Here is a 57,671-nt window from a genome sequence, read left to right on the forward strand (position 1 = left end):
CAGCGTTCATCCTGAGCCAGGATCAAACTCTCCAATAAAGTTAGTTTGTCTAGCATCTAAAATAAAAATTGACGTTTCACGTTGTTTGTTTCGTTCAGTTTTCAAAGAACTTGTCCATCGCTTCAGAAGCGACTTCATCATATTAACATCTTCATTTTTCGATGTCAACTAGGTTTTAAAATTTCTTTTTTGTCGTTTTCTACGTTTCCGCATCAGCGACGTTTATTAATATACCATCATGGTTTTTAAATAACAAGTGTTTTTTATAAAAAAATATCTATCCTACTTTCTTCTATAGTAAAACCTTTTATTCTCTCTACTGAAAATAAGTATTTTGATTGTATACCAATACACTCTAATTAACCAAACTGCCTTTCATAATCCCTATCACCTTTTCATTCTCTTCTACATTAAAGTCCACATTTAAAAAGAAAATAGCTTCGCCACTTCCTAATAATGCGCACATGTTGATTTTTTGTCCCTCCACACAAATCATTACTAATTGAAAGAACCGGTTGTTGGCAGATAGCTCTACCCCAACCGAATTCGAGGTGAGAATTTTATCGTCCGACCAACGGCGGGATAGATAACGAAATTCCAACGAAACATCAACTTAAGATTATTGTTAGAATTTTTTTACATTTAATTAATGAAAAATATCCATTTTTTGTTATATAGTAAGAAAGGACGTACTCAACTATAAATAACCCAATGGAGGAATTACTTTATGGATAAGTTAACAAAGTTTTCATTAAAAAACCGCGCCGCTGTTATCATCATGGTTTTTCTCATTTCCATACTCGGTGTTTATTCCGGCTCTAAATTACCTATGGAATTTTTACCTAGCATCGATAATCCCGCAGTCACCGTCACAACCTTATCTCCAGGACTCGACGCCGAAGCAATGACAAAAGAAGTAACCGACCCCCTTGAAAAACAATTTCGCAACTTAGAACACATTGACAACATCACCTCTTCTACTCACGAAGGATTATCACGCATCGATATCGCGTATACATCCAAAGCAAATATGAAAGATGCCACACGTGAAGTTGAAAAGGCCATTAATACAATTAAATTACCTAAAGATGCAACGAAACCGATAGTTAGCCAATTAAATACTTCTATGATTCCACTCGCTCAAATTGCAATCCAAAAACAAAACGGATTTTCAAAAGCAGATGAAAAACAAATCGAAAAGGAAATCGTACCACAACTCGAAAGCATTGATGGCGTTGCCAACGTTATGTTTTTTGGAAAATCAACTTCCGAATTATCTATTATACTAGACCCAAACCAATTAAAAGATAAAAACGTAACAACGGAACAAATATTAAAAGTTTTACAAGGAAAAGAAACTTCCACTCCAGCTGGAGCTGTTACCGTTAATAAAGAAGAATATAACCTTCGTGTCATCGGGGATATAAAAAATGTAGATGACATTAAAAACATCACTGTTGCACCTCAAGTTAAATTACAAGATGTTTCTCGAATTGAACTTAAACAACACTACGATACAATCTCACATATAAACGGCGAAGAAGGCACTGGATTAATCATCATGAAAGAGCCAAGTAAAAATGCAGTTGCAACCGGAAAAGAAATTGATAAAAAAATTAAAGATATAAGTAAACAATATAAAGATCAGTTTTCTATTAAACTTTTAGCATCAACTCATGAGCAAGTTGAAAATGCTGTTACTAGTATGGGAAAAGAAGTAATCCTTGGAGCACTTGCGGCAACTCTAATTATCTTAATCTTTTTACGTAACTTCCGAACGACACTCATTGCTGTTGTCAGTATTCCATTATCTATTTTATTAACACTCTTTTTACTACACCAATCTAACATCACACTTAACACTCTAACACTTGGTGGTTTAGCCGTTGCAGTTGGACGTCTCGTCGATGATAGCATCGTTGTCATTGAGAATATTTTCCGACGTTTACAAAAAGAATCTTTCTCTAAAGATATTATTCTCGATGCAACGAAAGAGGTCGCCGTCGCAATTACTTCTTCTACTTTAACAACGGTCGCTGTTTTTTTACCTATTGGCCTCGTATCAGGAGTAATCGGAAAATTAATGTTACCTATGGTATTAGCAGTCGTATATTCTATACTATCATCCTTAATCGTTGCACTAACAGTTGTTCCACTTATGGCTTTTTTACTACTCAAAAAAACAAAACACAAAAAGCCAAGTTCTTCACCACGATATGTAGCTACATTAAAGTGGGCTCTTTCGCATAAATTCATTATTCTACTTACTTCTTTTTTATTATTCGCAGGATCGATTGCTGCCTATGTATTACTACCGAAAGCGAATATAAAATCTGAAGACGACACAATGTTATCTATTAATATGACTTTTCCGGCTGATTACGCTCCTGAAACCCAAAAACAAAAAGCTTTTGATTTCGAAAAGAAACTACTTTCTAATTCAGATGTAACGGATGTTATTTTACGAATGGGATCTAGCGCAGAAGATGCACAATGGGGGCAAACGACGAAAAATAATCTCGCAAGTATATTGGTAGTCTTTAAAAAAGGTTCTGATATTGATCAGTATATTAAAGAGTTAAAGAAAGAACATAAAACTTTTGAACCCGCGGAACTTGATTATATAAAAATGAGTTATTCAAGCTCTGGCAGCGGCAATAATTTGCAATTCAACGTAACAGCCACTAACGAAACGAATTTAAAAGAGGCTGCTACTATCGTCGAAACAAAACTAAAAGATATGGATGATCTTTCTAAAGTAAAAACGAATTTAGAAGACTCTAAGAAAGAATGGCAAATCCATGTTGATCAAACAAAGGCCGAACAACTAGGATTAACACCAGAATTAGCAGCTCAACAAGTGGCATTCCTTATGAAGAAATCACCTATTGGTGAAGTTTCAATCAATAACGAAAAAACTACTATTATGATAGAACATAAAAAAGAAAGTATTACTAAACAAGAAGACATTTTAAACACAAACATACTATCACCTATTAATGGACCAATTCCTTTAAAAGACATTGCAACTATTTCAGAAAAGCAACTTCAAACAGAAGTTTTCCATAAAGATGGAAAAGAAACGATCCAAATTACCGCAGAAGCTTCAAATGAAGATTTAAGTAAGGTAAGCACAGAAGTGAACAAAGCGATAGCCGACTTAGATTTACCTAACGGAGCCAAAGTAAATATCGCAGGCGCCACTGAATCTATGCAAGAGAACTTCACAGATTTATTCAAGATTATGGGGATTGCAATCGGGATTGTATATTTAATTATGGTTATTACCTTTGGGCAGGCACGTGCTCCTTTTGCAATCTTGTTCTCCTTGCCATTAGCTGCTGTCGGCGGTATTTTAGGATTAATCATTTCAGGAACACCAGTTGATGTAAATTCCTTGATCGGCGCATTAATGTTAATCGGGATTGTCGTTACAAACGCTATCGTATTAATAGAAAGAGTACAACAAAACCGAGAACACGGTATGGAAACGAGAGAGGCCTTACTTGAAGCAGGTTCCACTAGATTACGCCCAATTATTATGACAGCTATTACAACAATCGTCGCTATGCTACCACTCCTATTTGGTCAATCACAAGCAGGAAGTATGGTATCGAAAAGTTTGGCAGTCGTTGTCATCGGCGGTTTAGCAGTCTCAACTGTCCTTACATTAGTAGTCGTTCCTGTAATGTATGAACTATTAGATAAAATCGGAAGAAAAAGACGCTCTCGTAGAAAAATAAATACTTCTACAGAAACACCTGATATTTAAACGAAAAAGCGTTATCTTCACGAATGAAGATAACGCTTTTTCTCTACCTACTCATATAATCCATCATTTTTTCCACATACCGCTCTAGCGGTTCACTAGAATCCACAATAAGATATTCACTATGTAAAGGTCTTTTACTACCATCTAACCACTTTTTAAAAGCTACTTCGGAATCCACTCGTCCAACCTGACTGACCATACGCTTACGTGTTTGTAGTCTCATATTAATCTCTTCCATATCATTCAGATAACACTCAATATATTTATATTTCACACCATGTTTATTAGACAGCTTAATTCCCTTTTCAACCATCCCTTCATATAGACATGGACTATCCAATATCACACTATGTCCTTGTTCTAAATACGAATCAATCAATGCCCATTCAACATCGTATGATACTCCTCCAACAACCGTCGATTCAATCCCTTTCATTTCTAATGATTGTAACAATGCCGATTTCAAAACGTCATGATCTACAATTACAGCACCTGTTAACTTCGCTATATACTTAGAAACTGTCGATTTTCCCGATCCAGGAAATCCTGACATTTGCAGAAAAAACAATTCCTCCACCCCTTCATTTGCACCTGTTCATCTATATAATTCAATTCCCGTTACTTCCATTCCTTCTATACTAAAACGCAAAAGGAACTCCCTACTTATAAATAGAGAGTTCCTCTTTATCATTTATGCTGCTTTTACCTTCTTCGTCGTTTTACTTTTTCTTTTCGCTCCTGTAAAACGTTTGTGCAATATAGATGCTACTAATCGTGAAATAACATTGAATAGTAATACCATAATAATTAATACAGCTGCAGATTTTGTCGCAATTAACTTCGCATCTGGGATAATCCCTTCAGAATTTAACTTCCAAATGTGAACCGCTAACGTTTCAGCTGGTCTAAATGGATTTAAAGGATGAGCAGGACTTGAGAAGTCCGCTGCTGAATTTAAAATTGGAGATGTTAAACCCGCTGTATAAATTAATGCCGCTGCTTCACCAAATATACGACCTGCCGCTAAAATAACACCTGTAATAATTTGCGGTAATGACGACGGGATAATAATACGAGTGATCGTTTGCCACTTTGTTGCACCTAATCCAAGACTCGCCTCTTTCACATTAGAAGGAACCTCTGAAATCGCATTTTCACAAACACGAGTTAAACCTGGCAAGTTTAAAATTGTTAAAGCAAGGGCACCACCCATTACTGTGTATCCCCATCCTGTCATTGTAACGAACACTAACAAACCGAATAAACCAACAACAATAGAAGGTAAAGATGCCATTGTCTCGATACATAAACGAACAAAGTTTAAAAAACGTCCTTGTTTTGCATACTCTGCTAAATATATTCCAGCGCCTAATCCAAGTGGAATAGATATAATAAGCGTTATAACAAGCATATAGAATGAATTGAATAACTGCGGACCAATCCCACCACCAGCTCTTGTATTGCTTGGTTCTCCAAACAAGAAATTAGGCTCCCAAAAACCCCATCCCTTTTGTAAAATCTCAAACACTAAGAACACTAGTAAAGCTACAACTAAAGCCGCAACCGCATAAAAGATACCTGTCCAAACTTTATTTACCGTTCTTGCATTCATTATTATCGCTCACCTCTTTGCCCAATTGCTCGAATTACTAAAATAAACAGGAATGAAATAACAAGTAAAATCATTGCTAAAGTCCATAGCGCATTGTTCCAAGCAGTTCCGTTTAATGTATTTGTCATGTCCATTGTCAAAATACCAGTTAACGTTGCTGTCGGGCTATATATTCCTTCTGGTAATTTAACCGTATTCCCAATTACCATTTGAACCGCTAATGCTTCACCAAAAGCACGCGCTAAACCTAAAACAATACCTGTTAAAATCCCCTTTTTCGCAGCAGGAACAATCACTCGGCTAATCGCTTGCCATTTCGTTGATCCTAAACCATAAGAAGCTTCTAAATAATCAAATGGAACAGAGCGTATTGCATCAGAAGCGATACTAGCAATAGTAGGCAAAATCATTATACTTAATACAACAATACCTGCAATTAAACTAAAGCCCACTCCTCCAAACGAATCACGTAATAGCGGTACTAAAATTGTAACCCCTAATAATCCGTATACAACCGAAGGAATACCAACTAATAATTCTAAAACAGGCTTCAATACTTTATTTCCAAACTTCGGCGAAATTAAATTCATGAATATAGCAAGAGCTATAGCAATTGGTGCACTAATAATAACCGCACCTAACGAAACCACCGTTGAACCTACAATAAAAATTACAGCCCCAAAAGTTCCCTCATCAGCATTTGGACTCCATTTTGTCGATGTTAACATCTCAGTAAACGAGATACCACTTTGCGTAAAAGATTGAATTCCTTTACCGCAAATAAACGCAATAATAGCTAATGTAACTAAAACAATAAAAATACCACAAAACGTAACAAGTGATCTTCCTATATATTCACTTTTCACGTAATTAATTTGTTTTTTCCCCTTCATCACAGGACAGACCCCACTTCATAAATTGAAATGAACAGGACTGGCCTTGCAGCCAGCCCCATAAATTTTATTACTTATTTAATTTAGACATTGGAATATAACCCATATCTTCTACTTGCTTTTCAAAATCTTTACCTTTTACATAGTCAATGTAAGCTTTTGTTGCTTCTTTCGCTTCACCTTTCGTTACCATGTACTCGTAAGACCAGAATGGATATTTACCAGACGCAATGTTTTCAACTTTTGGTTCAGCACCATCAATTTTCACTGTTTGTAGCGCACCTTTTTTCTCGCCAACCATGTAAGACATTGCTAAATAACTTACTGAACCTGGAGTAGAATTAATCGCTTGCTCTACTGCACCGTTAGAATCTTGTGTAGTACCAGTTCCGTCATTAATTTTCGCATCTTTCATAATTGTTTTTTCAAATGTAGCACGTGTACCAGAAGAAGCTGGACGGTTAATTACGTTGATTTTTTCATCTTTCCCGCCTACCTCTTTCCAGTTTGTTACTTTTCCAGTGAAGATATCTTGTACTTGTTGTACTGTTAAATTATCAACTTTTACATCTTTATTTACGACAAGTGCGAATGCAATACCCGCTACCTTGTTATCTACTAATTCTTTCGCCTTATCAGCATCTTTTATTTTATCTGCAGATGGAACATCTGAGTTACCAATTTGGACCGCACCAGAAGCTACTTGGTTAATTCCAGTTCCACTACCGCCACCTTGCACTTGAATAGAAACGTTTGAATTTTTCTCCATAAATTTCTTTCCAGCTTCCTCTGCAAGAGGTTGAAGTGCTGTAGAGCCTGCAGCTGCTATCGTACCTGACAATTCTTGTTTTGCATTATCGCTTCCTTTAGCATCTTTGCCTGATGTCTCTTCTGCTTTTCCACATCCCACTAATGAACCCGCTACCACTAAAGCTGCTAAAGAAAATTTAATACCCTTTTTCATGACCATGTCTTGTACCCCCATTTGGATTATCACTTTTCACATTTATCTACTTCTTTCGAACACAAATTCATTGTAGGACAATAATATTATGTGAGTGTTAAGCAATTTTTAATTTTAAGTAAATGACGATAATACCCCTTAAAAACTAGGAATCCCAACATTTATAGTTGAAGAACCCAACAAAATCCACACTAATTAGGCTGCAATGTAAATTTATTCTTAACAATGTAAATTCAATGTAAATATTTTTCACTCTTTTTTCCTTTTAGTTAAAGTTACATTTACAATTCCGTTGTATTTTGTTACTTTTACGCGCCTAATTTATGTACATTACACAGAATTTCAGTAATATTTTTTAGTACAACTAAATAAATTGGAACAATTCTAAAAATAAATGAATATTTTTAAAGTACCAATTGACAGCATCATCCAATGTAGTCTACTATATTACTAACAAAAAGTTTACCTAAGGAAACTTTTTAAACTTAAACTAACAATATAGAGATGAGGTAACTTTTATGGTATCGGCTAATATAAAACCACTTTCCGAATTTAAGACTGGAGAGTTTGTACAAATTGAGAAGATACAATTAGAAGGAACTATGAAACGACGCTTATTAGATTTAGGATTTATCCCAGGCGCAACAATTAAAGTATTACAACGCAGCCCACTTGGAGATCCGGTCGCTTATCAAGTAAGCAACACAACTATCGCACTACGCAAGGAAGAAAGTTCCCTTATTTTCGGGGTATTAATAGGAGATGATTTCAGATGAGCAAACATCGCATTGCTTTAGCTGGCAACCCAAATACCGGGAAAAGTACATTATTTAATACTTTAACAGGTTTAAAACAACATACTGGAAACTGGACGGGAAAAACTGTTTTAAAAGCTGAAGGAGAATATGAACATAACGGTAGTAAATATACATTAATAGATTTACCTGGGACTTACTCACTATATTCAAATTCTGCGGATGAAGAAGTAGCAAGGGATTATATTATATTTGAAAAACCAGAAGTAACTGTAGTTGTTGTAGATGCAACAGCAATGGAAAGAAATTTAAATTTAGCACTTCAAGTGATGGAAATGACGAGTAACGTAGTCATTTGTATTAACTTAATTGATGAAGCTGAGAAAAAAGGCATCGTTATCGATGAAAAAAAATTAGCAAAATCACTTGGTGTACCTGTAGTTAAGATTTCCGCTCGTAACCGAGTAGGCATCGGTCATTTACTAAATGTCATTGCTAAAGTAGCAAATAAAAAGCTAATTCCAGCACCAATTAAAGTTACTTATAGTGAAAAAATCGAAAATATGATTCGAGAATTAGAACCACAAATTTATAAAGTATTCGGTGATACGTATCCAGCACGTTGGATTGCATTACGTATATTAGATGGAGATAAAAATTTCTTAACTGCACTTGAAAAACATCATAACGAACCACTTGTAAGGGAGGTCGTAATCAATGGAATCTCACTCAGCCAGTAAAGCTCTTCCATTAGACTATATTATTCAACATGCACAAGCACTATCAAAAGAAGATATACGAGATGATATTGTCGGAGATATTTACCGTACATCTGCAAGCATCTGTAAAGAATCTGTTCAATATACAAATACGGATAAATTGTATCGTTCTGAAAAACTAGATAAAATTTTCACATCTCCAATATGGGGATTCCCAATTATGCTCGGTATTTTATCTATCATTTTTTATCTTACAATTGCAGGGGCTAACGTACCATCTGATATGATTGCTGAGTTTTTCGGATGGGCCGAAGGATATTTAACATCTTGGTTCCAAGCAGCACACGCACCTGAATGGTTACATGGCATTTTAATACTTGGTTTATTCCGTGGTATCGGTGCTGTTATTAGCGTTATGTTACCACCTATGGCCATCTTTTTCCCTATGTTTGCACTATTAGAAAACTACGGATACTTACCACGCGTTGCGTTTAATATGGACCGCTTATTCAAACGCTCTGGTGCACACGGTAAACAATCTTTAACAATGGCAATGGGCTTTGGTTGTAATGCAGCAGCCATTATGTCAACACGTATTATTGAATCACCACGTGAACGTATGCTTGCAATCTTAACAAACAACTTCGTTCCTTGTAACGGTCGCTGGCCTATGTTAATTTTAATGGCTTCATTATTTATGGCTGCCGGTTATACAGGTAGTATGCAAACATTGGTTACTGCTGGGGTTGTAGTTGGAATGGTTGTAATTGGTATCGTTATGACATTAACCGTTTCTTGGGTACTATCCAAAACAGCTTTAAAAGGCGTTCCAACTCACTACACACTTGAGTTACCGCCATACCGTAAGCCAAAGGTTTGGAATACAATTGTGCGTGCAACACTCGATAAATCCGTCTATGTTTTAAAACGAGCTGTTGTTGTAGCTGCTCCTGCGGCTGCATTAACTTGGTTACTTGCTAATATTTTCATCGGTGACACAAGCCTACTTATGTATTTTGTAAACTTCCTAGATCCATTCGCTAAAATGTTAGGACTTGACGGATTTATTCTAGCTGCGTTCATTCTTGGACTACCAGCGAACGAAATTGTTATCCCGATTTTATTAATGTCTTACTTATCAACCGGAGCTTTAACTGAAATAGATGATTTTAATCAAATTAAAAATCTATTCTTAGAAAATGGTTGGACTTGGTTAACGGCGTTAAACACAATGTTGTTCTCACTTCTTCATTTCCCATGCGGAACGACACTGGTTAACATATATAAAGAAACAAAAAGTGCAAAATGGACATTCTTATCGTTTGCAATCCCTACCGTTATCGCTATTGTTGTGACATTCCTCTCTACACAATTGGTACATTGGTTAGGGCTTGTATAAAAACAAAGCATACATAGAAGGTATCCCCCTTCACATATGCTTTGTGCGAAAGAAACCTGAAATTATTCAGGTTTCTTTTTTTGCACCTCATTATTCCAAGGCTGCGCTCCATACGTTGTAATTTTTTTATGAATGTAGTATATAGCTCCCGGAAGAACTGCCATTAATATTGTGCAACTAATCCCTAATCCAGTAAACACCTTCCATCACCTTACTTCACTTTCTTTGGTAACGCTGAACCTGAATGTTCAATTGTTGGATCAACGTGAACATTAATTTCAGCATTACTAAAATAATTCTGGCCTTGATCCCAATTCTTACTAACTTTCTTCCACTCTTTATAATTATGCCTCTTATATACCTCTCCTAATTCCAATACATCTACCTTATATTTTTTTTGAACAAGCTGTATAGACTTTTCAATACGCTTCTTCATTTCCTTTGAAATTTCTTTCTTTAAAAGCTTTTCATTCATCACTTGTTTCGGTTCATTAAAATGTAACTCAGCTAATATGCCTTCTGTGGACAAATGAATATCAAACTTCGGTTTTGTAGCATTTTCAGTAGACACTTGGATCTTTCGGCGCAACTTATGAATTTCATATGTAATGAGCTGATTCTTTTTACGAACAGTAAAGAAACCTCCAATTTTTTTACCTATTACATAGTTCATTCCTAATGTTTGTTCTCCACTCAAAGTTCCAACGCACTTATTATCCTTTCCACGGATCAATGCCGCTCCTTCCATTTGTACGCCTTGTTTAGTTAACCCTAAGAGAGGTAATGCAAAACTTCGATCTGCAATCATTTTCCCTTGTACTTCACCAATTCTCGCCGCCTCAATCATTTGAGCGTTTTTCGGAGGATGTTCAGCTAACATATCAATGTACTGCGCCGGTAAGTTTTCAGGTTTTGCACTCTGTTTTAAAATAGATTCTGCATTTTTCTTGGAAACGAACAAACGAATATTTCTTCTCATTTCATGGTCACGAAAATATACATCTAACGTATTTTGCAAAACATACGGATTTGCTAGTAATTCATCCGAAAAAATAATGACTTGTATATGCGGAAAAAATAATGTTCGACTAATTTTTTTAGCAATTATTCTTATTTGCTCAAAGACGCTATCTGCTTTCGCACTTACGTTAATATAATTTTCACTATCTCCATCGCCCTGTCCACTTTGTTGTGCTAACTTACTGGGAAGTACCATCTGATACGTCCCTTTCATAATCGGATTTGATTTCTTTTTCTTCACAATATCGTAAGCTGCGCCTACTACAAATCCTCTTTCTTCTATTTCTTCTAGTTCAGAGCACCCACTTATAGATCCAACTAAAACCATAAGCATTATAATTTTAAGAAGGTGTTTCATTTCTACCATTCCTTCTTTTTATTTTATATACAATAAAAACTAGCAAAGGAGCTAATACGACAAATCCCATATCTATCCACGCTAAATACGTTCCGTAACTTGATAACGTATTTAAATTACCAGGGAGCATATTCAGCATAAAAATCAGAGGCGCGCTTCCGAAAATAAAAATATGTTTCTTCACTTTCGGAAACATGGCACAAAATAATAAAGATGCGACGTCATAATACATTGCTGTAGTGTTATAAATAGTAATAATCCAAGTCGTAAAAAAAATTGCATCGAACCTTTCTAAAAATCCTCCACCAATTTCAATTTCTTTCCCTAATTCAATTGTCGTATATGTCAACCCACGTGTTGTCATATACGTAAAAACACTAATACAAGTTACATAAATTAAAATGTATGACAACACGTTTACCATCACAGCTTTTGCAACTGCCATCGGTGCTTTTTTCGCCGTCTTATCGTTTAACAAAACAGCATAAAACAAAGCTACTTCAAACCCAATAAACGTAAAAATAGAATTTTTAACTCCAACAGCATATTGACTCACTTTCGTTTGAAAAGCTGGTAGTAAATTATTTATTTCCATTAAATTTATATTCAATAAAGAAAGAAGTACTATCGCAATTAAAACAATAGGTAAAAATAGAACATTTAACCTTAATAAGGCCGCTCTTGAACCTGCAATTCCGTAAATAACAACTAGTAAGAAGAAAAAAGACAGCAGTTGTATCGGTGTCTCACTAAATAAATACGTTTGAGAAATAATTGAAATCATTCGCGATTCATATGCTGTCAAAGCAGCAAACGTTAATACTAAAATGCTACTAATCGTGTACGCAACAGGCTTTGTCAAATGCGCACTTGTATATTGAACAAAGTTTTGTTTCGGGAATAAAATAGCTACCCTCGTTACAAACCAACCTAAAACTGCACATATTAATCCACCCAAAAGCAAAATAATCCAACCATCTGAAAATAATGTTTGGTTTGCAATATCCCTTGGCATAGATAATGCGCCTATACCAATAATGGTCGATGATACCGCAAACCCAATTTCCCGAGATCCAATTTCTTCATCGCCATACTCAAATGGTTTCAATTATTCTCGCTCCTTTGGACGTACTGTAGAATCTTTTGTTTGTAAATATTCAGGTCTCTCTTTCAGCATTGATTTTGGCATGCGAATAAACTCTTCTTTCCAATCTTTATAAAATGCAGGAGCAATTGGAGTTGTATACGGTACACCAACACTTGTTAAATTTGTAATATGAACAGCAAGCGCAATAAGAGCTAGAATGATTCCATACAACCCAAAAGCCGTTGCTGCTAATACAAAGACGAAAAGTAAAATCCGAAACGTAATTGTAATGCTATACACTGGAAGTGAAAATGTAGCAATAGCTGTAACCGCAATAATGATAACTAAAAATGGATTTACAATTCCTGCATTCACCGCTGCCTCTCCAATTACAAGACCACCTACAATCCCAATTGTTTGTCCCATCGGTTTCGGCAACCTAATTCCTGCTTCTCGTATTAACTCCATCGTTAATGCCATCATTAACGTTTCAATATAGGCAGGAAACGGAACACCTTCTCTTGCTCCAGCAATCGAATAAGCCAATTTAGAAGGAATAAGTCCTTGGTGATATGAGACGAGCGCTACATACATCGCCGGCATTAAAATTGCAACTATACCAGAACCCATCCGCAAAATTCTTAATAAAGTTCCTATTACCCAACGCTCATAATGATCTTCCACAGATTGAAAAATATCGACAAATACTAGCGGAGCTATAAGCGCAAACGGGGATCCATCCACCAAAATAGCTGCCTTTCCTTTCGCTAATGAGGCCACAATATTATCAGGTCTTTCCGTATTCAAAAACTGCGGAAACGGCGACAAATTATTATCTTGAATTAATTGCTCAATTGTACCCGTCTCAAAAACGACATCTGTCACTATGGATTGAAGACGCCGATCTAGCTCTTTTACAATGTAAGGATTAATAATGTCTTCTATATATACTAAAGTCACTTCTTTTTGGGATCTCTTTCCCATAATATAAGATTGAAATCTCAGCTTTGGGTCACGTAAACTACGGCGAATTAACATTTTATTCACGTTAATATCTTCATTTAATCCTATCCTCGGTCCACGTATTAAATCTTCTGTTACTGGCGGTTCTAAACTTCTTTTTTCCCAAGCTCTACTATTAATCACGATAGCAGTTTGAATATTATCAATTAATATAACTGTATCTCCCGCTAAAATCGCATTTATAATATCCGGAAATGTTGTCTTCTTACCAACTTCTGCAATAGAAATAAAGCGATCTAATAATGTTTGAACAACAGCTTCGTCTTTTTGTATCTCTTCATATTGAAGCGTACGAACTACATATTTATAAACGTTATCCTTATCTGTTAACCCACATAAAAAGACAACAGCACAACGTGTAAAACTACCAGCAAGGGCAACTTCCCTAATTGTCAAATCATTAGGCGAACCTAACTCATCTCTAATTTCTTTCATAATTTCAAATAAGTTACCTTTTAGCTCTAACAAATCCCCCACCTAACTTCCTTTTCAACAAGTTTTTAGTTAGATTCCGCTAATAGAAGAAAATATATACAAAAAAAGAGCTATCTCTTTTCAAAGATAGCTCTAGCATACGAATTACTTTTCTACTATTATATTGTCTTTCTTTATAGATACATTTTTCGTGAATCCGCTAACGATAAACATCACAATCATATTCATTAACAGCGCGACTATACCTACATTTAAATCTTTTATATATTGAGGGAAACCCGGAAACATCGTAGCTATAGTTGAACCAGATAAAGTAATATACGCAACCACTAATAACCCAATCCCCATCCCGGCAATTGCTCCTTGCTTCGTAATAGTCTGACGTGGAAACAAACTACATACAAGTGCCGGGAAAAGTTGTGTCACTATACTATATCCCATTAAAAGAAGTGCTCCTATCGTTTCTCCACCTTTAAAAGTAAACAAAACAGCTACAAGTGTTACTACAGGAACAAATAATTTCGCTGTTTTTGCCACTTGTCGATCCGAAGCAGATGGGACCATTGTTCGGTAAATATTTTTCGCTAATAATGTAGAAGCAGCCATGACAAGCATAGAACCTGGAACTAATGCCGTTAAAACTCCTGCACTACCAATAATCCCAATAAACCAAGGATCAAAAGTTTGAAGAGCCAGACGGAATAACGAAAGGTCTACATCCCCTCCCTTTAATCCAGGAACTTGCAAAATAGCTGCAAACCCTGCAAAGAACACGAAAAGTAAAACTAAAGAATACAGTGGCATAATGGCCGCATTTTTACGAAATACTTTTTCATTTTTTGCAGAGAAAGCAGAGGCGAATGTATGGGGCCACATATAGAAACCGAGAGCTGTTAATACAATAGTAGAAACAAACCAAGAAATGCTCATTCCTTCATCAGGTAAAGATAAAAATCCTGGTTTTGCTGCTTCTACAGCTTCAAACATCGGCTGAAATCCTCCGTAATAATGGTACGGTAAATATATACCTAAAAACATAACGATAAACAGGATCATAATATCCTTCAAAGCGGCCGTCCAAGCAGAGCCGTGTATACCTGAAACCATTACATATATCGTTATAACAATTGCGCCAATCCACACTGCGATAACTGGTGATACCCTTCCGTAAGACGCTTCCGAAACGATAATTCCTAATCCTTTTAACTGTAAAACAAGGTATGGGATAATCGAAATAACCCCAATGATAGAAACGATAAGGCCCAGTGCCTGACTCTTATATTTCTTCACAAAAAAATCTGGCTGTGAAACTAGATTGTGCTCTTTTGCATACTTCCAAACTGGTGGTAATAAAAAATAAGATAAAATATAAGCTAATGCACCATAACCTAAAATATAAAAAGTAGGTGCTCCTTTACTATACGCCCAGCCACTTCCGCCTAAAAATGTGAATGTCGTATAAATTTCACCTGCCATAAGAAGAAAAACAAAAATAGTGCCAAATCCTCTTCCTCCAACTGACCATTGCTCTAAATTCATATCTTTTCCATGTTGTGCCCGAATTCCTAAAAATAGTGCGAGAAACAAAAATAAAATAATGATAAGTAATGCGGTCATTTTACATCCTCCTTATTAGCAGGATCAAATACGTATACAATCCCCATACAAAGAGATGTAATAAGCACTGATAATAATATCCAAAATAATAAAAATGGCATCCCTAATATGTAAGGAGTAACTGAATTAGCAAATACGGGGCCAACAACTAAACAAAAAACTGGAATAAGCGCTAATACGTGTATTTTCTTCATCTCATTCTCCTTTACTTATGAAATTCATAATCGATGATACAAAGACTTGCACGCCAATTGGTAATGCATCTTCATCAATCGTAAAACGAGGGTGATGGTGAGGATATATAATTCCTTTCTCTTTATTTCCTGCTCCGATAAAAAAGAATGTCCCTGGTGCTTTTTGTAAAAACGCTGAAAAATCTTCTCCAGCCATCGTCGGCTGTAAACGAGTAACTCGTTCTCTTCCATAAAGCTGTAATGCTGTTTGCTCAATAATCTCTGTAACTTTATAATCATTTACGACGGGACGATATCCATATTCATAAGAAAACGTATATTTCGCTCCGTAAGCTTCCGTCACATGCTTTACAATCTGTTCAATTCTTTTCTCTGTTTCTTCTCGCAACTCATGTCTTAAACTCCGCACTGTCCCTTCAATCTCCGCTTGCTCTGGAATCACATTATGAGTTGTCCCAGCGTGAAATTGCGTAACAGATACTACAAGAGAATCTAACGGATTCGTGAGGCGAGAGACAATTTGCTGAAGTTGCGAAACCACTTGTGTACCAATTGCAATACTATCAACTGTTTCATGAGGGATTCCAGCATGTCCACCTTTTCCTTCTATTATAATTTTAAAAACATCTGGAGCAGCCATTGCGGGACCATAAATTACACCTACTTTTCCAACCTCTAACGATGCCCAAAGGTGAGCACCAATAATATAATCGACCCCTTCCATTACACCCGCTGCAACCATTTCCTCTGCACCACCAGGAAAGTTTTCTTCAGCATGTTGGAATAGAAAACGAATCTCCCCTTTAATCTTCTCTCTTGCTTCTACTAACTTATGTACAACTCCAAGTAATATCGCTATATGTCCATCATGGCCACATGCATGCATTACACCCGGATATGTAGAAATAAAGTCAAACTCATTCTCTTCATGAATAGGTAGGGCATCCATGTCAGCTCGAACCGCAACTATTTTACCAGGCTGCTTTCCAATCAACCTTGCCATTACACTATATTTCGTAGGTCTTGACACCTCTAAACATGGGATTTTCCGAAGTATGTCGAATACAAACTGCGATGTTTTTTCTTCTTGAAAAGATAACTCTGGATACTTATGAAAATGCCTTCTCCACTCAACCAACTGATCCTTTGACAAAACAAGTTCTTTTGCAACATCCATTTCTCTTCTCCCCTTCTTCACCAAGTTAAATGTTATTATAACGTGAATTGTTAACTTTTAAAAGAATCTTCTGAATTTTCCGCTATAATTATTTAAAAATAAAAAGCCATCAAAAAAGATGGCTTTCTCATTATTATAAAATAGTAATTGCTTGTTTCCCCATTTGCTCCCACGCTTGCTCAAACTCTGCTCGCGGAACAGCAAAACGCGGATTATTTTTTAGAGGATCATTTACATATACAAAGTTTTGATCGTATCCAACTACTACTACACTATGCTCAAAATATGTAATTTTCACTTCACCAGAGCTTGTATTCCATGTTTCAAATCTACTTTCAGCTAGCGGCTTAAACGTTGTATTAATAATAACCCATACTGGAGAACCAGAACTAATTACTTTATATAGATCATTCACGTCTCTATCTGTTAGATTAATTACTTTTTCAGAAACATATTTTTCCGCTAAATTAAAGATTGGTTTATTGTACACACCATATCCTGGTTCAGCTTTTGTATAAATATTTCCAACAAATCCCTCATAAGGATTTCCACGCAAACCATCTTGTTCAAATGGAACTCGATGAATTTCACTAGCAAGTTGCATCTTATCTACTTGTACACCTTTATATTGTAGCAACATAGCTAAGCTTGTCACTTCACATCCACGAGGCAATTCTGGTAACTGCTTTATAAACGGAACATTTTCAATCATAGCCGCTTCTTTCATTTCAGATAGAAAATCTAAGCGTAGCACTTGTGCCTTTTGTATAATCTTATCTTTCCCTATAAAAAACGCTGCAGCAAATATAATTCCAAAAACAAAAAGATATTTTAACTTTTTCATTTTAAACAAAACTCCATTAATTATTATTTTACAGATATACCTGCTATCATTGTACCTTGCTTCTTACTAGTTTGCTAGAAAGATTCTGTGAATCATTGTTCACACTTTTTCTATGAAGAAAATTCTAATTATTTTTAATAAAAAGAAAAAACAATATACTTTTCTGAATATTTTTGCTAAAATCAAAATAATTAACATGGTGAAGATATCACCTTATTAACAAAAACATTCTTAGAGTATTTAGTCATAGTTCACATTTTTACATACTCCATTCATTTCATAATAAATAAACCGAGTATGTGTCACATCCCCCACTAATGATTAAAAACTCGGAATGAAAATCAGTTCATACATACAAAAATAACGGGGTGAGGGGCATATGAATCAACAAGTAGAACAAACAGATTTAAAACGAACAATGAAAAGTAGACACCTATTTATGATTGCACTTGGTGGAGTAATTGGAACGGGCCTATTTATGGGATCAGGTCAAATCGTCCATAACGCCGGCCCTGGTGGTGCTATTCTTGCATTTTTAGTCGGTGGATTTGTTATGTATTTAACGATGTTATGTCTTGGTGAATTATCTGTTGCTATGCCAGAAGCAGGTTCATTCCAAAGCTATGCAAGCAAATTTATTTCACCTGGTTTTGGTTTTGTTGTCGGTTGGATGTATTGGTTGAATTGGGCTGTTACAGTTGGAGTAGAGTTAACAACTGTAAGTATTTTAATGAAACGCTGGTTTCCAGATGTTTCTTCGTGGATTTGGTGTGTTACATTTGCGGCAGCACTCTTTCTTGTAAACGCTCTATCAGCAAAAGCATATGCAGAAGCAGAATTTTGGTTCGCTAGTGTAAAAGTCGCAACCATCGTTATTTTCATCGTACTCGGTGGTGCAGTTATGTTCGGTCTACTAGACTTTAACGGAAAACCAGCTCCAATGCTTCACAATTTCACTGAAAATGGCGGATTATTTCCAAACGGTGCACTGGCTGTTCTTCTTACGATGATTACAGTGAATTATTCTTTCCAAGGAACAGAATTAATCGGAATTGCTTCAGGAGAAAGTGAGAATCCTGAAAAAACAATTCCAAAAGCAATCAAAAATACCATTTGGCGAACGCTATTCTTCTTCGTCCTAGCAATATCAGTTGTTGTAGGTTTACTCCCGTGGCAAGAGGCTAATCTAGTCGAAAGTCCATTTGTACTTGTATTTGATGTAGCTGGTATTCCATATGCAGCAGACATTATGAACTTTGTTATTATTACAGCTGTATTATCCGTAGCCAATTCTGGTCTATACGCAAATTCACGTATGCTTTGGGCGATGGCAAAACAAGGAATGGCAAGTCCAGCATTTACGAAGTTAACGAAAAAAGGCGTACCACTAAACGCATTGATTTTCAGTCTAATCTTTGCAAGTCTATCCCTATTAACAAGTATATTTGCAGCAGATACTGTCTTTTTAGTTTTAACATCTATCGCAGCAATGGCTGCTGTTGTCGTTTGGATGTCAATTGCGGCTTCACAGTTTTTCTTCCGTAGAAACTTCGTGAAAAACGGTGGTGACATAAATGATTTAAAATATCGCACACCACTTTATCCGCTCGTTCCAATCGTAGCGTTCTCACTCAATTTCATTACATTTGTTAGTTTAGCTTTCATTCCAGATCAGAGAATTGCTCTTTATTGCGGTATTCCATTTATGGTCATTTGTTACATTTTGTATCAAGTGAAATATAAAAAAATTGTCACATTTGAACAACAACAGACTATTTCACAAGAAATAAACTAAATATACGAAATATTCAGCTATCTTTCTTATGATAAGATAGCTTTTTTCTATTTCTTGGGTATCCTGGTATAACTTTATTTATCTTAAAATTTTCACAATCGCATTTTTCTCTGGAAAATAGTTTACAATGTAATCAAGTTACAAATGATATTCACCTTAAAAAGTGTGCATTTGTGTCTATTTTTTAACAATATCTCAAAAACTATTGCCTTCTATAAATTAATAGGTTTATATTGTTTTATTGGCATAGTTTCAATCCAAGGAGAAAGGAGATTTTCAATCGTGCAACTAAAGAAAGCGTTTTGGAAGTTGGCTTCGCTTCTTCCGTTATCATTACTTCTGTTCCTCGGTGGCTGTGATAAAAAACTCGCAGTATTAAATCCGCAAGGACCTGTTGCAAAAGCACAGTATGATTTAATTGTTTGGTCATTCTTGCTTATGTCATTAATTATCGCAATTGTATTCATCTTGTTTACAGTCATCTTGATTCGTTATCGTGAAAAACCAGAGAATATGGACTATGAGCCACCTGAACAACACGGTAACACATTATTAGAAATCATTTGGACGCTTGTTCCTGTTATTATCGTTATCGCATTATCGATTCCAACAGTAAAAGCAACTTATGCTTCGGAAGAGGTTCCGAAAGAGTCCAAACATATTAAACCAGTGGAGATTTATGTTACATCTGCAAACTGGAAATGGTTATTCAGTTACTCAGAGGAAAAAATTGAAACCGTTAACTATTTAAACATCCCAGCTGGTGTACCAATTCAATTCAAACTGACTTCTGTCGGCCCAATGAATGCTTTCTGGGTACCAGAACTTGGTGGTATGAAGTACACAATGGATGGCATGATTATGGACCTTTATTTACAAGCTGATAAGCCAGGTTCTTACCTAGGTCGTAGCGCGAACTTCTCTGGTGAAGGATTTACTCACATGGAGTTCGAAGTTGAAGCGAAAACTAAAGAGAAATATGACAAGTGGGTTAAAGAAGTACAACAAACTGCTCCTAAACTAACAGAAGATAAGTACAACGAAATTGTTAAACCTGGTGTAGTTGGTCGTATGACATTCTCTAGCCATCACTTAAGTTATGTAGATCCAAAATCACTTGAATATTGTGATTACAACTACTACAAAAACAAAAAATAATAGCTATAATTCCAACAGATTGGAGTGAACACAGTGAAGCTTGATGAATTCTTTGTCACAGGTGACCCGATTATTTACGGTGCAGACGCTTCTATCGTTCTTGTGACATTAGCAATCATTTTCGTACTAACTAAGTATAAAAAATGGAAATGGCTTTGGGACGAATGGTTAACAACTGTTGACCATAAAAAGATTGGGGCCATGTATATTATCTCTGCGGTTATTATGTTATTCCGTGGTGGTATGGACGGTTTAATGATCCGTGCACAGTTAACATTCCCTGAAACAACTTATTTAAACGCTGAACACTATAACGGAATCTTCACAACACATGGTACAGTTATGATTCTTTTCATGGCGATGCCATTTGTTATGGGATTAATGAACCTTGTAGTACCATTACAAATTGGTGCTCGTGACGTTGCATATCCGTTCTTAAATGCTTTAAGTTTCTGGTTATTCTTTGTCGGAGCAATGTTATTCAACATCGCTTTCGTAATCGGTGGTTCTCCAGACGCTGGGTGGACTTCTTACTTCCCAATGGCAGGTACAGAGTTTACTTCTGGTGTAGGAAATAACTACTACGCAATTGCATTACAGATTTCAGGTCTCGGTACGTTAATGACAGGTATTAACTTCCTTGTTACTATCTTAAAAATGCGTACACCTGGTATGACTTTAATGAGAATGCCAATGTTTACTTGGTCAATCTTAATTACAACGATTATCATTATTTTCGCTTTCCCAGTATTAACAGTTGCTCTTGCATTAATGACATTTGACCGTCTATTCGATGCTCACTTCTTTACGATGGCGAGCGGCGGTATGCCAATGTTATGGGCCAACCTATTCTGGGTATGGGGTCACCCTGAAGTATATATCGTTATTTTACCGGCATTCGGTATTTTCTCTGAAATCATTAGTACATTCTCACGTAAACGTCTATTCGGTTACAGTGCGATGGTATACTCAATGGTTGCAATTTCTTTACTAAGTTTCGTCGTATGGCTTCACCACTTCTTCACGATGGGTGCAGGTCCAGCGGTTAACTCATTCTTCTCGATTTCGACAATGGCGATTTCGATTCCAACCGGGGTTAAGATCTTTAACTGGTTGTTTACACTGTATAAAGGACGTATTCGTTTTACAGTTCCAATGCTTTGGTCATTGGCATTTATTCCAAACTTCGTAGTCGGTGGGGTTACAGGGGTTATGCTTGGTATGGCAGCAGCTGATTATCAGTACCATAACAGCTACTTCCTAATCGCTCACTTCCACTACGTATTAATCGCAGGTACAGTATTCGCTATGCTTGCTGGATTCACATTCTGGTATCCAAAAATGACTGGTCATATGTTAAATGAACGCCTAGGTAAATGGACATTCTGGATCTTTATGAGCGGATTCAACATCTGTTTCTTCCCAATGTACTTCTTAGGTTTAGACGGTATGACTCGTCGTATGTACACTTACTCTGAAAGTCTTGGATGGGGATGGCTAAACCAAATCGCATCTGTTGGTGCGGTAATGATGGGTATCGGCTTCCTACTTCTTTGCTACAACGTAATTTGGAGTGCTCGTCACGGTGAACGTGACACAACTGGAGATCCATGGGACGGCCGTACACTTGAATGGGCAACTCAATCTCCTGTACAACATTACAACTTCGCGAAACTTCCTGAAATCAAAGAAGCTGATGCTTTCTGGTACATGAAAAAACGCGGAGAAACAGTTACACCAGCAGCAGAAGACATCAAACCAATTCACATGCCAAGTAACTCTGGTGTGCCTATTATTGCGTCTGGATTCTTCGGTCTTGCAGGTTTCGCATTAGTATTTAGCTGGTTCTGGCTTGCAGCAATCGGCGGCATTGGTATTTTAGCTTGCTTAATCTATCGTTCATTCGATTACGATGAAGGTTACTATATTAGTGTTGATGAAATTAAAAAATCAGAACATGTAGCATGAGAGGTGAAATGATATGGCGGCTTTAGATAAAAGCTTACCTTTGGAATATCAATCCGAACAAAGCAGATTGAATATCCTAGGATTCTGGATTTTTCTTGGGGCTGAAATTATGCTGTTCGCAACACTTTTCGCCTCTTATCTAGTACTTGCTGGTCGTACGGCAGATGGCCCAACACCAGCACAACTGTTTGAACTTAAAACGCTTTTAATTCAAACATTATTACTTTTAACAAGTAGTTTCACATGTGGTATCGTGATTCACGAAATGCGTAAGCACAACCAAAAAGCAATGCTTGGATGGTTCGTCCTTACATTACTTTTAGGTGCAGGCTTCCTATTCTTCGAGATTGAAGAGTTCATTATGTATATTGGTGAAGGCGCAACAATTCAAACAAGTGCTTTCCTATCTGGATTCTTCGTTCTTCTTGGAACACACGGAGCCCACGTAACAGGCGGTATCATTTGGGCAATTTGTGTTATTATCCAAATTTTAAAACGAGGTTTAACACCAGTTACAGCTCGTAAAGTATTCATTATCAGCTTATACTGGCATTTCCTTGATTTAGTTTGGGTCTTTATTTACACACTAGTTTACTTGAACGGGATGGTGGCGTAAATGGGTCAAAATAACAATCAAGCAAACGGGCATGCGCATAGCGGATTCCCTTGGTCACACGTTTTCGGATTTATTTTATCGCTTGCACTAACGTTTCTAGCGTTATACGTGGCACTTTATACAAACCTGCCACTATCAACGATCTTAACTACCATTATCATAATGGCTGTTGCGCAAGCGTTGTTACAATTAATTATGTTCATGCATTTAAAAGAAGGAGAAGGAAGAGTTCAAGTTCTTACTATGATTTACAGTTTCTTCGTTGCAACTGCAACAGTTGGTTTAACTGTATGGATCTTCTTCTCAATGTAATGTACATGAAAAAGACTGCTGAGATTCCTCAGCAGTCTTTTTTTATTCCCTCCCCTATTACATCCACATTACGGAATTAACAACAGAATCATGAAAAATATACTTATTATGACAAATGTTAAGAAAACTCTTTCTTTATGAAATCGAATCCATATGCGTTGCTTTTCTACCTATTATATGGCTAAATAAGTACTATATTTATTTGAAGGGAGAGAACGCAATGGAACATCACACTTCTGTTCTATCACTTATGGTTGTCGTTGCAATCGCGTTTTTCGTTCCCCTTTTGTTACAACGCTTTAAATTAAAAGCACTTCCTGTCGTTGTTGCAGAAATCATCGCAGGAATCTTTGTAGGTAAAAGTGGGTTTAATATTATTGAGCCAGATATGTGGCTTCAAGTCTTATCGACACTAGGATTTATCTTTCTTATGTTTTTAAGCGGTTTAGAAATTGATTTTTCTATCTTTAAACAAAAAGGGAAAAAGAACACGACAAACGAACCAAACACATTCCAAGCAGCAAGTATTATCTTCTTATTTATTTTCATCTTATCTTATGCCCTATCACTACTATTTGTATGGCTAGGATTTGTAGATAATGCAATGTTTATGACTTTAATCATTTCAACAATCTCTTTAGGTGTTGTCGTACCAACATTAAAAGAGAATAACTTAGGAAAAACAGCAATTGGGCAAATCATTTTATTAGTCGCTGTTATTGCAGATTTAGTTACAATGATTTTACTCGCTGTATTCGTCGGATTAAATTCCGAAAGCGGCCAAAGCATGTGGCTTCTTCTTCTTCTATTCGGCGCTGGTATTGTTATTTACTTCGTTGCAAAACGTTTTAAAAACATTCCATACTTGGATAGCTTAAAAGCTGGGAGTGTACAAATTGATACACGAGCTGTTTTTGCACTCATCTTAATATTAGTTGGGTTATCTGAATCCGTTGGAGCTGAAAATATTTTAGGCGCCTTCTTAGCAGGTGTACTCGTATCATTATTATCACCAAATGAAGATATGGTTGAAAAACTGGATTCTATCGGATACGGTTTCTTCATTCCTATTTTCTTCGTAATGGTTGGTGTAAATTTAGAGGTTTGGTCTATTTTTAAAGAGCCTTCTAGTATGCTAATGATTCCAATTCTAATTGTAGGACTCTTTATCTCAAAACTGTTACCATCACTCGTTTTACGAAAATGGTATCCACGTAATATCGTACTGGGGAGTGCCATCTTATTAACATCGACACTTTCTTTAGTTATTGCAGCTGCACAAATTGGTGAAAAACTAGGAATCATTAGTCCAAGTTTATCTGCCTCCCTTATTTTAAGCGCAGTTATTACTTGTATTTTCGCACCTATATTATTTAAAAAGATGTTCCCAAAAGTGGAAACACCAAAACCAAAAGTTTCAATTATTGGTGCGAGCAGAATTACCCTTCCGTTATCACTTGATTTAAAACGAGAAGATTATGACGTAACACTATATATGATGCGTCAAAATAAAATAAATGATGAGGAAGCGAAATCGCACGACTTCCCTATTGTGAAATTAGATGACATCACAATTGCATCATTAACCAAACAAACAGCATTTCATGCAGACCGCGTTGTTGTTGCAACAAGTGATGATGAACAAAACTTACTATTAGCAGAACATGCAAAAGAACTAGGTGTTGAACATGTTATTGCAAGTGTAGAAGATCCGCTTCTACAAGAAAAAGCAACACAAGAACATATCGCCGTATTCTCAACCATTAACTCTACACGTATTCTATTACGTGCGCTAATTGATAAACCGAGTCTCGTTCGCTTAATTACAACAGCAAACGAAACAGTCCGTGAAGTTGAACTACGAAGTAATAAATATAATGGCGTTGCACTTCGTCGCCTTCCGTTTCTAGGTGATGTACTAGTCATTCAAATTTATCGTGGGAACAAAGCATTAATCCCGCATGGTGATACAAGACTACAACACGGTGACACATTACTTGTAACAGGCTCAAAAGAACATATCGATACACTAAAAAACATATTAGAATAAAAAAATGCCCCTCACATAATTGAGGGGCATTTTTTTCCATTTCATATGGTAAAATGTTACTATCACATATTATGAGGATGGATCACATTATGTCTATTGTAACTTTAGCTCTTTTATTATTAGCGGAAATACTAGGTGCCATTATTCTCATCGGTGTTAGTATTGAAATTTGTAGTTACGGATGGAAAAAATCAAATGGAATAAAATACTCTTGCCTCTTACTTTCACTCCTTCTCGGAACCGCTAGCATACTCGGACTTTTCGCCGCACCTGCCTATTTCTTTATACAATTAACAGAAAAAGCGTTATAAGAAAGGATGTTACTATGCTTACCGTGAAAAATATTGACGGATCTGAAACTTACGTATTACGTCAAAAAATTTTGCGCCCAAGTCAAACATTAGCAGATTGTAAATATCCTTCCGACTATGAAACAGACAGCTTTCACCTAGGGGCATTTATAAATGATAAACTAATTAGTATCGCTTCCTTCTCAAAAGAAATATATCCTGACCTACCTACAGGTATTCATTATCGTCTACGAGGAATGGCCACATTACCTGAATTTCGAAACAACCACGCTGGAAGCTCCTTAATTCAGAAAGCAGAACAAATCTTACAAGAGCGTCAAGCAAATATATTATGGTGTAATGGCCGAATTACTGTGTCTGACTATTACAAGCGCTTAGGCTTCCAAGAACATGGTGAAATCTTTGAAATTGAACCAATTGGTCTTCATAAAGTACTATATAAAAGAATATAAGAAAAGCTTTCCACAATACGGGAAAGCTTTTCTTATATTTCAATCTTCACTTTTTATCTTTTTCATATATATGTATATAAACAGACTAGGAACTAAAAAACAAGCTAACATAATAAATCCTGTCAAACTGATTTCCTTTATCGAAATATCTGGTGTTACAACGATACAAATAGCTAAAATACCAATAACAATACCTACAGGAATGAATAATAGCTTCATAAGATAACTGCGTGATACTCCGCCCGTATGCTCATACACTTCCACTGAATTTTTCAAGTTTAAAAAATTAATAACTACTATCCCGACCATAAATACCATTAATAAATCCGAAACACTTTCATATCCTGCATCTTGCAAAACGTAGCGATAAAAAACAATACCTAGTATGACAATATTTTGTAAGATGAAAACGAGTCTAATATGCTTTAGCCCCTCAATCATTAAGCGTTCATCTTTCACGATTCTCATCCCCTCACTCCTTTTCCTCCCAAAATAAATCATTTAATGTTTTGTCTACCGCATAACAAATTTTCAAACACAAATCTAACGATGGATTGTATTTCCCCTTCTCAATTAAACTAATCGTTTGCCTTGTAACGCCTACTTTTTCTGCTAATTGTTGCTGTGTTAAATCTAACTGAACACGCGCGACTTTTATTTTACTTACAGCCATTCATGTTCCTCCTCCACCTTATTGTAACATATATATTCCATTAGGTAATTTATATTTTGCGTAACTACTTATAGTTTCACTTTACCCCGCATTAACGGGCAGTAAGACTCCCTCCTAATAATTAAGCTAATAACCAGATATCCAGAGAGAGTCAAACTGCCCATAAAAGCCCGATTGGTTCAACTAATAATCAGTGGGGGCGATGAACAGAACCCCCACTGATTATAGTTTCACTTTATTATACACAAAAAAGGAGCCCCTCATAAGAAGCCCCCTCTCCTATATTATAAGAATAAATGACATCCAAATAAAATTGTAAATAAGTAGAGTAACGGATGTACCTCCATCCCTTTCCCTTTCACAATTTTTAAGACTGGATACACTAAAAATCCAATTGCAATTCCATTCGCAATACTAGACGTTAACGGGATACCAACGAAAATTAAAAATGCTGGTAATGCATCTTCAAATTCATTCCAATTAATATCACGAATACTTTGTGCCATTAAACTACCGACAATAATTAATGAAGGAGCTGTAATAGCGGCTACGCTTGATAAAGAAGCAATAACAGGGCTGAAGAATGCCGTTATAATCGTTAGGCCGACTACTACAATACCTGTTAATCCTGTTTTACCACCTGCAGCAATACCAGCTGAAGATTCAATCGTCGCTGCTGTTGGGCTTGTCCCAAAGATAGAGCCTGTAGTACCGCCAATTGCATCCGCAATAAATGCTTTACCAAAACGTTTCTCTGTATTATCTGTAATTAAGCCTGCTTGTTTAATTAAACCGAGTAATGCTCCTGTTGTATCAAATAACAGTACAAGTAAAAATGAAAATACAACGCCATATAATCCGTATTCAATTACATCTGAAAAGGCGTTGATTGGATTTGAAACGATAATCCCCTCTGGTAAATGAGGCATCGCAACAATTTTATCCGTAAACTTCAGCTGCCCTGTAAAGAAGGCGATAATTCCTGTCACAATCATACTAATAAATAATGCACCGCTCACACGCAATGTCATTAATACCGCCGCTAAAATCAAACCAATTAAAGTTAAAATAACGGCTGGAGAATGGAAATCACCAATCGTAACTAAGTTAGATGGATGATCAACGATAATTCCAGATAGACGTAATCCAATAAAAGCAATAAATAACCCAATTCCACCTGCAATTGCATGTTTTAAACTGTCAGGAATTGCGACAATTAGCTTTTGCCTAAATGAAGTGAAAGATAATAAAAGAAAAATGATACCTGTTACAAATACTGCTGAAAACGCAATGACATATGTAATCCCCTCTGCCTGTTGAACAACAGAATAAGCAAAATACGCATTCATTCCCATAGCTGGAGCAATAACAATTGGATAGTTAGCTAAAAACGCCATACATAACGTCCCTACAACAGTCGCAATAATAGTTGCCGTAAAAGCTTGATCAAATGGTACACCTGCATCAGATAATATTTTCGGATTGATGACAAGAATATACGCAAATGTAAAAAAAGTTGTGATGCCAGCTAAAAGCTCTTGCTTCACAGAAGTGTTATATTTTTGTAATTGAAACATGGTTATGTACCCTTCCTACATCTGAATTATTATCACACATTCTTTTCTTACTAGTATGTGAGAAAATATAATACTTAATCTTAACAATCAATAAAAAGAAGAGTCAATATATTCGCTAATAGTTCGAATTTTAAGTTTAAGTCTGACAAGCACAGATGTAGTACAGTTAATATTGATTATTTTTGTAGCATAACAGATGGAAATGTTTTATAATTTGAAATAGTTAAATATTTAGTAAACGCATTCAAATATCGTTCACTCTACAAGGGGGATTCTTCTTATGCAGCACACAAACAAATCTGGAACTTTAAACCGAGGTTTAAAAGAAAGACATATTACTTTAATGTCACTCGGTTCAGCTATTGGCGTTGGACTATTTTTAGGATCTGCTTCTGCTATTAAACTAGCTGGCCCTTCTATTTTACTAGGCTATATGATTGCTGGACTCGTTATTTTTTTCATTATGCGAGCACTCGGAGAAATGGCAATTGAACAACCTGTTGCTGGCTCTTTTAGTAAATATGCATATGATTATCTTGGACCACTAGCTGGCTATATTACCGGTTGGAACTACTGGTTCTTATGGGTTGTTACTTGCATGGCTGAAATTACGGCTGCTGGCATTTACATGCAATACTGGTTCCCAGATATTCCGCGCTGGACTTGGGCATTACTCGCTCTATTATTAATGAGCACTTTCAACTTCTTATCCGTAAAAGTATTTGGAGAACTTGAATTTTGGTTTGCTCTCATTAAAATTGTCACAATTATCTGTATGATAGTAGTTGGAGCTGGTATTATTTTATTTGGCTTCGGAAACGGCGGTATCGCTACTGGCATTTCAAACCTTTGGTCACATGGTGGCTGGTTCCCAAATGGTTTTTCTGGGTTACTACTCTCCATGCAAATGGTGTTATTCGCTTATTTAGGTGTCGAATTAATCGGTGTTACAGCAGGTGAAGCTCAAAATCCGAAAAAAACACTCGCAAAAGCAATTGATAACGTATTTTGGAGAATCTTACTGTTCTACGTTGGGGCTCTATTCGTTATGATGGCAATTTATCCATGGAACGAACTTGGTGAGAAAGGAAGTCCATTCGTATTAACATTCCAACAAATCGGTATCGCAAAAGCAGCAGGGATTATTAACTTTGTCGTATTAACAGCAGCTCTTTCTTCTTGTAATGGTGGTTTATTTAGTACAGGCCGTATGCTATATACATTAGCTCAGCAGAAAAAAGCTCCTGAAAGATTCGGTCGTTTAAATAAAAATGGCATTCCAAGTCAAGGAATTGTAGCAACGGCAATCGTTTTACTCGTTGGTGTTATATTAAACTATCTTGTACCCGCAAAGGTATTTACATGGCTTACTAGTATTTCAACTTTCGGAGCAATTTGGACTTGGGGCATTATATTAGTCGCTCAAATCAAGTTCCGTAAAAGTTTACCTGCGCAAAACAAACAAAAGTTATCGTATAAAATGCCTTTATACCCAATAAGTTCATACTTCTCACTCGCTTTCCTTGCACTAGTCTTATGTATAATGGCGTATTCAGAAGATACAAGAATTGCATTGATTGTTGGCCCAATTTGGCTTATTGGTTTAGCTATCGTGTATTACATGAAAGGTTTTCATAAAATTGATGAAACACCTAATTCAAAAATTAGTTAAACAAAACATCCCTTCCTTATTACTTGGAAGGGATGTTTTTATATCTATATAAATATTTCTCAACAAAATTCACGGTATTTTTACAAATTTTTAATATTTTTTATGTTTTCCGTCTTTATTTTTACAGAAAAATAAATTACATTATTAAAGCACATATATTTATTATTAGGGGGATTCTTCTATGAAGAATAAAAAATGGATTACATTTTCTTTAGCAACAGCAATTACACTAAGTATAGGGGCTTCGTTCATACCATCTACTTATGCCGAAAGCTCTGTAGACCCAGCTCCTGAAATTGCTGCAAAAGTTATAAATCAAAACAATGGGAAAAAAGTATTATTCGATAATACACACGGTCAAACTGCCGGAACTGCTGACTGGGTTATCGATGGTGGCTTTTCTGATTTCGGAAACGGCATTGCCCAAAACGGCTATCATGTAAAAGAACTTCGTAAATCAACACCGATTACATACGAAGATTTAAAAGACTACAATGTGTTTATCGTTCCAGAAGCAAATATTCCTTACAAAAAATCTGAACAAGATGCTATGTTACAATACGTGAAAAATGGCGGTAGTATCTTCTTCATTGCCGATCATTATAATGCAGATCGTAATAAAAATCGCTGGGACTCTTCTGAAGTATTTAACGGATATAGACGCGGTGCTTGGGATAATCCAGCAAAAGGAATGTCTAACGAAGAAGCCAATTCACAAGCTATGCAAGGAGTAGAAAGCTCTGATTGGCTATCTGACAACTTCGGTATTCGATTCCGCTATAACGCAATCGGCGATGTTTCCGCTAAAAATATTGTATCACCTGAACAATCATTCGGAATTACAGAAGGGGTTTCATCTGTAGCAATGCATGCTGGTTCTACTTTAGCAATTACAAATCCAAAACTAGCAAAAGGACTTGTTTATCTTCCAGAAAACCCAGCAAAATGGAATAACGCTGTTGATAGCGGTGTGTATAACGGCGGTGGTGTTGCAGAGGGTCCTTATGCTGCTATCGCAAAAGTAGGACTTGGAAAAGCTGCCTTTATTGGAGACTCTTCTCCTGTTGAAGATGCTACGCCAAAATACGTTCGTGAAGACTCTGGCCAAACAAAGAAAACTTACGATGGATATAAAGAAGAAAACGATGCGATTTTACTAGAAAATATCGTAAATTGGCTATCGAATAAAGAAACATTTACAAGTTTAGACCAAGTAAATGGTTTACAACTTGATTTACCTACCACTTTACAAACATTTGAACAACCAAGCTTATCAACTGAGCCACAACCTGAACCTTGGAGTGCGCCAAATGCAGGTTATCAATGGTTTAATACAAATACTTTTAAACCTGGTTCATATGGCTATAACGGTGCAGTAACAGCAAATGACTACGTAGTTACACACCCTAGCACTCTACCAAACAATGAAGTGTTCCAAATGAAAATTCAAGTAAATAACTTATTACCAAACACAACATACAATAATTATTCTTTAGGTATATTCACTACTGGCGGTACACAAGTAGCAAAAGTTCAAAATACAAACGGCACTTGGCCATCTACTTTCGGATATAGTAGTGCATTTTCTTTCACAACAAACAGCTTAGGTTCTGCTGAAAAAATTGTGAACGTACAAATCGATCCAAATACGACTGGACAAGCAACACTTCGTCTACGTCAAAATACAACAGCGAAATATAGTGAGACTGTAACGATTAATAAGAAATAATGAAAAAGGCAATCCGGATATGGATTGCCTTCTTCTCATTTCTCTTCTTTTGAGAAAAACATTCTTGAAATAACGATGCCTATACTTCCTACGATTAAGAATAACACTGCCCTAATCATCATTGAAACTTCTGGTAAGTCTAGAAGGAATAGCTTTCCTATCGTTACGACTAACACGACTAAGCCGGCATATAATATTTCATTCATATTTTTATTCCGGCCAAGCCAAACTGCAAATAATGCATATACCATCCATAATAAGGATACAGATACGCTTATTATACTTCCATCTGTAGAAAGCACTTCACCGACTCTAGTAATTGCAATAAATATGATAACCATAAACCAATAGAGTGCTATAGAATAAACGTATTTTCCAAAACTCTTTAACACATCTTTCGCTTGTTTCATGCAGTAATAAAATGTACCTATTAAAATAATATGAGCAACAAACCCAGCTGAAAAGAAATGATCAAATGGACTAAAAATAGTCTGTATCATTCCAATCGCATAAATCGTCGCACTAACATACAATTTTATTTGTTGTTTTACTTTAATAGCAGTCACCATACCGAGGAAACCTTGTAATAATAATACAATCGCTGCATTCACTAAACTATACTCATATAAAATAGCTAAACTAAATGCTCCCATTGCGAAACCAAATAAAAGATTGGTAAATGTAGAATGTCTATTCTTCCTATATTCAAACACGAACATAATAGCATGCACAAGCGCACTAATCATTAATCCCCATGTTGTAAATTCGGGTATTTTTGAAATGGCTAATATAAAGAAAACTGCATTCGCACTAAATATCGCCAAGCGTGGCTCTAATATAAAACTTCTCTCCGTAAACATATGCCAAAATAATAGTAAGTGAATTAAACCATAAACAACCGTTAACTGTACTTGCAAATCCTTTACTAACATTGACATAATAGCAAAGAAGACAAAAAGGACAATAGCAGCAACAGCATAAGAAATCATATATAAATACTGATAACGATTTTTCAGGGCATACCATAATAAGCTAAGTGTTAGTATCGTCTCATATCCAAAGAAAATATACGGATTAGGAGTCGTACTATTTAATAAGAATGGCACGAAGAAAGCTCCTACCGCTACGAAGATAGTAAGATACTCTGATCGATACCTCTTCGCTACATAAATACCTAAAATGACCCATGCAATATTACATACAAATGCAACACTTGCTGGAATAAAGCCATATAAATAATGTGCAGCAAATGTCGTTAAAACTATACCCGTAATACTTCCTCCTGCTAATACTAATCCTAACGCTTGCCGCTCTCGTTTAATTTGAATATCCCCTATATAATAAAAACCGATTGATAGGACAATACCAAACACAATTCGTATTGCTGGTGTTAATAATCCAGCATCTACCCCTGCTTTAAATAACCAGATTACTCCAAGCAACATAATACCGACAAATATGCGTGGTAACCACGTTTGGCAAAACTTAATAATATTAAATGGTTCTGGTTTAAAAGCAGATATATCTACTTGTTTTACCTCACGTTCTTGCACGGGCTCTTTTATTATAACTACTTCTTCTTTAGATTTTTCTTCCGTTACCGTTTCAATATGTTCTTTCTTTTCCTTACTAACATGTTGCTGAGCATTTTCTACTTCTATTTCTTTTTGTTTTGCTTTCAATTCAAAAAGTGCTTCTTGAATTGTTTCAATTGCCATTTCGAGCGCTTCTATTTTCTTATTAAAATCTTCCTTCATACGCTCCCCCCTCACCATTCATTCGAAACCTATATATTACCAATTATCTTTATCATACTCTTAGTCTATTCATTTTCAATACCATTTTTCCAAAAAAGAAAGGTGTTTTCCGAAATAGGAAAACACCTTTTACTTATTGATTCTTATTTATAACAATACTCACGATAACACCAATACAAGCACCCATAATAGCTGGAACAATCCATCCTACACCTTCTGTATAAAACGGAATGTACTTTAATACTGATGTCCATTGATTCAACATTACATTTTTATTGAAAATATCAACTGCACTAAACACCGCTACAATTCCAACAGTTACTGTATATACGTATGCATACTTCTCAATATACTTATGGAATAGCCCTAAAATAATAAGCGTTAATGCAACTGGATAAATAAATCCAAGAATCGGTACTGATACTTTTAAAATTTGTGTTAATCCTAAATTAGCTAAAATCATACTAACCAAACTTAATATAAATGCCCAAACTTTATAAGCTACTTTCGGAAATGCACTTGCGAAAAATTGACTACAAGATGTAACAAGTCCGATTGACACACATAAACACGCGATCGTAAAAATAAGACCTAATAAAACGACCCCGCCTTGTCCAAATAATGTAGTCATCACTTGCGCTAACACTTGTGCACCATTATCAAATTTTCCCAATGAGCCACTCATTGAACCGACATATCCAAGTATGACGTAAATAATAGATAATAATAGTCCCGCTCCAATTCCAGCAATACTCATATATTTCGCTAACCCTTTATCATCTTCAATACCTTTTGCACGAAGAGCATTGGCAATAACAATCCCGAAAATTAAAGCTGCTAATGCATCCATCGTTAAATACCCATCTAAAAACCCTTGGAACATAGGAGCTTGTCCATAGTTTCCAGCAGCCTCTTTCACACTACCTACTGATGTAAACATGCTTTTTATAAAGATAAGAGCGATCATACCTAATAATAACGGTGTTAAAACTTTTCCGAACAACCCCATTAATTTAGACGGTGATAAACTTAACCAGTACACAATACTAAAGAAAATAACTGTGTAACATAATAAGACTACGCTACCCGCTTCCGGAAATAGCTGACCCGGTCCCATTTCAAAAGCTAGACTTCCTGCACGCGGAATACCAAGGCCTGGTCCAATAAATACATACACGATACACGGAAAAATAATGGCGAATGAAGAATGAACTCTACCCGCTAGCGTTTGAAAACTTCCTGCTTTTGCAATCGCAATAACTCCCAATATCGGAAGACCTGTTGCTGATATAATAAACCCTACTAATGAAATCCACACATGTTCTCCTGCTTCATACCCAAGGAAAGGTGGAAATATAAGATTCCCCGCTCCAAAGAACATCGAGAATAACATAAGACTAATAAGTAAAATTTCTTTTTTCTGTAACAATTTCATTTCTTTCTCCTTCTTTAATTTCATCTTTTATGAAATCAATTTCACATATAAAAAAGTGCAATAAACCGCTTCTTTACAAAGAAAACATAGTCCATAGTCTAACATAAAAGAAACACTCATTCTATAGCTATATCCCTTTTCCAATTTCTTCTGAAAAATCAACCTTTATTGACTTATAATAGTTAATAAAGTAAAATATTAAATATACAAAATTATTAACTTTGTTTTTGTTTGTGTCAGGAGGAAAATAACATGGAATCAGCGATACAACTAGAAAGAGAACAACAAAGAAAAAAGAAACATCCTCCAGGTTTATACTTACTCTTCTTTACAGAAATGTGGGAAAGATTTAGTTACTATGGATTACGAGGATTATTAACATTATATTTAACGACAGCTTTAGTAAGCGGTGGTCTTGGGTTTAGTCCTGCATGGGCACTCTCCATTTACGGATTTTATACTGGAGCCTGTTATTTCACACCAATGATTGGTGGATACTTAACAGACCGTTTTCTAGGTAGACGAAAAGCGATCACAATTGGTGGTATAACAATGGCAATCGGTAACCTTACACTATTTGCCTTGCAAAACCAAGTCGGCCTATACCTCGGATTAGCGCTTATTATTATCGGTAATGGATTCTTCAAACCGAACATCTCTACACTGGTTGGGGAATTATACGAAGAGAACGATCCAAAACGTGATAGTGCATTTACCATTTTCTATATGGGTATTAACGTCGGATCATTTTTAGCTCCACTCGTTTGCGGATTTTTATCAGAAAATTTATTCAAAACAACGGTTGATGGCGTTGTACATTACGGATTCCGTTACGGTTTCTTAGCCGCTTCAATCGGAATGATCATTGGACAAATTTTATTTACAACATTATCAAATCGCTTCCTTGGTGATATCGGTAAAAAACCAACTCGCGATTTACAAACAACAGATGGACAACCATCAGTTGGAGATACACCGTTAACAAAAAAGGAAAAACAACGTACTGCAGTTATCGTCATTTTAACATGCTTCGTTGTCTTCTTCTGGGCTGGCTTCGAACAAGCTGGTAGCTCATTAACATTATATACAAACAAATTTGTAGACCGTTCTGTGTTCGGATGGGAAGTTCCAACATCTTGGTTCCAATCGGTCAATCCATTATTTATTATTTTACTCGCTCCAGTCATTTCAGCATTATGGGCAAAACTTGCAACTCGCAAGCGCGGGGATTTAAAAATCCCAACTAAAATGGGACTTGGTATGATCTTGCTCGGTATCGGTTATATCATTCTCGTTATCGCTACATTAAAAACAGGTAGTGATGAACATAACATTACAGAAAAAGCAAACTTACTATTTATCGTCTTTACGTATCTTTTCCATACGTTAGGTGAGCTATTCTTATCACCTGTTGGACTATCAATGGTTAGTGCACTTGCCCCAGTAAAACTTGCTTCTTTATTAATGGGAGTATGGTTGGCAAGCTCAGGTATCGCTAACATTTTAGGCGGACAACTTGCAAGCTTCACAACTTCACTTGGATATGCTGAAGTATTTACAGTAATTGGCGCTGTAGCAATCGTTTTAGGTTGTGTTTTATTATTAATTTCTAAGAAGTTAGTAAAATGGATGGATTAAAAAAGATGAGGGATTTCCCCTCATCTTTTTTATTTCTTCGCCTTCGTTCCTACTAAATCACCAGCAACAACATAACGTTTAGAATTATCTTTCACAGATACACATGTAATTAGTGTTATTTCATCTTTCCCGTGATCCTCAACAACTTCCCATTTATCAGGAGTTACTTCAGATACACCAGTAACCACATATTCATATTCATTTTCATTATCATACAAATAAATTTTATCGCCTTTTTTTAGAGACGCTATATCACTAAATAAAACACCTTTTTTAGACATGTTATGTCCTGCTAATGCATAATTCCCTTTTCCCATTACTTGATTTTCTTTTACTGTTGCTGCACCTGATAATAGGTTTTTCTCAGTAGAAGACTTTAAAACAGGAAGTTCTAATGAAACACTTGGAATCGAAATACGACCAATTACTTGTTTCTTATCTAAAGATGCGTTCGCTACTTCTGCCAAGTCTGGTTGATTAATTTTCGAAGCATCTACAAATTCCGTCTCATGTTTTTCATAATCCATCTTTTGGACAGCCTGTACATTTTCAGTCTGTTTCTTTTCAGCTTGATATCCATCATAAAATGGCTTGCCGATTAATACACCACCTACAACAAATAGGAGGATTGCTACTATACTATAAATTCTTTGCTTATTCATATACAATTCCTTTCCGTTACAAAATCTTACTCTATATAAAATGATAAGATAATATTGCTATATGTACAAGTATAAGCTGAAAAGAAACCTTCTTGCCGGTGCAAGAAGGTTTCTTTTTAAGCGATTTTATTTCGATATAAAGATACGTGGAAAATTGTCATTTGAATAAAGAAAATACTAAATGCAATATATATTGGATATGCAGGAACATATAGATTAGCAATTGGAGAAAGCGTTAAAAAACCAACCGCACAAGGCAACACGTACCATAGTGACATAAATGTAGTACGACAAGCCTTTTCTGTAATTGCCTTTTCCCGCTCATCTTCTTGAGGAAATAATAGTGGAAACATCCAATATGATAGCTCTTTATATTTTTTCTTTTGAATTTTATAAAGAATAGTCGATACAATACCAAATATTAGAAGCAATCCTATTGGCATTAAACTCACCGAAACTTCAAATGGTACCCTCTTCGTTTGAATAAAATTAGCAACTTCGATAGTAAAATAATACAACTCAATAAATGCCCAACCTGCTAATACCATTAAGAGTACATTCAACATATAGGAAAATACAAGTCTATTCATCCTCTTCCCCCTCCTTATTTAAAACAAACACATCTTCCATCTTTAACTGAAATACATCGCAAATCATAAGCGCTAATAATAATGAAGGAACATAATCCCCTTTTTCAATAGCGGCGATTGTTTGTCTCGTCACTCCAACCTTTTCTGCTAATACACTTTGCGAAAAATTAAACCGAGCTCTTAATTCCTTCACTCTATTTAAAATGGTCAAATTTACCACCTCTCACCACCATTGTATGCTATCCTTACCAAAATGTAAACTCAACTTAACATTATTATTATAAAAAAATCCAACTTTACGTATTGTAAAGTTGGATTACGTGTTAGTTTAAAATTGTAACTTTAACGATTTTTCTTCCCCATTGACTAGAAGACCCTTTATCAGGCATTAACACATCAATTCTGTTACCTTTAATCGCTCCACCAGTATCTGCTGCAATTGCGACTCCATAACCTTCAACATTTACAGTTTTACCTAATGGAATAACTTTTGGATCTACAGCAATTAATTTCATTCCTGGATTTGCAGTTAAATTATAGTGTCCCCATGCAGAAAATACTTGTTGACCTGGCGCATAACCATTTTCCGCTGGATCAGCTGTATAAGCTGTAGCTTCTACATAAATTTCTTTCCCACCAGCAGTTGGCTTAGGAGATGGTTCAGGTTGTGGAGGTTCTACCTTCGAATTATTATTAGTAACTGGTTCAGCTGGTTTATCAGCTGGTTTATTAGCTTTTGCTTGCTTTTGCTTTTCAGCAATTTCTGCTTGTGCTTTCGCTAAAGCTTCTTGCTCTGCTTTTGCAGCCGCTTCTGCTTTTGCACGCTCTTCCGCTGCAATTCTTGCTGCTTCTTGCTCACGAGCAATTGTTTCTTGTACTGCTTTCATGTTTGATTCGATTTTAGCTTTTTCTTCTGCTGCTAAATTAAGTTGGCTTGCAACCTGATTATATTTAGCTTGAACTGTTTGTAAGTTAGCTTGACGCTTTTTCAAGTTATCTTGCAAATCAGCTTGTGCTTTTGCTAATTTTTGTTTGTCTACTACTAAAGATGCTTCTTTCTCGTCAATTGTTTTCTTGTCTGCTTCAATTTGACGAAGATCTTGTTCCTGTAGACGTAAAATTTCTTTATCAGCTTCTAAAATAGTAGAAACTGCGTTCATACGTTGTAAGAAATCTGCAAAGTTTTTTGACTCTACTACAACTTCTACTACTAAACTTGTATTTGAACTGTTTTGAACAGAAACCATGCGTTTTCTCATAATGTCCTTGCGCGCAAGAACTTTATCTTCTAAAACGACAATCTCTTTCTTTTTTTGTTCAATCTGCTTATGTGTTTCATCAATTTTACGTTGAATAGCAGCTTGATCCTCTTTATTTTTTGCAATTGTATTATTTAAATTATGTAGTTCGTTTTCGATACCTTGAATTTCTTTACTAACAGCTTGCTTCTCTTGCTCTTTCTTTTGCATTTCTGCATCGTTTTGCTGCAATTGCTGTTGCATGTTGTTAAGTTTCTCGTCGTTTGACTCTGCTTTAACAGCGACTGTACTAGAAAGACCTATAATTCCTGCTAATACTAGACTACTGATTCGCTTAAAATAGTTCATAATCCGACTCCCTTCTTATACAGTTATACATGATTTATTTTACAGTTTGTTTACAATACCATTAAATACAGTTTATTTTTCATGACGAAAAAAAGGGAATTATGCATAAAATGTAATAGATTCTTAAATATTTAACAATTCCTATATTTAAAAATTATAAAAGATGCTAAAATCCAAATATAGAGAAAATATAACTTCTAAAGGCGGTTGAAATAAATATATGTTTACTCAAAAGAAATCACTCCAACATAAAATTGATCAATTAGAAAGTCGTATACAAGAACTAGAAGCAGAATTAAAACAAAAGGATATCGAACAACAAGAGACTATTTCTTCTATCCACAATCGTGTACAAAGCATTGTTCAAGAACATAAACTTGTAAATAGCCAGCACCATACACTTCAAAATTTAGTTCAACAATTAAACTCATGTTTCGAAAATGTTTCAACGCGCACGAAACATTCCAATGAATTGAATAACGAAATGTTACAAAAAGAACAAAGCTTAATTCAATCTATTGAAGAAATTATTGACTGTTCTAATGAAGGTAAAGAATCTGTTCATCGTTTACTTATTGTAATTAATAAATTAGGTGAACAATCCCAGCGCACGTCTAATAGTATGAATCATTTAAGTGAACGCTCAAAAGAAATTGAGCAAATTGTAGAAGTCATCCAAAACATTGCAGCACAAACAAATTTACTTGCTTTAAATGCAAGCATTGAAGCTGCGCGTGCTGGAGAACACGGTAAAGGGTTCGCTGTCGTTGCCAATGAAGTAAGAAAACTAGCAGAAAGTACCGCTGAAAGTACAAAAAACATCGGCAACTTAACGAAAAAAATTCAAGAAGAAATTGAAAAAGCATACGATAATACAAAAGATAATTTGCATTTAGTCGATGAAGGTGTAGAAATGAGTGCCGATACAAACGCTAGAATCGAAAATATTTTAATTATGATTCAAACGTTACAAAACGGTGCTACTAATGTTATTAAAGCTATTGAAAACCAAAAGACTTGTAATGATGATATATTACGAGAATTCGCTAATACACAACAAATGTTCCAAAACTTAAATACTACTATTATGAATCACATTCATGATGCTGAGAAAGTCGATGTTCAATTAACGAAAAGTCTTGAAGAAACAGTAGTTTCTCATTAATAATAAAAATCCCTTATACTGCTATAAGGGATTTTTATTATATTTCGAATATTTATTTCTTCTCAATATTCATCTGTATCTTTGTTATAATGGACAAGTTGTTTCTTTCGACTATTAAACAGGGAGGTTATTATGGAACAATTTCACTACATTTTAAAATATTTAATTCTTGGTCTGTTCCAAGGACTTACAGAACCAATTCCGATTTCTTCAAGCGGTCACCTCGTTTTAGCACAGCATTTGCTAGGACTAAAAATAGAAGGGTTTAGCTTCGAACTACTTGTTAATTCAGCTTCATTATTAGCTGTATTACTTATTTATAGAAATGATTTAATTCGTCTAACGAAGAATGGTCTATCTTATATATTTACAAGAGCAGAAGATGCAAAATCAGATTTCTTCTTTATTATTTACCTTGTTATTGCGACCATTCCAGCAGGTGTTATTGGTGTTTTATTTAAAGATTACATCGATCAGTACTTAAAAGGTGTGAAAATGGTTGGGATTTCCCTTCTTATTACCGCTGTCGGACTTTGGATTATTAGAAACTTGCGTGGACGTAAAAATGATGGCGATCTTTCTATGAAAGACGCAATTATCGTCGGATTAGCACAAGCTTGCGCACTAATTCCTGGAATAAGCCGATCAGGTGCAACAATCGTAGCAGCGATGTTACTTGGTATGAAGCAAGAAACGGCTCTTCGTTTCTCATTCTTACTATATATCCCTGTTAGCTTAGGTGGTTTATTACTAAGTATTACAGACATTGCAAAAGATCCAAATCTAGATACACTATTCGTACCATATATCGTTGCATTTATCGCAACATTTATCATGACGTATATTTCATTAAAATGGTTTATGAACATTATGGCAAAAGGAAATTTAAAATATTTCTCTTTCTATTGCATTATCGTAGGTGTACTTACTCTTATTTTCTTATAAGGTGAAACTTACAAATCAAAAAGCGAGTCATTCTATTACACTAGAACGACTCGTTTTTTTATGCATATACTTTCTTTTCTTGACAATACAAACGAATAACATGTTTATTTTGTTGAAATACATCATGCGTTAGGCGGATAATAATAAAATTTCGTTTTATTTGATCATCATGAACAAAAATCTGTTCTCCCTCTTGAAAACGCCATGCACTTTCAAAAGTTGTAATATGATCCCCACTTACAGAAAAAAGCTCATATCGCATATTTTGTACCCTCTCTCAACTTATAATAATCATAATATCATTATATTAAATTTAGTATAACTTAATTCCGTTGAAATTTGTAATTTTTTCTATTTCGAAATATTTTAATTTTGTTTTACGCTTCTTTTAACGTTATAATGATAAACGAATTTTCATTGAAAGGAGCTACATTTTGACTACATATATATTTCCAATAAAAACAGCATTTATTTTATTTCCTATTTTAGCAATGTTCCTCTTAATACCTTTTTTAATATTTAACTACCGAAAGTACGGTTATTTAAATAAATGGCGTTCATTTATTTTGTACTCATTATTACTTTACTTATTAAATGCCTATTTTCTTGTGATTTTGCCGTTACCACAAACATATGATACTTGTAGCCTACAACCGGCTAATACACAACACATGCAACTATCACCATTTTATTTCATACAAGAAATTAGTAATCATACTTCGGCAATTTTAACGAAACCAGCTACTTATTTCTACCTATTAAAAGAATCTGCGTTTTTACAAGTAGCATTTAACGTTCTATTAACCGTTCCATTCGGTATTTACTTACGGTATTATTTCCGACGTAGTTTCTTACAAACAATTTGTATTTCTTTTTGTCTTTCACTCTTTTTCGAGCTAACACAAGTGACTGGACTATACGGTATATACAATTGTGCGTACCGCTTATTTGATATAGATGATCTGTTTTTAAATACATTAGGCGGCGTAATCGGCTTTATCATTGCACCAATTTTTACGTACTTCCTTCCGAAAGCAAGCGAATTAGATAGTCATATTGATTTGGAAACGAAACCAGTCGGATTCGTTCGTCGCTTTATCGCGATGCAAATTGATTGGATTTTCTTATCCATCGTTGTACCTGTCATTAAAAACAAAGGAAATTCTTTCTTTGTTTCTAATATTCAATCTTACACGAACATATACGAACTCATTTTCATAACGTGTTCGATCTTTATTTACTTTATTATCATTCCATACTTTACGAATGGAAAGACAATCGGTAAAGCATTGCTTCGTATTTACGTGAAAGGACAATCAGATCGTATTACGTTGAAGGAACTATTCATCCGTTATGGTATATTCTATTTCATTTTAGGCGGAATCAATTATATTCTTTCGAGTAGCTCTATCTTAAATGTTAAAGAACCTTTAGTATTAATAGTTATAGTATTATTCCAACTCGTAATTAACGGTCTATTTATTATTCATGTTTTATTACATGTATTTAGTCGTGATAAGTTACTATTTTACGAGCACATTAGTCAAACAAGAAATGCGATCATACTAAAAAAAGCTGACAAGTAATACTTTGTCAGCTTTTTTTCATAATCGTAAACAACTTTTCTGTGTAAGGGTTTGAAAACATTTCTGCTTCATCTAATAATTTCCTCACCTTTAGAAACGAATGCAATTCTGGATATATATTTTGTAATTTTTCGTACGTTAACGTATGCATTTTCCCCCAATGCGGGCGTCCCTCATACTTTAGAAAAATTTTCTCCACCTCACCAAAATAAGCAGCATACTTCATACCTTTATACATATGAACAGCTATATACGCAGAATCTCTTCCATACGCTGGACTGAGCCATATATCATCCCTTTTCACATAACGGCATTCAATTGGGAAGTGCACTTTATACTTTTTCTTTTCAATAAGGTTTGAAATTTCTTCTACAACGGCCTGCATATACTTTGAAGGAACACTATACTCCATTTCATAAAATGGAACCGCACGCGATGTAGCAAATACTTCATAACTCGGACCAATTATTTTTGTATTCGGTACAGCTTTAGCTGATAATCGACTTACTCCTTTACTTATAGAAGGAAACCATTTACATCCTTTAGATAACAAAGAGAACATCTTATTTTCAAGTAACTCTACCTTTAGTTTATGCCATTTCAAATCACTTTTTTTACTTGTTGTTTCGTTTGTAATTTTCACTTGCACTTCATCTGAATAAGGAAAAACAAAAAATTCAAAATGGCGATTCTTCTTATATTCTTCTAGCTTGTTCATTACAGTAGATAATGACTGTTTTTCACTTTTATAAACGAGTGAATAGGATGGAATAACCTTCAGTTTTATTTTTACAATGATACCTAACATTCCAAGCGACAACTGAAAAGCTCTCCAATATTGTACATTCTCCGTTTCCGAACAAACCATACTCTCACCTGTAGATAAAACTGCGGTAATCTCTATAACTTGTGTTGATAAACTTCCAAAGGTAATACCCGTTCCATGCGTCCCCGTACTAATTGCTCCTGCGATAGATTGCGAATCAATATCCCCTAAATTTTCTTGCGCATAACCTTTTTCCTCAAGTAACTTCCCTAGCTCATGTAACTTTGTTCCTGCCCATACTTCGGCAACCATTTCTTCCGTATCAATATTCACAATTCCCTTCAATTCATCTAAAGAAACTAAAATTTCTTCCGTTTGCACAAGAGGTGTAAACGAGTGTCCTGAACCGACAACACGAATTTTCTTCCCTTTCTTTCGCGCAAGCTCTATAACTTCTACTACATCTTGTATACTTTCTGGATACATCGTATAATGCGGTGTTCCTTCTACATTCCCTGTCCAATTTCTCCATTTTTGTCCCTTTATAGAAAGCATTGACCATCCCCCCGATATGTTAAATACTTCCCAATAATCTCTCCTTCTTTCACACAATATAAAAAAGGAAACCGCTCACATAATTCTCCAGCTTTACTATGGCGAAACAAGATAGAATCTCCTATCTCTACTCGTTCCTCACCGTTATAAAAAATCGGTGTTTGCACTTCACCAGCGCCTTCTAAAGCTAATAGTTTGGCACCATTTGGCCTCCAAATCTCAGGTTCTTTATCTTTCCCAATTGCGCCTGAGGCAATATATCCGCCACCTAGACAAGTGTAAATTGTTGGGGCTGGTTTACGCACAACTGGTAAAGCAAATCCGACAGCTGGATGAAATTGCACCTCTTTATAATAATCAAACAGCTTTGGGGCATAAAAAGCCGAACCTATTGTAATCTCTGAAACTGAATGATCTTGCTCAGTTGTTTTTATACTTCCTGTGCCTCCCCCATTTACAAACCTTAGTTCAATACCTAGATTTTGTATTTCTTTTACGATATGTCCTCTTCTTTCTTTAACTTCTAACATTGATTTCTTCTTTAAATATGAAATCACTTTACTTTTCACTCGTTGATTCGGTATGTGATCTCCTACCCCAGCAATTTGGGCTTCATATCCCATTACACCATCTAGTATTAAAAATGATGATTCTTTCAACCTTTTTACTATTTTCAAAGCACCTTGCACATCTTTTACCGGTGATCTTTTGACCCCAAAATGGAACTTAAAAAAACGACTACTCATATCAATATCTAAGCAAATACGAAAGCATCCTTTAGACTTCTCAGCAATTTTTTCTAAATAAATAATATGATCTTCACAATCCACCATACAAGTTATAATGAGCCCTTGCTTTGTTAGCAAACTTATTTCATGTAACGCTCTTTCATCATAAGCAGGATATCCGAGCAATAAATCATTGAATCCTTGTTTAATTAAAAATAAAGCTTCCCTAGGTGAAAAACACATAATACCTTGAAATCGATCACTTGCAGCCAAAATCCTTTGCATAACCGGAACAGAACGTAACGATTTACTCGCTATACGAATCTTCTTATTTCCACTTAATTCTATAATCGATTGAATATTTCTATCTAAAGCTACTTCATCCAAAAATGCACACGGTAATGGAACTTCTTTAAAAATTCCTCGATCCATATTTTTTCGCTCCTCTTTTCAATATGTCTTATACATATTGGAAAGAAAGTTGAAATTTCCTCTACAAAATAAAAAAGTTTCTTCCTATTAAGAAGAAACTTTTTAAGACTACTTCATAGAAATAGTGGCCTCTACTGGATAATGATCAGAGTAATCATTATATGTATATTTTTTGAGCCATGATGTAACAGTCCACTGTGGAGATTTCGGTTGTAATACTTTATTCTCTATAAATGATGGATTCGCATGATCCTTACTTGCAATAATATAATCTAAATACTCGGCAGGGCTATCAGGGAAATTATATTTTGCAATACTGTTTGTCGTCGCATCCCAAGTTGCTGTATGTCCTGTATAAGATGGAATAGAAGCATGTAATGTTTTGAACATTGATGCGTACTCTGAGTCACTATTGTTCTCAGCATTTATTTTATTCACATTCATATCACCACCAAATAAGACGTACTCGTCATTTGGTATATTTTTATTTTTAATAAAATCTTGAATTTCTTTTAACTGGTTTGTACGTACAGATGCAGGTGAAGTTTTTCCGCACATACTATCTTCAGCCTGCAAATGCGTCCCAATTACATGAACGAAACGATCATTTTTCTTAATTTTGGTGTATACAAATCCTTTATTCGATAAATTATCTGGTCCGCATCCATTTGCAAATACATATTGAACCTTTTCAACGATCGGCCATTTGCTCACGATTGCAACGCCCCCATCTTCAGGAGTTGCAGATGAATAGCTACCTAACGTTTTATCCCATTCATTTCCGTTACTACGACCTAATACAGCTGTTTGATTTGGGTATTCTTTCTTCAAATTTCCTAAAAGGCGATCTGAAGCACTATTATCAAACACTTCATTTAATATAACAACGTCTTGATTCTTAATATAATCTGCCGCCCCAATTAAATCAGCACGCTCACTTTGTCCCCAATTCGGATATAAGTTAGTTGATAGCATGTACACATTATGCGTCATCACTTTCAAAGTGTTGTTTTGATCTGTAGACGTATCTGCTTGAGCTGAAGATCCTCCGTATAAAACTCCTAAACCAATCCCAAAGCTAAGTACACCTTTTAACAATTTACCTTTCACGTTCCATACCTCCATGTGTAGAGTAATAAAAAGGTCAAATACTCTATTGTGAGATTTGACCTTTTTTAAATCCTTAACGATCTCCGTACGTATCAAACCAAAGCTGAATGTATCCAGCGGTAACACGTTGTGCATCCATTAATCGCTTACCTGTCATCGGTGTAACTTCAGCACGCCATTTATCTGCATATTCTTGTGACACAGCTGCTTTTACGAACCAATCTTTCGTATTATCATTTACAATTCCAGAGTAATCTTGTTTCGCCACTACTGCCGCTCCATGGATCCAATCTTCTGGATTTGTACCTTTCCAATTCCAATATCCATTTCCATCCGTTACTTTATAATTATCTTTTATCGTATCTACAAAGTTTTCATATTTAGAATGGAATCCTTGTGGATACGAAAGATTTGTAAAGTTTGCCGCATGCATCGGTTGATTTACATCTCCTAAATAATGAAGAGATAATCCTAAATAGAAGAATGCTTGTTTCATATCTTTATTTTTGTATGATTCACCAGCTAATTTAAAATATTTAGCTCCGGTTTCTTTTGCCTGCTTTGCAAATGGAATATATGTTTTTCCATTGTCTGGATCATAGAAATGTGAAGCAAATGTGCTATTATCATAATAAGGATTTTCATAGTCAGCAGCATAAATACCGTTCTCTAACTCCGTACGCCATTCATTTAATTGTGCAACTCGATCTTGTTTTACAAGTGTTGTATTGCGAGACATAATATCAATCGCACGGTTTACAATCCATAAATGAGAATTTACGCCTTCTTTATGTTTATCTTCAGCAGACCAGCGGTGAACTATTTTTATTTTACTTCCCCCATCGTTTTCATGAGCAAATGCAACGCTTTGTAAAGGAGCTACTAATGTAATAGCTGCTGCTAAAGCAAGTACTTTCTTTTTCATCTGAAATCCTCCATTTTATAATCGAATTATTGTAAACTTTTTGTTAGGATCCTATGATGTCATCCGGTTAACCTATGACTAGAATATCCCACCTTTCACGAAATTTCTATCAATAAATTAAAATATGCAGATTTTCATATCATTATAACTTTATACACAGTGAATATAATGAATGAATACACTTTCATTTTAATAAACTATTATTAAGGCTTGTCTAAACTAATGTAAAAAAAGAGTAAAGCATCCACATGCTTTACTCTTTTTTTCTATTCGATAATATACTAGGCAGTTGTACATTAACTGCCAACTTATGAATAAATCCAAACACTAATCCAATCCCAATAAATATGTATAAGATTGTAAATATCTTCCCAAAATCAGTTTGTGGGCTAAAATTCGCATCACCGACAGTCGTCAGCGTCACAACGCTAAAATACAAAGCGTCAAGAGGACGTAATTCTTCAACTGTACTATAAAAAATCGTACCAGATGTTAATGTTAAAAATGTTAATACGAATAATACTTGAAATTCTTTATCTTTCCACGCTCGTAAACAAGCTTTTAGCATTCGTTTCAATGTCAACATAAATGAAAGCATGAGACTTCCCCTTCCAAACAAAATACTGTAGTTACAGGAAAGTCTATCACCTTTCTGTACAGAAAAAAAGTAGCCCTTTTCTATTTCTAGAAAAGAGCTACTTTTTACTATTCTATATTATTTAGGTGAAACAAGAATTTTCACTTGTGTTTTATCTTTTACAAGTGCTTCAAATCCTTCTTCAACAACTTGATCTACTGTGATTTTTTTCGTAATTAATTTCTCTGCTTGAATTTGACCAGAGCTAATTAATTTAATAACAGCTGGGAAGATATGACGGTATCCTAAAATACCAACCACTTCTTTTTCTTTTAGCACAAGATTATTTGGAGTAATTGTTGCGTCTTTTTCCCATACACTAACAATTACAGTTTGTCCTTCAAAGCTTGTGCTTTCAATTGCTTGACGAAGTACTACTTCAACACCTGTTACTTCAAAGCTTACATTTACACCTAAACCATTTGTTAAGTTGCGAATTTCAGCTAATACATCTTGAGTCGCTGGATTTAATACGTAATCCGCGCCTGCTAATTTTGCTAACTCTTGACGTTCTTTAGAAAGTTCAACTGCAATAACAGGAGTTGCTCCTGCTGCTTTAGCTGCTTGGATAACAAGAAGTCCAATTGGACCACAACCAAATACTGCTACAGCTTCCCCTTCTTTTAATTTACTTTGACGTACTGCATGAACCGCTACTGCTGCTGGTTCTACAAGAGCACCTTGTTCATACGTCATTTCATCTGGAATATGGTGAACCATATCTTCTGGTACTACTGTATATTCAGAGAAACCGCCGCCTTCTCCGCCAAGACCGTGGAAAACAAGTTGTTCACAAACATTGTAATGTCCATGTTTACAAGCTTCACATTTACCACAAGAATAAATTGGTTCTACAACGACGCGATCTCCCACTTTATGAGATGTAACGCCTTCACCGATTTCAACTACCTCACCGCTAAACTCATGACCTAAAATAACCGGTGCTTTTACATGTGTTAATGGATGCTCTTCTGTCGGAATAAAAATAGGTCCTGCTAAATATTCATGCAAGTCTGTCCCGCAGATACCACACCATTTCACTTTAATCTTAACTGCTCCTGGTTTTACAGTTGGTTCTGGTACTTCTTCTACTCTTACATCACGTTGATTATGCCAAAGTAATGCTTTCATTTTATACATCCCTCTCTATGTATATACTTAACCTGGTGAAGTTTACAAATCTATTATAATACTTCTATCCATATATTTCAAAAAAACAATCTCATTTCCACTAAATTTTAACAAATAACGTTCAATATTTTGTCACTTTGTACTTTTTTCCACATCTGTTAATTCAATTTCATTGCGGTTGAAATTAGCATTATGCCATAATAGCATAGGAGAGGTGAATATCGCTTGAAATATTTTATTTACTTTATTGTTATCGTAGCGTTTCTAGATACATTTTCACAATTACCTATTATGAGTACGTTCGCTCAAAGTCTTGGAGGATCCCCTCTTATTATTGGGCTAGTTGTCGGCATGTACTCATTCGCTAATATGATCGGTAATATTATTGCTGGCGCTGCTGTCGATAAATTTGGTGCAAAAAAAATACTTTATATAAGCATGGGACTTACGAGTTTCATAGTCTTGTTATACACTGTTGCTCAAAGTGGTGAACAACTATTAGTTGTGCGCTTTATGCATGGCTTTAGTGACGGATTTTTAATTCCTGCTGCCTTTACGTTTTTATCAAAACAAACAAATGCAGCAAGACAAGGTAAGGCAATGGCTCTATCTGGTGCTGCTGTTGGAACAGCGGCAATTGTAGGACCTGCTTTTAGCGGTATTATGAAAGCAACTGCTGGTATAGAGTGGGTGTTCATTACCATTTCTATTTTAATGGTTCTTGGTACAATCGTATCTCTCTTCTTCTTACCAAATAACGTATCAAGAAAAGATACTTCAAGAACACAAATGATGAACAAAGAAGATATGTTTGAACTATTGAAATCAGAACCGTTATTACAGGCGTATATTGGTGCTTTCACACTCATGTTTTCACAAGGAATTGTCACGTATATGTTACCAGTGAAAGTTGAGGCATTGGCACTTAAAGCATCTACAACAGGCATGATGTTAAGTGTATTCGGCATTACCGCTATCCTCTTCTTCTTACTACCGACAAATCGTATTTATGATCGATTTAATCGTTCAAAACTAATGCTAATCGGTATTGCAGTAATGGCATTAGCATTATCTTTACTTGGATTATTCGCAACAAAAGGCATGCTCTTTATCGTTATGATGATTTATGGCATTGGATTCGCTATCCTTTTCCCATCGATAAATGCATTACTTGTTGAAAATACGACAGATGATAAACGTGGAAAAGCATTCGGATTGTTTTATGCTTTCTTCTCATTAGGAGTTGTTGCTGGATCCTTTACAGTTGGAGCAATCGGGGCATCCCCTAGCGTCAGCTTCGTTATTGGAACTGCATTCTTATTAACATTTGCCGGAATGATTTACGTAAGAAGCAAAGTAAAAGGTAGAGACAAAGTAAAAAAGACAATGATAGGATAATTCCATCATTGTCTTTTTTTAATGATAAACTCCTATTCAACTTTTAACTTTCAACAAGCCGTATTTAATAAACAATATGGCATTATATTTTTCATAGAGATAATACAATGGATAACAAAATAAGAAGAAAATAAGTACAGTTGGTACATCGTCTATAATAGAAAAATATTTTACTAGTAATTCCTTAATACTCTCTCCAATCATAATAAATAGTGGAATAATACAAATTGCTGCTAATATTAAGCACGGTGTAATCCTCATTTCTTTTAATTTCACCTTACAATGTGGACACCTGAATGAAAAAGAATGCGGGAGATCCATAATATGTTGCGCTGTAATATTCCCTTCACACTGTGGACATTCAATTATTTCTTTCATTTAACTCACTCCTTTCTACCCATAAAAAAGAGCACTATCAATAGCGCTCTTTTATTGCCGAATATATTACTTCTGTGTCTAACCAAGTAACAATGTAAATAAATTAAACTGTAATAGCAATACTACAGTTCTTCTTTTACAAAAAAAGTGTATAAATACCGACGATACTTCGACAATTTCCTCGGAAATATTTCCTTTCCCTACATAATTTGATACACTACATATGAACAGACACTTGTATTACATAAGCTAAAATAATAACTTACTGTACAATTTAAAAAGCACACTCTTCATATGAAGAATGTGCTTTTCTGTTATTAACGCTTAATCCAAACAGCGCCTGCTGATTTATCCTCTGCCTGTCCAACAACTTGGAATTTAAGTCCAAGGTTTGGAACTTTTCTTCCTGCGTCTGCAATTTGTTTATTACTATATACTTTTGAATCATCAAAAGTTGTAGCACCTTGTAATCCAGAATAGTTAAACTGTCCACGTGTTAATGAATTTACACTCCATGCTGGTGTTTGATCAAATGAAAATGCTGCGTCTGCAATTTGCATACCTGTATTACCGTAAGTTGGTTTTCCGTTTAAATTGCCAACAAGTGCCTCTGGATGTGAATCTACAACACCAAGGAAGCCTTCACCTGGATGCTCCCCAACCCAGTTATCTTTAAAGCTATCATCTGCGTACCAAACGACAAGACCTGTATTATACACTGGACCTTTTCCTGCTTTTAATCCATTATCTGACCCTGCATAGTTTCTCCACTCTAAGTAGTAATAATGAGCTTTTTTCTCTGTTCCATCAGAAACAACGAATCCATTTAACTGCATGTTAGATGTTCCTTCTGCATCATCAGAAAATACTACTTGTCCATCAACAGTTACATTTACATGATCCATCGCGAAACCTTTATATGTTACAGCTGGATCTGTAATATAATCGAATTGCAGTTTCACTTTTTTGCCTTTAAATTGACTTAAATCATATGATTTATCAATCCATTTTCCATCTGTTGTATCTTTATCTCCTTGGACTACTTTTTCTCCAAGTCTATCAATTAATGTTTTCGTTCCATCTTCTGTTACTGCATGAACTTCAACAAAATCGCACTCTGCTTCTAACTCATAATTTGCTTTATAATCAAACTTTGCATTTGTTCCTTTTGTTAAATCAAAGAATGGTGTCTCTAACGTTGTATGCATATCATCCCCTCTTGTACTATAATATGCATGCTTTCCAAACTCCGGTTTAATCGTTTCAACGCTTTTGCCTGGTAAGTTAACACGTACAACGCCTGGACGATTTGATTTCGTAACACTTTGATCAATATATGTAGGAACTCCTACACCACTCTTAATTTTATCGTAATCTACTTCTAAAATTTTTGCCCAGTTGCCACCCATATTCTTTTGTAAGAAATCTTTATTTTGTGGTGAGAAACTAGTTGGCTCTGTTCCTGCAATTTTCCCTGTCCAACTTCCCCCACTCATTAATGACCAAGCTTCGACAGGTGAACCGGTTCCAGTATATTTCGTATCATATTCATCTGGTAAGCCAAGGTCATGTCCAAATTCATGCGCAAATACACCTACTGCTCCATCTTCTGGTTCAATTGTGTAATCATGTGCTGCTACTTTGCCACCAAAGTAATCTACCTTTGATTTTGTTCCTTCAATTGCTACTGGATCTACTGCTAATTTTGAACGATGTGACCAAATGGCATCATCGCCTAATTTACCTCCACCAGCTTCTTGACCAACACCAGCATGGATTACCATTAAATGATCAATTACACCGTCAGGCTCATTTTGATTCCCGTCACCATTTGTATCATATCTATCAAACTGATCAAATTGAGATAAATCTAATCCTTTTTCAGCAGCTGCATGTAAAGCTTCTTTCACTAAATCACGTGCGCCTTTTGGACCTTTGTTATCATGACCACTGCTACCATCAGCACCGTAGTCAGATGCTTTTCCTGGAACAGTTAACCATTCTGTTACATATCCATCAGTCGTATAACTACCGCCAGACTGCTCTTCATAATATTGTTTAAACGTTTTTACTTTTGAACCATCAAATAACGTGTACGGCTCATTACCAAATAACATCTTTTGATAATGCTCTCTACTAAAGTCATTCGAATACATATACCCTGGTGTTTGATCAATATTATTATGTTTATAATCACTAAATTCAACGAGTAACACTAATACCTTATCCGTTCGAACAGATCCCTTATACGGCGCTTGCTTTGCTTTAGATGTTGGAACTTGCCCATTTAATTGCTTTTTATTTGGTTCTGGCTTTTGCTCAGGGCTAACATTTTTTTCAGGTTTCTTTACTTTCTCCTTTTCTTCCATTTTTTTCTCTTTTACTTTTTTCACGAAATCAGATGCCTCTTTAGCAGTATCAGCTGGAAGAATTTCTTTATTTGCCTGATCTCCTTGTTTCTTTTCAATATATTTCTCTACAGCCTTTTTCGTCTCTTCTTTAGAAGATGCTGGATTAATTTCTCCTCTTTCTTTCAGAGCTTCCGCTAGACGATCTTCTTGAATTAAATTGTAATCAATTGGTGTTGTAGATACATTTTCTTTCTCTTTTGCTGGCGTTTCTGCGTACGCTAATGGAGCACTCATTACAGATGTGCATCCGATAATTGCCGCGATTGCTAATGACGATAACACTTTAAATGGCGCTTTTCTTCTCATTTCATTTCTCTCCTTTTATAAAACTTAAAATTCAGATAAAGTGAAACTTTAATCAGTGGGGGTTTTCTTCATCCCCCACTGATTATCAGCCCTCACCAATCGGACTTTTATGGACAGTTGATCCCCAACCTAAATTCTTTGCTTTCGCTGAATTTTGAGGTGGGGGTCTTACTGCCCATTAAAGTGGGATAAATAAGTGCATTTAAATCAAAAGCTCTACTTTCTGCCCTCCCTATATAAAAAGGCATAATTCTATAAACATTAAGCTTTCTGTTATAGAATCATGCCCTCCAGTTTTCTGGTCAGACTCTCTATCTGTCTATATCAAAATATGAAAAATAAAGAGTGATTTGTATATATTAAATAGTTTATATAAAAAATTTAAAAGACAATATGCAAAATTGCATGAAAATTCTTTTAAATACAAAAAAAGAATCCTAGTCACTTAAACTAGGATTCTTGATTTTCTATTATTTCTCTTGTGTTTTTTCCCAATCAGCTAAGAATTTCTCAATTCCTTGATCTGTTAGTGGATGCTTCACTAATGAAGTAATTACGTTTGCTGGGATTGTTGCAATATGTGCACCATTTAATGCTGCGTCAGTTACGTGAACACTGTGACGTACAGATGCTGCGATGATTTCTGTTTCGATGCCGTGAATTGCAAAGATTTCTGCGATTTGGCGAATTAAGTCCATACCGTTATGACCGATATCATCTAAGCGACCTAAGAATGGTGAAACGTATGTTGCACCAGCACGAGCTGCAAGTAATGCTTGAACTGCTGAGAACACTAATGTAACGTTTGTACGAATTCCTAAGTCAGAGAACGCTTTTACTGCTTTTAAACCTTCTGTTGTCATTGGAACTTTTACAACAACGTTTGGAGCAATTTTCGCTAACTCTTTTCCTTCTTCGATCATTTTATCTGCTTCTAAGCTAATTACTTCTGCACTTACAGGTCCTTCTACAACGTTGCAAATTTCACGAATGCGCTCGTGGAAGTCTACGCCTTCTTTTGCTACAAGTGATGGATTTGTCGTTACTCCAGCTAATACGCCTAATGCATTTGCCTCTTTAATTTCGTTAATGTTTGCTGTATCAATAAAGAATTTCATTTGTTATTCTTCCTTCCTAATTTTCATTTTATATTTATTTGTTTTTCTTAATAAGCTCTAATTCAATCGGAATAGATTTGTCCACTTTTTTACCTTGCGTGATCTCTTTTGCTGTTTGCATCGCCTTCTCTCCGATTAATTCCGGTTTTTGAGCAACTGTTGCAGCCATACGCCCATCGTTAACCGCTTTCACAGCATCTTCTGTTGCATCAAATCCAACAACGACTACATCCGTTTTTCCAGCAGACTTCAATGCTTCAAGTGCCCCTAATGCCATTTCGTCGTTATGGGCAAACACGGCTTTAATATCACCATTTGCTTGCAAAATGTTTTCCATAACAGATAATCCTTTTGCTCTATCAAAATCAGCCGCTTGTTTAGCAACTACTTTTAAAGATTTATCCGCTACGTTATGGAATCCTTTCCCACGCTCGCGAGCAGCAGAAGAACCAGGGATTCCTTCTAACTCAGCAACGTTTGCTCCTTCGCCGACTAATTCACGAATGTAATCACTAGCCATTTGACCACCTTCAATGTTATTAGAGGCAATGTGAGAAACAACTTTACCTGAATTTGCAACGCGGTCTACTGTAATAACAGGAACATTCGCTGCATTTGCTGCACTTACTGCTGAAGCAACAGCATCTGAATCAGTTGGATTAATAACAACTACATCGACACCTTTTTGAATTAAATCTTCAACATCATTTGTTTGCTTTGCTGCATCATTTTGTGCATCAACAGCAATCAATTCGATGCCACTATCTTTCGCTTTCTTTTCTGCACCCTTTTTCAAAGTTACAAAGAAGGGATTATTTAAAGTTGAAACAGAGAATCCAACTTTAATAGTTTTATTTCGACCTTTATCGCTAGAATCCTTTGCCCATTCTGGTGGTTCCATTGAACAACCAGCAGTAATGACCATAATACATGCAACGAGTATAAGTAACCATTTCTTCATGAACTGTCCCTCCATTACGCTTCTTTTCTGCGATCAATTAATACAGCTAGTAAGATTACAAGTCCTTTTACAACTTGTTGGAAGAAAGAAGATACACCTAATAAATTTAAACCGTTATTTAGTACACCGATAATAAGTACACCGATGAATGTACCAACAATCCATCCTCTTCCCCCAGAAAGACTAGTTCCACCTAATACAACTGCTGCAATTGCATCTAATTCGTAAGAAGTACCTGCAGTCGGCTGTGCAGAATCTAATCGTGATGTTAAGACAATACCTGCAAGCGCTGCCAAAATTCCGGAAAGACCGTAAATCATTACTTTAATTCTCGTAACATTAATACCTGATAATGCTGCTGCTTCTTCATTTCCACCAATTGCAAATGTACGGCGACCAAATGTCGTTTTCTTCAAAATGAAGTACAGCACTGCGAAAGCGATCATCATTGTAACAGCTGGTACTGGAATACCAAGAAAATAACCGCGGCCAAACATTTGGAACATTAAATGATCACCAAGACCAGTGATCGGACGTCCGTCCATATAAACAAGCGTCAACCCGCGAAAAATAGTCATTGTTGCTAAAGTCGCAATAAATGGAGCTACTTTTCCCTTCGCTATGATGATACCGTTTACAATTCCCATTACAAGACCAGCTAATAATCCAACTGCCATCGCAAGGAACGGGTCCATGCCACTTGCCATCATTCCAGCAACAAGTGCACTTGATAATGCTAAAATAGAACCTACCGATAAGTCAATACCCCCTGTTAAAATTACAAAGGTCATTCCGAATGCAATAAGCGCATTAATCGATACTTGACGCAGTATATTAAATAAATTTGGAATTTCAATAAACGCTGGATTTAAAGCCGTAATTACTACAATAATTAGCGCTAGTCCAATTAAAGACCCAAGTTGTTGTACTACATTCCCCTTCTTAGCCATCCTTACTCTCCCCCTGTAGCTAGTGCCATAATAGACTCTTGTGATGCCTCATCTTTCTCTAAAATGCCGCCGACTTTTCCTTCATGAATAACAAGAACGCGATCACTCATCCCTAAAACTTCTGGAAGCTCAGATGATACCATAATAACGGCATCTCCTTCTTCGGTAAGCTTATTCATAATAGAGTAAATTTCTTTTTTCGCTCCAACATCAACACCCCTTGTTGGCTCATCTAAAATGAGTAACTGCGGGTGGATACCTAACCATTTTGCAATAACAACCTTTTGCTGATTTCCAC

The 57,671-nt window shown here is 35.6% G+C and carries 52 protein-coding genes and 1 pseudogene (1 of these 53 running past the window's edge); 19 read left to right on the forward strand and 34 right to left on the reverse strand.

Annotated features, from left to right (window positions below):
- Positions 1-727: 727 nt before the first annotated feature.
- Positions 728-3,772, forward strand: a complete 3,045-nt coding sequence (locus tag ACTFSI_RS21785) for an efflux RND transporter permease subunit (protein ID WP_138322466.1) — start codon at positions 728-730, stop codon at positions 3,770-3,772.
- A gap of 43 nt (positions 3,773-3,815) precedes the next feature.
- Here ACTFSI_RS21785 and ACTFSI_RS21790 read toward each other — a convergent pair whose 3' ends face one another.
- The 4 genes from ACTFSI_RS21790 to ACTFSI_RS21805 form a co-directional block, all read right to left on the reverse strand.
- Complete coding sequence (locus ACTFSI_RS21790) at positions 3,816-4,340, reverse strand: AAA family ATPase (RefSeq protein WP_044791303.1); 525 nt, start codon at positions 4,338-4,340, stop codon at positions 3,816-3,818.
- 123 nt (positions 4,341-4,463) lie between these two features.
- A complete protein-coding gene (gene pstA, locus ACTFSI_RS21795) occupies positions 4,464-5,384 on the reverse strand; it encodes a phosphate ABC transporter permease PstA (protein WP_440045640.1) in 921 nt (306 codons plus the stop codon).
- A gap of 2 nt (positions 5,385-5,386) precedes the next feature.
- A complete protein-coding gene (pstC, locus tag ACTFSI_RS21800) occupies positions 5,387-6,277 on the reverse strand; it encodes a phosphate ABC transporter permease subunit PstC (RefSeq protein WP_000676680.1) in 891 nt (296 codons plus the stop codon).
- A 70-nt stretch (positions 6,278-6,347) separates the two neighbouring features.
- Positions 6,348-7,247 (reverse strand): phosphate ABC transporter substrate-binding protein PstS, encoded by a 900-nt coding sequence (locus ACTFSI_RS21805; RefSeq protein WP_000245119.1) that lies wholly within the window; start codon positions 7,245-7,247, stop codon positions 6,348-6,350.
- A 512-nt stretch (positions 7,248-7,759) separates the two neighbouring features.
- Between ACTFSI_RS21805 and ACTFSI_RS21810 the strand changes: the two genes are divergently transcribed.
- The 3 genes from ACTFSI_RS21810 to ACTFSI_RS21820 are packed head-to-tail and all read left to right on the forward strand — an operon-like array spanning position 7,760 to position 10,114.
- The gene (locus ACTFSI_RS21810; protein ID WP_000252984.1) at positions 7,760-8,017 is read left to right on the forward strand and encodes a FeoA family protein; all 258 of its coding nucleotides are present in this window, start codon (positions 7,760-7,762) and stop codon (positions 8,015-8,017) included.
- A complete protein-coding gene (locus ACTFSI_RS21815) occupies positions 8,014-8,736 on the forward strand; it encodes a FeoB small GTPase domain-containing protein (RefSeq protein ID WP_000033860.1) in 723 nt (240 codons plus the stop codon). The genes ACTFSI_RS21810 and ACTFSI_RS21815 overlap by 4 nt, the downstream gene beginning before the upstream one ends.
- Positions 8,714-10,114, forward strand: coding sequence for a nucleoside recognition domain-containing protein (locus tag ACTFSI_RS21820; RefSeq protein ID WP_000443586.1), 1,401 nt, complete (start codon positions 8,714-8,716; stop codon positions 10,112-10,114). Before ACTFSI_RS21815 ends, ACTFSI_RS21820 begins: the two co-directional genes overlap by 23 nt.
- Before the next feature lie 62 nt (positions 10,115-10,176).
- Here the strand turns inward: ACTFSI_RS21820 and ACTFSI_RS21825 are convergent, their stop codons facing one another.
- The 8 genes from ACTFSI_RS21825 to ACTFSI_RS21860 form a co-directional block, all read right to left on the reverse strand.
- Complete coding sequence (locus ACTFSI_RS21825; protein ID WP_000493993.1) at positions 10,177-10,314, reverse strand: hypothetical protein; 138 nt, start codon at positions 10,312-10,314, stop codon at positions 10,177-10,179.
- A gap of 11 nt (positions 10,315-10,325) precedes the next feature.
- Positions 10,326-11,492, reverse strand: coding sequence for a spore germination protein GerLC (gene gerLC, locus ACTFSI_RS21830; RefSeq protein WP_000681625.1), 1,167 nt, complete (start codon positions 11,490-11,492; stop codon positions 10,326-10,328).
- A complete protein-coding gene (gene gerLB / locus ACTFSI_RS21835) occupies positions 11,476-12,600 on the reverse strand; it encodes a spore germination protein GerLB (protein WP_440045641.1) in 1,125 nt (374 codons plus the stop codon). Before gerLB ends, gerLC begins: the two co-directional genes overlap by 17 nt.
- The gene (gerLA, locus tag ACTFSI_RS21840; RefSeq protein ID WP_130983617.1) at positions 12,601-14,079 is read right to left on the reverse strand and encodes a spore germination protein GerLA; all 1,479 of its coding nucleotides are present in this window, start codon (positions 14,077-14,079) and stop codon (positions 12,601-12,603) included.
- Positions 14,080-14,181: 102 nt separating this feature from the next.
- A complete protein-coding gene (locus ACTFSI_RS21845; RefSeq protein ID WP_000125916.1) occupies positions 14,182-15,654 on the reverse strand; it encodes a sodium:solute symporter family protein in 1,473 nt (490 codons plus the stop codon).
- Complete coding sequence (locus tag ACTFSI_RS21850) at positions 15,651-15,848, reverse strand: DUF3311 domain-containing protein (protein ID WP_000719856.1); 198 nt, start codon at positions 15,846-15,848, stop codon at positions 15,651-15,653. The genes ACTFSI_RS21845 and ACTFSI_RS21850 overlap by 4 nt, the downstream gene beginning before the upstream one ends.
- A gap of 1 nt (position 15,849) precedes the next feature.
- The gene (locus ACTFSI_RS21855; RefSeq protein WP_000382098.1) at positions 15,850-17,025 is read right to left on the reverse strand and encodes an amidohydrolase; all 1,176 of its coding nucleotides are present in this window, start codon (positions 17,023-17,025) and stop codon (positions 15,850-15,852) included.
- A gap of 133 nt (positions 17,026-17,158) precedes the next feature.
- Positions 17,159-17,869 (reverse strand): C39 family peptidase, encoded by a 711-nt coding sequence (locus ACTFSI_RS21860; RefSeq protein ID WP_000734469.1) that lies wholly within the window; start codon positions 17,867-17,869, stop codon positions 17,159-17,161.
- A 379-nt stretch (positions 17,870-18,248) separates the two neighbouring features.
- On the opposite strand from ACTFSI_RS21860, the gene ACTFSI_RS21865 reads away from it, so the two are divergent.
- From ACTFSI_RS21865 to ACTFSI_RS21900, 8 genes are all read left to right on the forward strand, one after another.
- A complete protein-coding gene (locus ACTFSI_RS21865; protein WP_001076071.1) occupies positions 18,249-19,664 on the forward strand; it encodes an amino acid permease in 1,416 nt (471 codons plus the stop codon).
- A gap of 282 nt (positions 19,665-19,946) precedes the next feature.
- A complete protein-coding gene (locus tag ACTFSI_RS21870; protein WP_440045642.1) occupies positions 19,947-20,822 on the forward strand; it encodes a cytochrome aa3 quinol oxidase subunit II in 876 nt (291 codons plus the stop codon).
- A gap of 33 nt (positions 20,823-20,855) precedes the next feature.
- A complete protein-coding gene (gene qoxB / locus ACTFSI_RS21875) occupies positions 20,856-22,790 on the forward strand; it encodes a cytochrome aa3 quinol oxidase subunit I (protein WP_000762372.1) in 1,935 nt (644 codons plus the stop codon).
- Between the two features lie 13 nt (positions 22,791-22,803).
- Positions 22,804-23,406, forward strand: a complete 603-nt coding sequence (qoxC, locus tag ACTFSI_RS21880; RefSeq protein ID WP_000729317.1) for a cytochrome aa3 quinol oxidase subunit III — start codon at positions 22,804-22,806, stop codon at positions 23,404-23,406.
- The gene (gene qoxD, locus ACTFSI_RS21885) at positions 23,407-23,718 is read left to right on the forward strand and encodes a cytochrome aa3 quinol oxidase subunit IV (RefSeq protein ID WP_000531380.1); all 312 of its coding nucleotides are present in this window, start codon (positions 23,407-23,409) and stop codon (positions 23,716-23,718) included.
- Between the two features lie 220 nt (positions 23,719-23,938).
- A complete protein-coding gene (locus tag ACTFSI_RS21890; protein WP_000399987.1) occupies positions 23,939-25,768 on the forward strand; it encodes a monovalent cation:proton antiporter family protein in 1,830 nt (609 codons plus the stop codon).
- A 53-nt stretch (positions 25,769-25,821) separates the two neighbouring features.
- The gene (locus tag ACTFSI_RS21895) at positions 25,822-26,079 is read left to right on the forward strand and encodes a DUF4022 family protein (protein ID WP_011040011.1); all 258 of its coding nucleotides are present in this window, start codon (positions 25,822-25,824) and stop codon (positions 26,077-26,079) included.
- Between the two features lie 14 nt (positions 26,080-26,093).
- Positions 26,094-26,531 (forward strand): GNAT family N-acetyltransferase, encoded by a 438-nt coding sequence (locus ACTFSI_RS21900; protein WP_062821498.1) that lies wholly within the window; start codon positions 26,094-26,096, stop codon positions 26,529-26,531.
- 39 nt (positions 26,532-26,570) lie between these two features.
- On the opposite strand, the gene ACTFSI_RS21905 is transcribed toward ACTFSI_RS21900, so the two are convergent.
- The 3 genes from ACTFSI_RS21905 to ACTFSI_RS21915 form a co-directional block, all read right to left on the reverse strand.
- The gene (locus ACTFSI_RS21905) at positions 26,571-26,999 is read right to left on the reverse strand and encodes a hypothetical protein (protein WP_275894166.1); all 429 of its coding nucleotides are present in this window, start codon (positions 26,997-26,999) and stop codon (positions 26,571-26,573) included.
- 4 nt (positions 27,000-27,003) lie between these two features.
- Entirely contained in the window at positions 27,004-27,204 is a 201-nt protein-coding gene (locus tag ACTFSI_RS21910) for a helix-turn-helix transcriptional regulator (protein ID WP_000301182.1), read from the reverse strand.
- A gap of 284 nt (positions 27,205-27,488) precedes the next feature.
- Complete coding sequence (locus tag ACTFSI_RS21915; protein WP_000487209.1) at positions 27,489-28,781, reverse strand: NCS2 family permease; 1,293 nt, start codon at positions 28,779-28,781, stop codon at positions 27,489-27,491.
- A gap of 280 nt (positions 28,782-29,061) precedes the next feature.
- Between ACTFSI_RS21915 and ACTFSI_RS21920 the strand changes: the two genes are divergently transcribed.
- Both ACTFSI_RS21920 and ACTFSI_RS21925 read left to right on the forward strand, forming a co-directional pair.
- Positions 29,062-30,453 (forward strand): amino acid permease, encoded by a 1,392-nt coding sequence (locus ACTFSI_RS21920; RefSeq protein WP_440045643.1) that lies wholly within the window; start codon positions 29,062-29,064, stop codon positions 30,451-30,453.
- Between the two features lie 181 nt (positions 30,454-30,634).
- Entirely contained in the window at positions 30,635-32,182 is a 1,548-nt protein-coding gene (locus ACTFSI_RS21925) for a DNA-binding protein (RefSeq protein WP_138322469.1), read from the forward strand.
- A 35-nt stretch (positions 32,183-32,217) separates the two neighbouring features.
- Here the strand turns inward: ACTFSI_RS21925 and ACTFSI_RS21930 are convergent, their stop codons facing one another.
- Complete coding sequence (locus ACTFSI_RS21930) at positions 32,218-33,939, reverse strand: DUF2339 domain-containing protein (RefSeq protein WP_440045644.1); 1,722 nt, start codon at positions 33,937-33,939, stop codon at positions 32,218-32,220.
- Between the two features lie 133 nt (positions 33,940-34,072).
- Entirely contained in the window at positions 34,073-35,374 is a 1,302-nt protein-coding gene (gene brnQ1 / locus ACTFSI_RS21935) for a branched-chain amino acid transport system II carrier protein BrnQ1 (RefSeq protein WP_138322471.1), read from the reverse strand.
- Between the two features lie 252 nt (positions 35,375-35,626).
- Between brnQ1 and ACTFSI_RS21940 the strand changes: the two genes are divergently transcribed.
- Positions 35,627-37,012: a peptide MFS transporter gene (locus ACTFSI_RS21940; RefSeq protein WP_000443147.1), complete on the forward strand. Its 1,386-nt coding sequence runs from the start codon at positions 35,627-35,629 to the stop codon at positions 37,010-37,012.
- 29 nt (positions 37,013-37,041) lie between these two features.
- On the opposite strand, the gene ACTFSI_RS21945 is transcribed toward ACTFSI_RS21940, so the two are convergent.
- From ACTFSI_RS21945 to ACTFSI_RS21960, 4 genes are all read right to left on the reverse strand, one after another.
- Positions 37,042-37,674, reverse strand: coding sequence for a class A sortase (locus ACTFSI_RS21945; protein WP_001041722.1), 633 nt, complete (start codon positions 37,672-37,674; stop codon positions 37,042-37,044).
- A 116-nt stretch (positions 37,675-37,790) separates the two neighbouring features.
- Complete coding sequence (locus tag ACTFSI_RS21950; protein WP_138322472.1) at positions 37,791-38,264, reverse strand: DUF2178 domain-containing protein; 474 nt, start codon at positions 38,262-38,264, stop codon at positions 37,791-37,793.
- On the reverse strand, positions 38,257-38,475 hold the full coding sequence (locus ACTFSI_RS21955; RefSeq protein WP_000154007.1) for a helix-turn-helix transcriptional regulator: 219 nt from the start codon (positions 38,473-38,475) through the stop codon (positions 38,257-38,259). Before ACTFSI_RS21955 ends, ACTFSI_RS21950 begins: the two co-directional genes overlap by 8 nt.
- Before the next feature lie 112 nt (positions 38,476-38,587).
- On the reverse strand, positions 38,588-39,871 hold the full coding sequence (locus ACTFSI_RS21960; RefSeq protein ID WP_138322473.1) for a 3D domain-containing protein: 1,284 nt from the start codon (positions 39,869-39,871) through the stop codon (positions 38,588-38,590).
- 646 nt (positions 39,872-40,517) lie between these two features.
- Between ACTFSI_RS21960 and ACTFSI_RS21965 the strand changes: the two are divergent.
- Both ACTFSI_RS21965 and ACTFSI_RS21970 read left to right on the forward strand, forming a co-directional pair.
- Positions 40,518-41,036 (forward strand): annotated as a pseudogene (locus ACTFSI_RS21965) (methyl-accepting chemotaxis protein); the annotation flags it as partial.
- A 132-nt stretch (positions 41,037-41,168) separates the two neighbouring features.
- Positions 41,169-41,981 (forward strand): undecaprenyl-diphosphate phosphatase, encoded by an 813-nt coding sequence (locus ACTFSI_RS21970; protein WP_044791332.1) that lies wholly within the window; start codon positions 41,169-41,171, stop codon positions 41,979-41,981.
- A 58-nt stretch (positions 41,982-42,039) separates the two neighbouring features.
- On the opposite strand, the gene ACTFSI_RS21975 is transcribed toward ACTFSI_RS21970, so the two are convergent.
- On the reverse strand, positions 42,040-42,243 hold the full coding sequence (locus ACTFSI_RS21975; RefSeq protein ID WP_001268330.1) for a hypothetical protein: 204 nt from the start codon (positions 42,241-42,243) through the stop codon (positions 42,040-42,042).
- Between the two features lie 172 nt (positions 42,244-42,415).
- Between ACTFSI_RS21975 and ACTFSI_RS21980 the strand changes: the two genes are divergently transcribed.
- Positions 42,416-43,567, forward strand: coding sequence for a VanZ family protein (locus ACTFSI_RS21980; protein ID WP_138322475.1), 1,152 nt, complete (start codon positions 42,416-42,418; stop codon positions 43,565-43,567).
- 7 nt (positions 43,568-43,574) lie between these two features.
- Here ACTFSI_RS21980 and ACTFSI_RS21985 read toward each other — a convergent pair whose 3' ends face one another.
- The 6 genes from ACTFSI_RS21985 to bdhA form a co-directional block, all read right to left on the reverse strand.
- Positions 43,575-44,888 (reverse strand): D-arabinono-1,4-lactone oxidase, encoded by a 1,314-nt coding sequence (locus ACTFSI_RS21985; protein ID WP_138322476.1) that lies wholly within the window; start codon positions 44,886-44,888, stop codon positions 43,575-43,577.
- Positions 44,876-46,048 (reverse strand): amino acid deaminase/aldolase, encoded by a 1,173-nt coding sequence (locus tag ACTFSI_RS21990; RefSeq protein WP_138322477.1) that lies wholly within the window; start codon positions 46,046-46,048, stop codon positions 44,876-44,878. Before ACTFSI_RS21990 ends, ACTFSI_RS21985 begins: the two co-directional genes overlap by 13 nt.
- 108 nt (positions 46,049-46,156) lie before the next feature.
- On the reverse strand, positions 46,157-47,173 hold the full coding sequence (sph, locus tag ACTFSI_RS21995) for a sphingomyelinase C (protein WP_003287028.1): 1,017 nt from the start codon (positions 47,171-47,173) through the stop codon (positions 46,157-46,159).
- Between the two features lie 58 nt (positions 47,174-47,231).
- Positions 47,232-48,083 carry a phospholipase CerA gene (gene cerA / locus ACTFSI_RS22000; protein ID WP_000731007.1) on the reverse strand — a complete coding sequence of 284 codons (852 nt, stop codon included), beginning with the start codon at positions 48,081-48,083 and terminating at the stop codon, positions 47,232-47,234.
- A gap of 253 nt (positions 48,084-48,336) precedes the next feature.
- Positions 48,337-48,681, reverse strand: coding sequence for a potassium channel family protein (locus ACTFSI_RS22005; protein ID WP_000948232.1), 345 nt, complete (start codon positions 48,679-48,681; stop codon positions 48,337-48,339).
- A gap of 117 nt (positions 48,682-48,798) precedes the next feature.
- Positions 48,799-49,851: a (R,R)-butanediol dehydrogenase gene (gene bdhA / locus ACTFSI_RS22010; protein ID WP_000645822.1), complete on the reverse strand. Its 1,053-nt coding sequence runs from the start codon at positions 49,849-49,851 to the stop codon at positions 48,799-48,801.
- A 225-nt stretch (positions 49,852-50,076) separates the two neighbouring features.
- Here bdhA and ACTFSI_RS22015 point away from each other — a divergent pair, with 225 nt between their 5' ends.
- Positions 50,077-51,249, forward strand: coding sequence for an MFS transporter (locus ACTFSI_RS22015; RefSeq protein WP_000873232.1), 1,173 nt, complete (start codon positions 50,077-50,079; stop codon positions 51,247-51,249).
- Positions 51,250-51,285: 36 nt separating this feature from the next.
- On the opposite strand, the gene ACTFSI_RS22020 is transcribed toward ACTFSI_RS22015, so the two are convergent.
- From ACTFSI_RS22020 to rbsA, 6 genes are all read right to left on the reverse strand, one after another.
- Complete coding sequence (locus tag ACTFSI_RS22020) at positions 51,286-51,627, reverse strand: hypothetical protein (protein WP_000658669.1); 342 nt, start codon at positions 51,625-51,627, stop codon at positions 51,286-51,288.
- A gap of 317 nt (positions 51,628-51,944) precedes the next feature.
- Complete coding sequence (gene inhA2, locus ACTFSI_RS22025; protein ID WP_138322478.1) at positions 51,945-54,344, reverse strand: M6 family metalloprotease immune inhibitor InhA2; 2,400 nt, start codon at positions 54,342-54,344, stop codon at positions 51,945-51,947.
- A gap of 470 nt (positions 54,345-54,814) precedes the next feature.
- A complete protein-coding gene (gene fsa / locus ACTFSI_RS22030; RefSeq protein WP_138322479.1) occupies positions 54,815-55,462 on the reverse strand; it encodes a fructose-6-phosphate aldolase in 648 nt (215 codons plus the stop codon).
- A 34-nt stretch (positions 55,463-55,496) separates the two neighbouring features.
- Positions 55,497-56,423 carry a ribose ABC transporter substrate-binding protein RbsB gene (gene rbsB / locus ACTFSI_RS22035; protein ID WP_000758975.1) on the reverse strand — a complete coding sequence of 309 codons (927 nt, stop codon included), beginning with the start codon at positions 56,421-56,423 and terminating at the stop codon, positions 55,497-55,499.
- A gap of 14 nt (positions 56,424-56,437) precedes the next feature.
- On the reverse strand, positions 56,438-57,373 hold the full coding sequence (locus ACTFSI_RS22040; protein ID WP_001074652.1) for an ABC transporter permease subunit: 936 nt from the start codon (positions 57,371-57,373) through the stop codon (positions 56,438-56,440).
- Between the two features lie 2 nt (positions 57,374-57,375).
- A protein-coding gene (gene rbsA, locus ACTFSI_RS22045; RefSeq protein WP_001217688.1) for a ribose ABC transporter ATP-binding protein RbsA crosses the window boundary here: on the reverse strand, positions 57,376-57,671 show its end. 1,189 nt of this gene lie beyond the right edge of the window; the window shows 296 of its 1,485 coding nt (coding positions 1,190-1,485); the start codon falls outside the window, past its right edge — the gene reads right to left on this strand; it ends in the stop codon at positions 57,376-57,378.

The organism is Bacillus cereus group sp. MYBK101-2, from assembly GCF_051918845.1.
Classification (GTDB): Bacteria; Bacillota; Bacilli; order Bacillales; family Bacillaceae_G; genus Bacillus_A; species Bacillus_A paranthracis.

Coding starts and splice junctions, on each gene's coding strand:
- ACTFSI_RS21785 (WP_138322466.1), top strand. CDS start 728: ATGGATAAGTTAACAAAGTTTTCATTAAAAAACCGCGCCGCTGTTATC.
- pstA (WP_440045640.1), bottom strand. CDS start 5,384: ATGAATGCAAGAACGGTAAATAAAGTTTGGACAGGTATCTTTTATGCG.
- pstC (WP_000676680.1), bottom strand. CDS start 6,277: ATGAAGGGGAAAAAACAAATTAATTACGTGAAAAGTGAATATATAGGA.
- ACTFSI_RS21805 (WP_000245119.1), bottom strand. CDS start 7,247: ATGGTCATGAAAAAGGGTATTAAATTTTCTTTAGCAGCTTTAGTGGTA.
- ACTFSI_RS21810 (WP_000252984.1), top strand. CDS start 7,760: ATGGTATCGGCTAATATAAAACCACTTTCCGAATTTAAGACTGGAGAG.
- ACTFSI_RS21815 (WP_000033860.1), top strand. CDS start 8,014: ATGAGCAAACATCGCATTGCTTTAGCTGGCAACCCAAATACCGGGAAA.
- ACTFSI_RS21820 (WP_000443586.1), top strand. CDS start 8,714: ATGGAATCTCACTCAGCCAGTAAAGCTCTTCCATTAGACTATATTATT.
- gerLC (WP_000681625.1), bottom strand. CDS start 11,492: ATGAAACACCTTCTTAAAATTATAATGCTTATGGTTTTAGTTGGATCT.
- ACTFSI_RS21845 (WP_000125916.1), bottom strand. CDS start 15,654: ATGACCGCATTACTTATCATTATTTTATTTTTGTTTCTCGCACTATTT.
- ACTFSI_RS21850 (WP_000719856.1), bottom strand. CDS start 15,848: ATGAAGAAAATACACGTATTAGCGCTTATTCCAGTTTTTTGTTTAGTT.
- ACTFSI_RS21855 (WP_000382098.1), bottom strand. CDS start 17,025: ATGGATGTTGCAAAAGAACTTGTTTTGTCAAAGGATCAGTTGGTTGAG.
- ACTFSI_RS21860 (WP_000734469.1), bottom strand. CDS start 17,869: ATGAAAAAGTTAAAATATCTTTTTGTTTTTGGAATTATATTTGCTGCA.
- ACTFSI_RS21865 (WP_001076071.1), top strand. CDS start 18,249: ATGAATCAACAAGTAGAACAAACAGATTTAAAACGAACAATGAAAAGT.
- qoxC (WP_000729317.1), top strand. CDS start 22,804: ATGGCGGCTTTAGATAAAAGCTTACCTTTGGAATATCAATCCGAACAA.
- qoxD (WP_000531380.1), top strand. CDS start 23,407: ATGGGTCAAAATAACAATCAAGCAAACGGGCATGCGCATAGCGGATTC.
- ACTFSI_RS21890 (WP_000399987.1), top strand. CDS start 23,939: ATGGAACATCACACTTCTGTTCTATCACTTATGGTTGTCGTTGCAATC.
- ACTFSI_RS21895 (WP_011040011.1), top strand. CDS start 25,822: ATGTTACTATCACATATTATGAGGATGGATCACATTATGTCTATTGTA.
- ACTFSI_RS21900 (WP_062821498.1), top strand. CDS start 26,094: ATGCTTACCGTGAAAAATATTGACGGATCTGAAACTTACGTATTACGT.
- ACTFSI_RS21905 (WP_275894166.1), bottom strand. CDS start 26,999: ATGAGAATCGTGAAAGATGAACGCTTAATGATTGAGGGGCTAAAGCAT.
- ACTFSI_RS21910 (WP_000301182.1), bottom strand. CDS start 27,204: ATGGCTGTAAGTAAAATAAAAGTCGCGCGTGTTCAGTTAGATTTAACA.
- ACTFSI_RS21915 (WP_000487209.1), bottom strand. CDS start 28,781: ATGTTTCAATTACAAAAATATAACACTTCTGTGAAGCAAGAGCTTTTA.
- ACTFSI_RS21920 (WP_440045643.1), top strand. CDS start 29,062: ATGCAGCACACAAACAAATCTGGAACTTTAAACCGAGGTTTAAAAGAA.
- ACTFSI_RS21925 (WP_138322469.1), top strand. CDS start 30,635: ATGAAGAATAAAAAATGGATTACATTTTCTTTAGCAACAGCAATTACA.
- ACTFSI_RS21930 (WP_440045644.1), bottom strand. CDS start 33,939: ATGAAGGAAGATTTTAATAAGAAAATAGAAGCGCTCGAAATGGCAATT.
- brnQ1 (WP_138322471.1), bottom strand. CDS start 35,374: ATGAAATTGTTACAGAAAAAAGAAATTTTACTTATTAGTCTTATGTTA.
- ACTFSI_RS21940 (WP_000443147.1), top strand. CDS start 35,627: ATGGAATCAGCGATACAACTAGAAAGAGAACAACAAAGAAAAAAGAAA.
- ACTFSI_RS21945 (WP_001041722.1), bottom strand. CDS start 37,674: ATGAATAAGCAAAGAATTTATAGTATAGTAGCAATCCTCCTATTTGTT.
- ACTFSI_RS21950 (WP_138322472.1), bottom strand. CDS start 38,264: ATGAATAGACTTGTATTTTCCTATATGTTGAATGTACTCTTAATGGTA.
- ACTFSI_RS21960 (WP_138322473.1), bottom strand. CDS start 39,871: ATGAACTATTTTAAGCGAATCAGTAGTCTAGTATTAGCAGGAATTATA.
- ACTFSI_RS21970 (WP_044791332.1), top strand. CDS start 41,169: ATGGAACAATTTCACTACATTTTAAAATATTTAATTCTTGGTCTGTTC.
- ACTFSI_RS21975 (WP_001268330.1), bottom strand. CDS start 42,243: ATGCGATATGAGCTTTTTTCTGTAAGTGGGGATCATATTACAACTTTT.
- ACTFSI_RS21985 (WP_138322476.1), bottom strand. CDS start 44,888: ATGCTTTCTATAAAGGGACAAAAATGGAGAAATTGGACAGGGAATGTA.
- ACTFSI_RS21990 (WP_138322477.1), bottom strand. CDS start 46,048: ATGGATCGAGGAATTTTTAAAGAAGTTCCATTACCGTGTGCATTTTTG.
- sph (WP_003287028.1), bottom strand. CDS start 47,173: ATGGAGGTATGGAACGTGAAAGGTAAATTGTTAAAAGGTGTACTTAGC.
- cerA (WP_000731007.1), bottom strand. CDS start 48,083: ATGAAAAAGAAAGTACTTGCTTTAGCAGCAGCTATTACATTAGTAGCT.
- ACTFSI_RS22005 (WP_000948232.1), bottom strand. CDS start 48,681: ATGCTTTCATTTATGTTGACATTGAAACGAATGCTAAAAGCTTGTTTA.
- bdhA (WP_000645822.1), bottom strand. CDS start 49,851: ATGAAAGCATTACTTTGGCATAATCAACGTGATGTAAGAGTAGAAGAA.
- ACTFSI_RS22020 (WP_000658669.1), bottom strand. CDS start 51,627: ATGAAAGAAATAATTGAATGTCCACAGTGTGAAGGGAATATTACAGCG.
- inhA2 (WP_138322478.1), bottom strand. CDS start 54,344: ATGAGAAGAAAAGCGCCATTTAAAGTGTTATCGTCATTAGCAATCGCG.
- fsa (WP_138322479.1), bottom strand. CDS start 55,462: ATGAAATTCTTTATTGATACAGCAAACATTAACGAAATTAAAGAGGCA.
- rbsB (WP_000758975.1), bottom strand. CDS start 56,423: ATGAAGAAATGGTTACTTATACTCGTTGCATGTATTATGGTCATTACT.
- ACTFSI_RS22040 (WP_001074652.1), bottom strand. CDS start 57,373: ATGGCTAAGAAGGGGAATGTAGTACAACAACTTGGGTCTTTAATTGGA.